The organism is Halomonas sp. G15 (assembly GCF_021282295.1).
Taxonomy (GTDB): domain Bacteria; phylum Pseudomonadota; class Gammaproteobacteria; order Pseudomonadales; family Halomonadaceae; genus Halomonas; species Halomonas alimentaria.
Map to the genome: position 1 here is coordinate 1 of NZ_JAJSPA010000031.1, position 41,843 is coordinate 41,843.

A 41,843-nucleotide genomic window follows, 5' to 3' on the forward strand; every position below is an offset into this window, starting at 1 on the left:
CACTCAACCTGTGCATCACCGGCCCCACCGGGTGCGGCAAAACCTGGCTGGCCTGCGCGCTGGGCAACCAGGCCTGCCGGCAAGGCTACTCGGTGCGCTACCTGCGGGTGCCGCGTCTGTTCGAGCAACTGCGCATCGCCCAGGGCGACGGCTCTTACGCCCGGCTGATGGGCCAGCTGCAGAAGACCGACCTGCTGATCCTCGACGACTGGGGCATGCAGAAGATGACCGCGCCGCAGCGCCAGGACCTGATGGAGGTGATCGAGGATCGGCACGGCCGCGGCTCGACGCTGATCGCCAGCCAACTGCCCATCGAGCACTGGCACGACTACATCGGCGCCGCGACGGTAGCCGACGCCATTCTGGACCGGCTGCTGCACAGCGCCCACCGTCTGACACTCAGAGGAGAATCGATGCGCAAGAACGCCGCCCCGCAAGCGGCAGAAGTTGACCCATCGTGACCGGTCAGCTTACAAAACCAGAGCCAGCGAGAGAGCGGTGAGCAGATCGGTCACGATCCCCGGAATGACCGGTCACGTTCGTCGGAATACGCACGCAAGGTGTGGCGCAGCGAATTTCGCCTGCAGGCGCCGGGCCACGAGGCGCGCGGCATGTTTGGCAGCGGCATGCTGGTGGTCAACCCGCCGTGGGGACTCGATCAGCGTCTCGCCGCGGCCATGGGACGGGTAGCCCCGCTGCTGAGCGGTGCGGCGAGCTATCGCGGCGACTGGTGGGTCGGCGAGTAGGCCTGCCTACTTGCCAATGCAGAAGCTGCCGAAGATCTCGCCGAGGAGATCATCGGCACTGAACTCCCCGGTGATCTCACCCAGTGCCTGCTGGGCATCCCGCAGGTCCTCCGCGAGCAGCTCGCCGGCTCCGAAGCCCGAGAGCTGAGCCTCGCCGTTGAGCAGTGCCCGCTCGGCGCGATCCAGGGCGTCGAGGTGGCGGCGCCGGGCCGAGAAGCGACCCTCCGCCGTGCCGGTGAAGCCCATTACCGCCTTGAGGTGGGCCTTCAGGTTATCCACACCCTGTGTGGTCTTCGCGGAAAGCCTCACGATGGGAGTGGTTGTGGACAAGTCGAGCCCCGGGGTCTCCTGGCTGGCATCGATCTTGTTGCGTACCAGGGTCAGCCGGGCCGGGTCGGGAAGCCGGGCCACGAACTCCGGCCAGATCGCCATGGGATCGGTGGCGTCGGTGGTGGCGGCATCGACCAGCAGCAGCACCCGGTCGGCCTTCTCGATCTCCGCCCAGGCCCGGGCCACGCCGATCTGTTCCACGGCATCGGGGGTGTCACGCAGACCGGCGGTGTCGATGATATGCAGCGGCATCCCATCGATATGGATATGCTCGCGCAGCACGTCGCGGGTGGTGCCGGCGATATCGGTGACGATGGCGGTCTCCTGCTCGGTCAGGGCGTTGAGCAGGCTCGACTTGCCGGCGTTGGGCCGGCCGGCGATCACCACGCTCATTCCCTCGCGCATCAGCGCGCCCTGGCCGGCGGCGGCACGCACCGCGGCAAGCTCCTCCTTCACCCCGGCGAGCATCTCCGCGACCCGGCCATCCCCCAGGAAGTCGATCTCCTCCTCGGGGAAGTCGATGGCCGCCTCCACATAGATGCGCAGCTCGATCAGTCGCTCCACCAGGCCCTCGACCCGGCGCGAGAAGTCCCCCTGCAAGGAGCGCAGGGCGTTCTCGGCGGCCGCCCGCGAGCTGGCATCGATCAGGTCGGCGATCGCCTCGGCCTGGGCGAGGTCCAGCTTGTCGTTGAGGAAGGCGCGCTCGGAGAACTCGCCGGGGCGCGCCGGGCGAGCTCCCAGCTCGAGGCAGCGGCCGAGCAGCAGGTCCATGATCACCGGGCCGCCGTGGCCCTGCAATTCGAGGACATCCTCGCCGGTGAAGGAGTGCGGCCCGGGGAAGAACAGCGCGATCCCCTCGTCGAGCACCGTCTCCTCGCCCCGGAAGGGCCCGTAGTGGGCGAGGCGAGGCGAGGGGCAGTGGCCCACCACCGCCTCGGCGATCGTCGCGCAGAGCGGGCCAGAGACGCGGATGATGCCGACCCCGCCGCGTCCCGGCGGGGTGGCCAGCGCAGCGATGGTGTCCTGATCGTGAAGCGGGACCATGGGGTTCTCCTCGGCGTGATGCCAGCATTGTCGTTTCGGCTCCCCAAAAACGCCAGACCCCCGCTCGGGGCGGGGGTCTGGTGAGCGGCTCGGGCGAGCGGGTCTACTTGGTCTTCATGCCCTTGCCGACGCTGGGGTCGTTCTCGATCTTGCGGGTGATCACGTACTGTTGGGCGATGGAGATGATGTTGTTCACCACCCAGTAGATCACCAGGCCGGCCGGGAACCACAGGAAGAAGAAGGTGAAGACGATGGGCAGCATGCGCATGATCTTCGCCTGCATGGGATCCGGCGGGGTGGGGTTGAGCATCTGCTGCACGAACATGGAGGCACCCATCAGGATCGGCAGGATGAACAGCGGATCCTTCACCGAGAGATCCTGGATCCAGAACATGAAGGGCGCATGGCGCAGCTCCACGGACTCCAGCAGCATCCAGTAGAGGGCGATGAACACCGGCATCTGTACCAGGATCGGCAGGCAGCCACCCAGAGGATTGATCTTCTCCTTCTGGTAGAACTTCATCATCTCCTGGGACATCTTCTGGCGATCGTCGCCGTACTGCTCCTTGAGGCGCTGCATCTCCGGACCCAGCTTGCGCATGCGGGCCATGGACTTGTAGGCCTTGGCGGAGAGCGGCCACAGGGCCGCCTTGACCAGGATGGTCAGCAGCACGATGGACCAGCCCCAGTTGCCGACCACGTCCTGGATCTTGTCGAGCAGCCAGAACAGCGGGTTGGCGATGAACCACAGCCAGCCGAAGTCGACGGTGAGCTTGAGGTTGGGGGCCACGGCTTCCATGTAGTCCTGCACCTTGGGGCCCACATAGAGGGTGGCACCCAGGCGAGACTCGCCCTCGGCGGCCACCTGGGTCACCGGGCCGGCGAAGGCGGCCACATTACGCCCGCTGGAGTCGGTGGTGGCGTAGTAGAGGTTCTGCTGGTTCTGGGGCGGTGCCCAGGCACTGACGAAGTAGTGCTGGATGATCGCGACCCAGCCGCCCTCGGCCTCGCGGTTCTCGAACTTGCCCTCCTGGATCTCCTCGAAGTCGACCTTCAGGTAGCGATCCTCGGGGGTGGAGTAGGCCGCACCCAGATAGGAGCGCATGCCCATCTTGGGACCGCTAGAGGGATCGCTGCTGTTGTCGCGGGCCAGCTGGCCGATGAACCGCGCGGAGACCGGAGACTCGGTGTTGTTGGCCAGGAAGTACTCGACGTCCACCGCATAGCTGTTGCGCTCGAAGGAGAAGCGCTTGGTGACCTCGATGCCGTTGACCTCGCCACTCAGGTCGACCTCGAGGCGCTTGTCACCCTCGGCCAGGCGATATTCGGTCTTCTCGGGGGAGTAGGCGATGCGTCCCGACTGGCCATCCAGCTGCAGTCCGGAGCGCGCCACATAGCTGCGCGTCTCGCTGTCGGAGAGCATCACGTAGGAGCGGTCTGAGTCGAGAGTCAGCTTGTGCTGGGGCAGCGCCGCATAGACGATATCCCCGCCCTGGGGATCGATGCGCAGGTCCAGCACGTCGGTCATCACGGCAACCAGGTCGCGGCTCGCTGTGGCCTCGCTCTCGTCGGGTATGGCCTCCGCCATGCTATCGCCACTGCTCGCCGCGGGAACCGCCAGGCCATCCTCGGCACCTTCGGACCGGGAATCGCTGTCCCCGGACTGACTGCTGGTAAAGGAGGGAGCCTGTGGCTCGACGGCCGTCTGGCCATAGTCCTGATTCCACTGCACGACGATCAGATAGGCGAGCACCGCCAGTGGAATCAGCAATAGGAGTCGTTTTACGTCCATGAGGGTTCTGCCCAGTGGGTAGTGAACATGCCAGGGGCGGAAGGCGTTTCAGCCGCCCGAGATAGACAAAAGCCTGCCACTGGCAGGCTGTATTCCGAACACTGACTCTCGAGGGTAGCCCCGGCAGCGTCAAGCCTTGCCTTGTGAGGGGGTGCGCTCATGCTTCGGCGGGCTCCGGTCGGATGAAGACGGCTCGACGCTTGATGAGGGATCTCTCGCGGGCGTCTTCAATGCCTCGCGTGCCAGCCTTCGCCACATCCCGAACAGCTGCCGGTGCAGGGTCTCGTTATCCAGTTCGCCTACGCCGCGCCGCGAGAGTATCACGATGTCGACGGCGGGGAGGCGATGCTGCTGGAAGCGGATCGATTCACGCACCAGTCGCTTGACGCGGTTGCGGTCTACGGCACGGCGCATGCTCTTCTTGCTGATGACAAGGCCGATGCGGGGATGGCCCAGATCATTGGGCGAGGCGAGTGCCATCAGCCCCTTGCCATGCACCTTGAAGGTCGCGTTCTCGAAGACCTGGCGGTAGTCCCCGGCCGTCAGCAGGCGCAGACGGCGGGGAAACGACTGACGGGGCACGCAGGATCCGTGATCAGGCGCTCAGGCGCTTGCGACCCTTGGCGCGACGACGCGCCAGGACGGCACGTCCGTTCTTGGTGGCCATACGGGCACGGAAACCGTGCGTACGCTTACGCTTCAGGACGCTGGGCTGAAAGGTGCGTTTCATAACTCGTTATTCCCACGTGGTTTTCTGGACGATTCGTCGTTTGCGAGGCGCCTGGATTCCCGCGGGGAACCCGGACGTATTCGGTTCAAGACCGGAAATTGTAGTGATTTCCCCCGGGCGGTGCAATTTTTCTGTGCGCCGATCAGATCGATTGTGCGGCCGCCGTCGCCAGCGAACGTCCTTCGGGGCCTGGCGATCAGGCTACCGATGTCGCTCGCCAGTCATCCAGGACTTTCATAACAACAGTGTTTATAACCTGTAATACCTTGTTATTAATACTGGGGAGGCGTTCTGTGGATAACTAGCAATAGCCCTTTTGATACAGGGTGATGTGGCTATGTTATTGCTGTGGATAGAGCAGGGATGAACGGTGCGCGATGCTGGGGTATCCTGTGGAAGGAAAGCGAGTTCCTCCACAGCCTCCCGTTGCACACAGTTCGATCCCGCAGTAGTCACCATGCCAGGGACCTGTTTTTCCACAGGCTGTATAGGGGTGGCCGGGGGTGTGGATAACCGTGCGGTGGGGCGATACAATGCCCGGCCGTTTTTCGACAAGGTGGTGAGATCGCGTGTCGCTGGCTCTCTGGCAACAGTGTCTGGATACTCTGCAGGACGAGTTGAGCTCTCAGCAGTTCAACACCTGGATTCGCCCGCTTCAGGCCGAGGAGGGCGAAGGGGGAGAGCTGTGCCTGCTGGCCCCCAACCGCTTCGTCCGTGACTGGGTCAGCGACAAGTTCGCCAAGCGGATCACCGAGCTGCTGCGTGAGCTGTCGCCGGCGAGGCCACCCAAGGTGGTGCTGAGTGTCGGTAGTCGACGTGCCGCCCCTCGCCCCCAGCCACGGGAACTCGGCACACCGGTGTCGGCGACCCCGCGGCGACCGGCGGCCCCGGCGGTGCATACTCCCCCCCGCGGCGCTGCGGCCGACGAGGTCGAGATCGAGGACAGCCGCGAGGAGACGGCGGCTGTCCGGCGCCCCGGTGGTGAGCGCCAGGTCCAGGTGGAGGGCAGCCTCAAGCACACCAGCGGCCTCAATCCCAACTTCACCTTCGAGACCTTTGTGGAGGGCAAGTCGAACCAGCTGGCTCGGGCCGCTTCCCGCCAGGTGTCGGAGAATCCCGGCGGCGCCTATAACCCGCTGTTCCTGTATGGCGGGGTGGGCCTGGGCAAGACCCACCTGATGCATGCTGTGGGCAATGCCCTGGCCGGGCGCCGCGAGAATGCGCGGGTGGTCTACCTGCACTCCGAGCGTTTCGTGGCCGACATGGTCAAGGCGCTGCAGCTCAACGCCATCAACGACTTCAAGCGCTTCTATCGCAGCGTCGACGCCCTGCTGATCGACGATATCCAGTTCTTCGCCGGCAAGGAGCGCTCCCAGGAGGAGTTCTTCCACACCTTCAATGCCCTGCTCGAGGGCGGTCAGCAGATGATCCTGACCTCCGACCGCTATCCCAAGGAGATCAGCGGCGTGGAGGAGCGCCTCAAGTCGCGCTTCGGCTGGGGCCTGACGGTGGCCATCGAGCCACCGGAGCTCGAGACACGGGTCGCTATCCTGATGAAGAAGGCCGATCAGGCCAAGGTCGACCTGCCCCACGATGCGGCCTTCTTCATCGCTCAGAAGATCCGCTCCAACGTTCGCGAGCTGGAAGGGGCGCTGAAGAAGGTGATCGCCGACTCCCACTTCATGGGCAAGCCGATCACCCAGGACTTCATCCGCGAATCGCTCAAGGACCTGCTGGCCCTCCAGGACAAGCAGGTGGGGGTCGACAATATCCAGCGCACGGTAGCCGAGTACTACAAGATCAAGCTCGCCGACCTGCTCTCCAAGCGCCGCTCGCGCTCGGTGGCTCGCCCTCGTCAGGTCGCCATGGCCCTGGCCAAGGAGCTGACCAACCACAGCCTGCCGGAGATCGGTGATGCCTTCGGCGGGCGTGACCACACCACGGTGCTGCACGCCTGTCGCAAGGTGAAGCAGCTCCAGGAGGAGAGCTCCGATATCCGCGAGGACTACAAGAACCTGCTACGGCTGCTGACCAGCTGAGCGCTCCGCCCTCCGAGACACCGCCGGCTTGTGGTTTAATGGTCGCCATGCCGTTCGGCCGGGCCCCTGCCGGCTGCAACCCTTCAGGACAAGACGTGGAGCCGACATGAAATTTTCCATCTCCCGCGAAGCGCTGCTGCGACCGCTGACGCTGGTGGCCGGCGTGGTGGAGCGCCGTCAGACCCTGCCGGTGCTTTCCAACGTACTGATTCAGGTAGGGCAGGAGGAGGTCGCGCTGACCGGTACCGACCTGGAAGTGGAGCTGATCGGACGTACGGTGGCCACTCGGGTGGATGAGCCGGGCGGCGTTACCGTGCCGGCTCGCAAGTTGATGGATATCTGCAAGTCGTTGCCCGACCAGGCCGAGATCCAGCTCTCCCTGGAGGAGGGCCGCGCGGTGTTGCGCAGCGGGCGTTCGCGCTTCACGCTCTCGACCCTGCCGGTCGCCGAGTTCCCGAGCATCGAGGACAGCCAGGGTAGCACCGAGCTGAGCCTGCCTCGGGGCATGCTCAAGCACCTGATCGACGCCACCTCCTTCGCCATGGCCCAGCAGGACGTGCGCTACTACCTCAACGGCATGCTGCTGGAGATCCGCGACAACCTGATCCGTGCGGTGGCGACCGACGGCCATCGCCTGGCGGTGTGCTCGCGGCCGGCCGAACTGCACGTGGAATCGCCCCACAAGCTTATCGTGCCGCGCAAGGGCATCCTCGAGCTGGTACGACTGCTCGATGACGGCGAGGACCCGGTCAGCCTGACCCTGGGGGCCAGCCATATCCGCGCCCACACCGGCGACTTCACCTTTACCTCCAAGCTGGTCGACGGCAAGTTCCCCGACTACGAGCGGGTGGTCCCCCGCGGTGGCGACAAGGTCTTCATCGCCGAGCGTGCCGAGTTGCGCCAGGTGCTGTCACGCACCGCCATTCTCTCCAACGAGAAGTACCGCGGTGTGCGACTCCACCTCGAGGAGGGCAACCTCAAGGTGATGGCCAACAATCCCGAGCAGGAAGAGGCCGAGGAAAACATCGCCATCGAGTACAGCGGAGATTCCCTGGAGATCGGCTTCAATGTCGGTTACCTGGTCGATGTGCTCAATGCCATCGATGAAGATCGCGTGCAGATGACTCTGGCGGATTCCAACAGCAGTGCGCTGATGGAGGAGCCGGGTGGCGGCGATGCCCTCTACGTCGTCATGCCGATGCGCCTGTGACCCACCCATGGCGGCCCGACCGGGCCGCCACTGCCCCCTGTTGACTCCATGCCACTTGATCATCTCGTCTTCCATGGCCTTCGTAATCTGCAACCTGTTGATTTAAAACCGGGTTTTCAGGTCAACCTGATCGTTGGCGAGAATGGCAGTGGCAAGACCAGCCTGCTGGAAGGCATCCATATCCTCGGCATGGGGCGCTCCTTTCGCACTCGCAACATGCGCCATGTCATCGCCCACGATGGCGATGAGCTGATGGCCCATGGTCGACTGGCCGGGGTGCCACCGGTGCCGTTCGGCGTGCGCCGTCGCCGCAGCGAGGATGAGTTGGAGATTCGCCTCTCCGGGGAGCGCGTTGGCCGTCTGTCGCGGTTAGTGGAGACGCTACCCCTGCAGCTGATCAATCCTGATGCCTTCCGGCTTCTAGAGGGCTCCCCGGCCGGGCGACGTGAATTCATGGACTGGGGAGTGTTTCACGTGAAACACGACTTCCTGGAGGCCTGGCAACGGGCCCGTCGCGCGCTGAAACATCGGAACGCCCTGCTGAGGCATGGTAGAATGGACTCTGATTCCATGACAGCCTGGGAGCGAGAGCTGGTGGACTGGAGCGAGCGAATCGATGCCATGCGCGCCGCCTGGTTCACGGCCTTTCTGCCGGTCTTCGAAGAGACCCTCAATGGACTGCTGCCGCTGAAGGATCTTCAGTTGCGCTACTCCCGTGGCTGGGATCGACGGAGAGAGCTGGGTGACCTGCTGCGGCAGGGACGCGACGTCGATCGCCAGATGGGGTTCACCCAGCAGGGCCCACAGCGGGCAGACTTGGCCATTCGCCTCGGCAAGCGCCCCGCCATCGAGGTGCTGTCCCGTGGCCAGCAGAAGCTGGTGGTCAGTGCCCTGAAGCTGGCTCAGGGGCGGCTCCTGGAGGCCAGTACGGGACGCCGCTGCGTCTACCTGATTGACGACCTTCCGGCGGAACTGGACGGCTCGCATCGACGACTGTTCTGCCGCTGGCTGGAAAACATGCGCTGCCAGGTGTTCATCACCACCATCGACCACGATGCCCTGGCGGATCTGTGGCAGGCCGAAACCCCGGTCGAGATGTTTCACGTGAAACGCTCGGCGTCCGGAAGCGGCAAGTTGCTGCCACTGGAACGACAGATTTCATGACGGAGCAGTGTCAATGAGCGAACAGGCCTACGACTCAACGAGCATCAAGGTACTCAAGGGGCTGGATGCCGTACGCAAGCGTCCCGGCATGTATATCGGGGATACCGATGACGGCACCGGGCTCCACCACATGGTGTTCGAGCTGGTGGATAACTCCATCGACGAGGCGCTGGCCGGGTACTGCAGCGAGATACGTGTCATCATCCATCCCGACGAATCGGTGACGGTAAGCGACAACGGCCGCGGGATTCCGACGGATATCCATGAGGAGGAGGGCGTTTCCGCAGCCGAAGTGATCATGACGGTGCTCCACGCCGGCGGCAAGTTCGACGACAACTCCTACAAGGTCTCCGGTGGTCTGCATGGCGTCGGTGTCTCGGTGGTCAACGCGCTCTCCGAGGAGCTTCGCCTGACGGTGTGGCGTGCCGGTGACGTGTACGAGCAACTCTATCGCCACGGGGTGCCCCAGGCGCCGCTGTCGGTGGTGGGCAAGACCGAAAAGTCCGGTACCCGGGTGCACTTCCGCCCCTCGCCAGAGACCTTCGGCAATATCGAATTCCACTTCGATATCCTGGCCAAGCGCCTGCGGGAGCTCTCCTTCCTCAACTCCGGCGTGGCGATTCGCCTGATCGACGAGCGCTCCGGCAAGGAGGAGCTGTTCCACTACGAGGGCGGCCTCAAGGCCTTCGTCGACCACCTCAACACGAACAAGACGGTGCTCAACCCCGTCTTCCATTTCAACGCCGAGCGCGAGGATGGTGTCGGGGTGGAAGTGGCGATGCAGTGGAGCGACTCCTTCAACGAGAATATCTTCTGCTACACCAACAACATTCCGCAGCGGGATGGTGGTGCCCACCTGGCGGGTTTCCGGGCTGCGCTGACCCGTACCCTCAATGGGTACATCGAGTCGGAGGGGCTGCTGAAGAAGTCGAAGATCAACACCGCCGGCGACGACGCCAGGGAAGGGTTGACGGCGATCATCTCGGTGAAGGTGCCGGATCCCAAGTTCTCCTCTCAGACCAAGGACAAGCTGGTATCCTCCGAGGTGAAGACCGCGGTCGAGCAGGAGATGGCGCGTCTGTTCGGCGAGTACCTGATCGAGAAGCCCAACGAAGCCAAGGCGATCGTCAACAAGATGCTCGATGCCGCCCGTGCCCGTGAAGCCGCGCGCAAGGCCCGCGACATGACGCGCCGCAAGGGGGCGCTTGATATCGCCGGGCTCCCGGGCAAGTTGGCCGATTGCCAGGAAAAGGACCCCAGCCTCTCCGAGCTGTTCCTGGTGGAGGGTGACTCCGCAGGTGGCAGCGCCAAGCAGGGCCGTGATCGTCGCACCCAGGCGATCCTGCCCCTCAAGGGCAAGATCCTCAACGTCGAGAAGGCCCGCTTCGACAAGATGCTCTCCTCGGCGGAGGTCGGCACCCTGATCACTGCCCTGGGCTGCGGCATCGGCCGTGAGGAATTCAACCCCGACAAGTTGCGCTACCACTCGATCATCATCATGACCGATGCCGACGTGGATGGTTCGCATATCCGCACCCTGCTGCTGACCTTCTTCTTCCGTCAGATGTCCCAGCTGATCGAGCGTGGCCATGTGTTCATCGCCCAGCCTCCGCTCTACAAGGTGAAGCGCGGCAAGCAGGAGCTCTATCTCAAGGATGAGCAGGCGATGACCGACTATCTCACCACCACGGCTCTGGATGGTGCTCGCCTCTACGTCAATGCCGATGCCCCGGGCATCGGCGGTGCCCAGCTGGAAGCCCTGGTCAACCAGTATCGTGATGTCATGCGACGCATCGATCGGTTGTCTCGGGTCTATCCCAATGAGGTGCTGCGCAAGATCGTGCATGCCGCGGCGCTCGATGGCGAGGCGAGCCTGCGTGACAAGGTCACCATGCAGAATTGGATCGAGGAGCTGCAGCAGGAGATGGACGCGCTGCTCGCCTACGAAGGCGGACCGCGCTACACCTTCCGCCTCGAGGAGGACAGCGAGCGCGGCTTCTTCCTCCCCGCGGTGACCCTGGCCGCGCATGGCGTGAGCACCGACTATGTCTGGGGTGTCGACTTCTTCACCAGCGCCGATTATCGCGCCATGACCGGCCTGGGGGAGACCCTGGACGGGCTGCTGGAAGAGGGCGCCTACGTGGCCCGCGGTGAGCGCCAGCGCAGCGTGACGAGCTTCTATAACGCCCTCGAGTGGCTGATGAACGAGGCGCAGCGCGGCCTCTCGATCCAGCGCTACAAGGGGCTGGGCGAGATGAATCCCGAGCAGCTCTGGGAGACCACCATGAACCCCGAGACGCGGCGCATGCTGCGTGTCTCCATCGAGGATGCCGTGGGTGCCGACATGATGTTCAACACCCTGATGGGCGACGAAGTGGAGCCGCGGCGCGACTTTATCGAGCGCTTTGCACTGGTGGCCAACCTCGACGTCTGATGTCGTGTTTCACGTGAAACATTCTTGAGCGCCAAGTGCCAAGTAAAACCCCGCAAAGCGAACAAGCTTGCGGGGTTTTTGCTTCATCGGGAAAGGCAATGACATGGATAAGTTCATGCCGATGCATGCATTCCCAGTTTTAATTTCCAGCTTTGAGCTGCTGCCTAGCCATTAACCAGTCGGCGAACTCGGTCAGGTCCTCGAAGACGCGGGTCTCGCTATCTGTCGCCACCAGTTCCGGATGCTTGGCGAGCGTCCTTTTCCCCTTGCCACTGCGTACCAGCACCGGATGGCAGCCCATGGCATCCCCCGCCTGCAGGTCACGAAGGCTATCACCCACCATCCAGCTGCCGGACAGGGTAGCCAGCCCCAGTGCATCACGCACCTGCTCCAGCAGCCCGGGAAGTGGCTTGCGGCAACTACAGCCGTCGTCAGGGCCGTGCGGGCACCAGGCGATATGGCTGATCTCGCCACCCGCCTCGTTGACCAGCCGGCATAGTTCGGCATGCATCTCAGCCAGCGTGGCCTCGGTGTAGTAGCCGCGAAAAATTCCCGACTGGTTGGTCGCTACTGCCACTGTCCAGCCGGCCTGGCTCAACCGGGCGATGGCGTCGATGGCGCCGGGGTAGGGGATCCACTCCGCCAGGGACTTCACATAGTCGTCGGAGTCCTGGTTGATCACGCCGTCGCGGTCGAGGATCACCAGGCGGTCGGGGGAGGTCATGGGGTTCGGTTCCTTGTTGCAAGTGATTGCTTGAGCGCAGTGTTTCACGTGGAACATTGGCTGCCAAGGAGCAAGGAGCAGAGTATGGAGTGCTGGTCTCTTTTGTCTGCTTAGAATCGGTTGGGCTTGGGGCTGGTGATGTTCCACGTGAAACATCGGCAGGCAATGGCTGTTTGTCTCAGGCCGTCGGCATGTTTCATGTGAAACGCCATCACCAGGCATGAAAAAGGCCGGCAGCATGTGCTGCCGGCCTTGGCCTCGGTGATATTGCCCAGTGACTTCTACTGTTGAAGCTGGGCGATATCGGCCACCTCCAGGAACAACCCACGCAGGTCGGCCAGCAGGGCGAGGCGGTTGCTGCGCACGTCCTGGTCTTCGGTCATGACCATGACTTGGTCGAAGAAGGCGTCTACCGGCTCACGCAGGCCAGCCAGGGCGTCCAGCGCTTCCTGGTAGCGAGCCTCACCGAGCAGCGGCGTAACACTGCTGCGCAGGCTGTTGACCGCGTCATGCAGTGACGTCTCGGCAGCATCCTGGAGGAGGGAGGCATCCACGGCGCTGCCCACCTCATCTGCCTGCTTGGCGAGGATGTTGGAGACACGCTTGTTGGCGGCGGCGAGGGCAGCCGCCTCCTCACGACCGGTGAAGGCCTGTACCGCGCGCAGGCGGCGGGAGAAGTCCAGCGGGCGCGTTACCGGGCGAGCGCGCACCGCCAGGTAGGCCTCGGTAGAGATCCCCTCGTCATGCCCCCAGGCGCGGAAGCGGTCGAGCATGTAGTCCAGCACCTCATCCACCAGCTTCTCGGCGTAGGGAAGCTCCTGGTGCTGAGCCGCGGCCAGGTCGAGCAATTCACGCAGGTCGAGGTCGAGCTCACCCTTGATAAGGATGTTGAGCACACCGATGGCGGCACGCCGCAGTGCGAAGGGGTCCTTGGTGCCGGTGGGGCGGGCGCCGATACCGAAGATCCCGGTCAGGGTGTCGAGGCGGTCGGCCAGGGCCAGCGCCTGGCCGGTACGGCTCTGCGGAATGGCATCGCTGGCGAAGCGCGGCAGGTACTGCTCCTCCATGGCCTGGGCGACCTCGGCGGGCTCGCCATCCTGGGTGGCATAGTAGCGCCCCATGGTGCCCTGCAGCTCGGGGAACTCGAGCACCATCTCGGTGACCAGGTCGCACTTCGCCAGTTCGGCGGCGCGGCGTGCATGGCTGGCCTCGCCGCCGATCTGGCCGGCGATGAAGGCAGCTACCGCGGCGCTGCGGTGTGCCTTGTCAGCGAGGGTGCCAAGCTGCTTCTGGAAGACCACACCGGCGAGCTCAGCGGTGCGCGAGGCCAGGCTGCGCTTGCGATCGGTGTCGTAGAAGAAGACGGCATCGGCCAGGCGCGGACGGATCACCTTCTCGTTGCCTTCGATGACCCGCGAAGGGTCGCTGCTGTCGATGTTGGAGATGGTGATGAACAGCGGCTTGAGGCGGCCCTGGTCGTCGAGCAGGTGGAAGTACTTCTGGTTCGCCTTCATCGAGGAGATCAGGCACTCGGCGGGCACCTCGAGGAAGCGTTCATCGAAGCTGCCGGTGAGTGCCACGGGCCACTCGACCAGACCGCTGACCTCGACCAGCAGAGTCTCGTCGATCACCGCGCTGGCTTCCTGGACCTCGGCCTCGGAGAGCACCTGTTCGCGGATGCGCTCGCGGCGCACCTCGCGGTCGGCCAGCACCCAGGCCTGCTCCAGGCTGGCGAGGTAGTCGTCGGCATGCGCCAGCTCGATGGCCTCGGGAGCATGGAAACGATGGCCGTAGGTGGTGCGACTGGCCGCGAGGCCCAGCGCCTCGGCATCGATGACCTGGTTGCCGTAGAGCACGACCAGCCAGTGTACCGGGCGGGAAAACTCCACCCGCGAGGCGCCCCAGCGCATGTTCTTGGGAACCGGCAGGGAATCGATGGCCTTCTGCAGGATGGCTGGCAGCAGGGCGGCGATGCTCTCGCCCTTCTGCTGTTCACGGTAACCGAGCCAGGTGCCCTTGTCGGTTTCCAGGTGGATCAGCTGGTCCACACCGACGCCGCAGGAGCGGGCGAAGCCCTCGGCGGCCTTGGTGGGCTGGCCATCCTTGAAGGCGGCCGCCAGTGCCGGGCCACGCTTCTCCACCTCGCGATCGGGCTGCTTGTCGGCCAGCGCCTCGATGCGCACCGCCAGTCGGCGGGGGGTGGCGTAGGCATACACCTCGCCATGGGCGACATCGGCGTCACGCAGGCCGCGATGCAGGCCCTCGGCCAGGGCGTCGGAGAGGGTGTCGATGGCGTTCGGGGGGAGTTCCTCGACGCCCAGTTCAACCAGTAGGGTGTTGGCAGCCATGCTCAAGTGTCTCCCTGTTCAAGCAGTTCGCGGCGCAGCGCCTCGGGAGCCAGCGGGAAGCCGGCGGCCTTGCGCGACTCGAAATAGGCGTGGGCCACGTCACGCGCCATGGTGCGTACGCGCAGGATGTAGCGCTGGCGTTCGGTCACCGAGATGGCGTGACGGGCGTCGAGCAGGTTGAAGGTGTGGGAGGCCTTGAGTACCTGTTCATAGGCGGGCAGCGGCAGGTTGGCCTCGAGCAGGCGAGAGCAGTCGCGCTCCTGCTGGTCGAAGGCACCGAACAGGAAGTCGACGTCGGCGTGCTCGAAGTTGTAGGCGGACTGCTCACGCTCATTCTGCAGGTAGACGTCACCGTAGGTGACCCGGGAACCATCCGGGGCAATGGTCCATACCAGGTCGTAGACGCTGTCCACGTCCTGCAGGTACATGGCGATCCGCTCGAGGCCATAGGTCAGCTCGCCGGTCACGGGATAGCACTCGATGCCACCGGCCTGCTGGAAGTAGGTGAACTGGGTCACCTCCATGCCGTTGAGCCAGACTTCCCAGCCCAGCCCCCAGGCGCCCAGGGTAGGAGACTCCCAGTTGTCCTCGACGAAACGGATGTCATGGACAAGCGGGTCGAGGCCCAGGCGCTTGAGGGAGCCGAGGTAGAGCTCCTGGAACTCGGCGGGGGAGGGTTTCATCACCACCTGGAACTGGTAGTAGTGCTGCAGGCGGTTGGGGTTCTCTCCATAGCGGCCGTCGGTAGGGCGACGCGAGGGCTGCACGTAGGCGGCGTTCCAGGTCTCGGGGCCGATGGAGCGCAGGAAGGTCGACGGATGGAAGGTGCCGGCACCGACCTCCATGTCCAGCGGCTGCATCACCACGCAGCCCTGTTCGGCCCAGTACTGCTGGAGGGCCAGGATCAACCCCTGAAAGGTCGAGACGTCTGCCGCCGACCCGGGGGCCGAGGTCGACGTAGGTGTCGAGAGTGTCATTGGGAAAAGCACCGTTGGCCATGAATTCACAGGGCGTCAAGTATACAATCACCGGAAGATCGGTTATAGGCGCACGCCCCGAGACAGAGGATTCTCTCCATGATCGTAGTGACAGGCGGGGCCGGCTTCATCGGCTCGAATTTGGTCAAGGCACTCAATCAGCGCGGCCACCAGGACGTGATGGTGGTCGACGACCTGCGCGACGGAACCAAGTTCGTCAACCTGGCCGACTGTACCCTCGGCGACTACCTGGACAAGGACGACTTCCGCCGCCGGGTGGAGGCCGAGCTGCGCGGCGAGCACTCGCAGTTGCCGAAGATCGAGGCGATCTTCCATGAGGGTGCCTGCTCGGATACCACCGAGTGGGATGGCCGCTTCATGCTCGACAACAACTTCGAGTACTCCAAGGTGCTGCTGCACTTCTGCCAGCAGCGAGGCATCCCCTTCCTCTACGCCTCCTCGGCGGCCACCTATGGCGGCAGCGAGGTGTTCATGGAGGCCCCGGAACACGAGAAGCCGCTCAACGTCTACGGCTACTCCAAGCTGCTGTTCGACCAGTACGTGCGTGCCCATCACGATTCCTTCCGCAGCCAGGTGGTGGGCTTCCGCTACTTCAACGTCTACGGCCCGCGGGAGCAGCACAAGGGCAAGATGGCCAGCGTGGCGTTCCATCACCATACCCAGATCAGCGCCGGCCAGGACGTCAAGCTGTTCGGTGCCTGGGACGGTTATGAGGCGGGCATGCAGAGCCGCGACTTCGTCTATGTGGGCGACGTGGTGGACGTGAACCTCTGGTTCCTCGACAACCCCGAGGAGTCAGGCATCTTCAACCTGGGCAGCGGGCGCGCCGAGCCCTTCAAGGCGATCGGTGACGCGGTGATCGATTACTACGGCCGAGGGGCCATCGAGTACATCGATTTTCCCGAGGAACTGAAGGGGCGCTACCAGAGCTATACCCGGGCCGATATCTCGCGGCTGCGCGAGGCCGGCTACGACCGCGAATTCCGCACCGTGGCAGAGGGGGTGCGCGAATACCTGGAGTGGCTGAATGGTTGAATCGGCCCCGCAGGGCGAGGCGGGCGGCGAGCGCATCCTGGTGGTCGGCCCCTCCTGGGTCGGCGACATGGTGATGGCCCAGAGCCTGTTGATGACGCTACGCGCTCGCCATCCCGGCGGTACCCTCGCGGTGATGGCGCCGGGCTGGTCGTTGCCGATCCTTGAGCGCATGCCCGAGGTGGATGAGGCGATCGCCCTGGATGTGGCCCACGGCCAGTTCGGCTGGTCCGTGCGCCGCGAGGCGGCGCGTGGGCTGCGCGGTCGCTTCGACCGGGCCATCGTGTTGCCGCGCTCCTGGAAGTCGGCCCTGGTGCCCTTCCTGGCGGGAATTCCTCATCGCGTCGGCTTTCACGGTGAGCAGCGCTTTGGGCTGCTCAACGAGCGTCGCCGTCTCGACAAGCGCGTGCTCGACCAGACGGTGAAGCGATTCGTCTCGTTGGGACTGTCCGCCGATGAGGCGGCCACGGGCAGCTTCGCGATACCCCAGCCAAGGCTGGAGGTGGATGCGGCCAACCAGGCCGACCTGCGCGAGCGACTGGGGCTTTCCTCGGGTCCGGCCATCGGCATGATGCCCGGGGCCGAGTACGGCCCCGCCAAGCAGTGGCCGCTGGGGCACTTCCGCGCCCTGGCCGAGAGTCTGGTGACAGCTGGGTTCGAGGTGCGTGTGCTGGGTGGACCCAAGGATGTCGAGGCGGGAGAGGCGATAGCCGAGGGCCTGGCGGGCGCGCATAACCTGTGCGGCAGGACGCGGCTGGCCGATGCCGTGGACCTGCTGGCTGACTGCGAGCAGGTGGTCACCAACGACTCGGGCCTGATGCACGTGGCGGCGGCGGTGGGGACTCGAGTGCAGGCACTCTACGGCTCCTCCTCGCCGGCCTACACGCCGCCGCTGACCGACAACGCCGAGATCCACTATCTGGCCGTGGAGTGTTCACCCTGCTTCGCGCGCGTCTGCCCACTCGGGCATACCCGCTGCCTGGTGGAAATGGCTCCCGAACGCCTGCTCCAGGCCATTCGCTCGGGGCGTGCGACCATCGCCAAGGCCTAGGCCGACTACTGCATGATCGGGGTCGCCTCGTCGGCCCCATCCTCGGGTGCCTCCAGGACCTGCCGGGGGGTAGCCTGCCCGCTCTCCTGCTGTCTGCCATCGGGTATCAGGCCCTCCCACAGGCGCTGCTGCAGGGCCGTCTCCTCGTGCATGCGCGCCGCCAGATCGGCCAGGCCATGCTGTTCCACCAGAGTCGGCTGCTCGGCGAGCAGCGACACGCCCAGCCCCGCACGGTGGCGGTCGATGGTGAAGCCCATCGCCTCCAGGATGGTGGGAAAGAGGTCGGTGGTAGCGGCCTGACGCTGGGTGCGTGCCCCGGCCTCGATCCCCTTCCCCAGCAGCATGAAGGTGTTGTCGCGTTCACCGGCGATCAGTTGCTCCCAGGCCGATACGCGCATCGTCAGGTGGTCGCTGGCGATCACGACCAACGTATTCTCGAGCAGCCCCTCCTCTTCCAGGCGGTCGATCAGGTCGAAGGTGAGCCAGGCCGAGCACTCCACCGAATAGAGGATATCCTCGCCGTCGAATTCGCCCTGGCGCGCCTCGCAGGCCCGGGCCGGATAGCCGCTGGGCGCGTGGCCGGTGAGGCTCAGATTGACGACTCCCCAGGGGCCCGCATCTTCGTTGTCCAGACGGCGGATCTCCTCGACGGTGAAGTCGTAGAGGCTATCGTCGAAGAGCCCCCAGTCGTTGACGTAGTCGCTGTCCTCGAGGCGTGGCTCGAGTTCGGCGCGGCCCATGACCCTGTCGAAACCGTGGTCCCGGTAGAAGATTCCCTTGCCGGCAAATTCGGTGCTGGCCCCGCCCAGGAAACTGAGCCGGTAGCCCTGTTCATCCAGCACATCGCCGAGGCAGCGAATCCCGGGCACCACGCGTCCCAGCGGCTCGAACTGGTTGTCGTGGAGAAGCCCCGCCGGCATCAGCGGGGTGCCGCACTGACTGGCGATCATGCCGGCCATGGTCCAGCCGGTGTTCTCCAACTGGCGGACGCCTTCGAAGACATGGCCGCGTCGGCCCAGGGCGTCGAGGGAGGCATAGGCATCGCCGAAGCGCTCGCGGTCGGCATAGGTGTGCTCGATGCTCTCCAGATAGAGCACCAGCAGGTTGGGTGGATCATCCGGCGCCTGCTCGATCGTGGGCGTCACGAAGCGCCTGTCCAGCCAGGCGCCATCGTCGGTGACGATGGCCGCACTGCGCTGCCCCATGCTGTAGAACAGCGGGTTGCTGGCCACCAGCACCAGCGCCAGCAGCCGGTCGGCGAGCCGCCAGCGGTGGTCGTGGCCCGCCAGCCAGGTGAAGGCGGTCAGCAGTGCCAGCATTGCCAGGGTGTAGAGAGCCGCCGCCAGCAGGCGGCCGCTGCCGCCATGGTCGGAGATGCCGGCCTGAAGGTGGAAGAAGATCGCCCCGATCTCGACGATGCCGAAGCTCTCGGCCAGATAGACGTAGACGCCCCACAGGCAGAGTGGCACCAGCGACCAGGGCCAGACCCTGACTGGTGGCCTGGGGCTCGCCGGCTCGCCCCAGCGCAGCAGCCAGCCCAGGCCGAGCCAGGCGCCGGCGATGGGCACCAGGCTCCATACTGGCAGCACCGCCACGGTGACGATGGCGTAGCCAAGGCAGAGCCCGATCACGAGCAGGGCCCACCAGCGGGGATGTTTGAGCCAATCTAGGTTTGAGTGAAGCTTCATGAATGTTTGCGATAAGGTAAGAGGGGGAGGCCATCAAAGCAGCATACTGATGGCTCTCAGGGTGTGGCCTGGGTAGTGCATAGGCCTGCATGGATTTCCAGAATACGCCATTGGCGACGGAGAAGGCGATTGCCAAGCCACGAGCCGTGTTGGCTCTGGGGTGCATTTGGGATCATCGGAGTTTTCATGTGATATCTGTCGGTAGTGGCGCAGTTCCGCCAGCGTGTGCGGAACCGTTAGTAGTAGGCACCTCGTCCAATGGGCCTGGCTTCCTTCAGCACGTAGTATTCACGTTGGTCTGCGAAGATCTAAAAAATGCATGTTAGCGGATTGGTGGAAGAATATCAGCTCCCACTTAGGAGATTCAATATAGAGTTTAATTCGTCTATCGAGTAAAATATTGAAAATATATCATTGAACGATAGACGCTTACTGACAAGTTAGTAAGTGAAAGGTAAATCAGTGCATGTAATGGTGACGCAGGGCATGGGGATGCGCCCGGGGCAACTCCACGGCGGAAGCGTGCTATTTTTCTGTACTTCGGATAATTTAATTATTAGTCAATATGTAAAAGATGTTAAAAAGCAAATAAAATAATAACTAATTGGTTCCGAAAGGTTTTGAATGGTTTGTTAAGGGAAGGGAAACCTCAAGTGTAGTATAAACCAGCGCTTATTAGTATTAAGAATAATTTATATTGGATGGATGTTAGAGGGCATACGCTCATGCAAGAAGAGTGATAAACTATATGCAATTGATTAAGCTATAAAGAGATTAATAGAGCAGAGTTTTGTTTTTTCTTAGGAAAAGGTACTTCTAAATGTTTTTCAATAAGATTCAAAAAAGAGATATTAATAAGATAAGGTCTCTCGTTGAGAGAGAGGTAGCTAAAAGGCAGTATCAGGCTGATGCGATGAGTTTAAAAAACATAACTCAGGAAGAAAGTATTGTTAAAGGAGAATTGGTGTTAAGCCTGACTACGTACTCAAAAAGAATACATGATGTTTATTTAGTTCTCGAGTCCATTGCCCAACAAACGGTTTTGCCTAATAGAGTTGTTCTATGGCTTGCAGAAGATGAGTTTGATTTAGATGATTTGCCAGTCTCAATAAAATCACGGATAAGCTTTGGGCTTGAAGTAAGGTTTTGTGAAGATATTAAGAGCTATAAGAAGATAATTCCAGCTATTGGAAACTTTCCGGAGAGCGTAATAATAACATTAGATGATGATGTGTTATATCCTAGAGATACAATCGAAATTTTACTAAAAAATCATAAAAAAAATCCTAATGCTATAATAGGGAATAGAGCGCATGAAATCACTTATAGGAAAGGTAAAATAAGACCGTATAGGAAGTGGAAAAAAGAAACTAAAAATAATAATGAAAATATATTTCTGACAGGTTGTGGGGCAATATTATATCCATCAGGTTCTCTCCATAAAGATGTTATAAAAAAAGAAATATTTACGAATATATGTCCTTATGCTGATGATGTATGGTTGTTCTTCATGGCAAAAATGAATGGCACCGAGATTATAAATGCCCAAGGAAGAGACTTTAGAGATTTCATCGAGATATCAAATAACTATTCCGTGGGTTTAAATAAGTTAAATGTAGACAGAGGGTATAACGATAAGCAAATAGCCAATGTGATTAGCTACTATGGCCTTAGTGCAGAAGGAGGTTTTGGTGTTTAATAAGTTTATTAGAGGTAATTTTTTCGAAAAGAAGTTTTTTAATTTAAGAAAGAAATCACGCTTCTTGGAGATGAGGTATAGAACTGTTCATGGAATAAGTAAAGGCTTTGAGGAAGAAGAGGTAAATGGAAATGCAAAAACTTCATTAAGAATTTTAAAAGATGCATGTTCGTCTATGCATGTGGGAAAATGTTATGATGCTAATGTTATATGGATTTATTGGGATTCTGAATTAGCTGTTGCGCCTGAAGTAGTTAGGTTAAGTTATGCTTCATGGAAAAAGTTGAATCCAGATTATGAAGTAATTTATTTAAATGATAAAAATATCGAAGGTAAGTTGGGTTTTGATTTTAATGCTATATTTGACATGTGTAATGTAAGACTGACAAAGGCTAATAAAGCGGATTTGTTAAGAGTATATTTGCTAACTAGTTTTGGAGGTATTTGGGCTGATGCGACCACATTTTGTCTAAAGTCGCTTAGTAGTTGGCTTCCAAGTATTAAGCGCCAAACAGATTTTTTTATGTTTAGGCAAGAAGTGGTAAAAAGCCGACCTCTTGAGGTTTGGTTTATTTATGCGAAAAAAAGATCGCCTGTAATTTCGGAAGCTTTTCGTCTTTATTTAGAGCATTTGATAAAAAACAGAAAGAACACAATTTATGTTTCTAACAGCAGGAAGATGATGCGTAAGCTGGGTTACGAAAAGACGCATCCAAATAGGATGTATGCAAAAGTTGTATATGACGCAGAGAGATTTGGTTTTATGCCATATTTTACCCTGTCTTACCTTTTAAATGAAAGCATGAGTATGCATCTTAGCTCCTGTGAGGAGAAGGTTTTTTTCAAGTTGCCTAATTTTTTTTGCAATAATATGGACTCGATGGATGTTTTTTTGAATTCGTATGTTTCAAAGCAGACTTACAAAGGTGAATACCAAAAGAGTGATTTATATTTAGAGCGTAAAAAATATTTAACATCTGTTTTAATAGGAAAAAATCTCCTCCATAACTTTACCTGATTACTCATGTTGATCAGCCACCATCCCGTCAGTCTCCCCTAAGACGTCACTGATGTTATGTCCAGTAGAGGAGGTATGGCACGCCATCCGATCCAGTTCCAGCCCGGCCTGTCGTTGCAGGCGTTTCTCGCGCAGTATGGCACGGAAGCGTAATGCCAGGCCGCCCTCCCTGTTCCAGCATCGCTGGACCAAGGGGTTCGTGTGCCCCGACTATGGCAGCACCACGTGCTGCCGGCTGTCGCGGGGGCTCTAGCAGTGCCATCGCGCTCCACAAACCCCACCTGTTGCGGCCTGAGTCAGACCGGTAGAGTCTCTTTTCAGGGCTCTTCGTCGTTGGGTGTGGAATTCGCCCCCTGAGCTGGGCCAGGATATGGCCTCCACGACGACAGGATGCATGGCATGGACGGCACCCAGATTCTGACCCTCGGCCTGGGCCTGCAAGCGCCCTGGATCCTCAAGGAGCAGCATCTGGATACCTCCGTATCGCCCCACCGATTGGATCTCTTCGTCGAAGCCGAACGAGGCAACCTCTATCCATGCCCTGAATGCGGCAAGGCCTGTCCGGTTCACGATTTCGCCGATAAGACCTGGCGACACCTGAACTTCTTCCATCATCACTGCTACCTGCATGCCCGCGTGCCTCGCACCTAGTGTCCCGAGCATGGCATCAAGCGCATCGAGGTGCCCTGGGCACGGTCGACGAGCAGTGACTTCACACTACTATTCGAGCAAACTGCCATGTCCTTGGTCAAGGAGATGACGGTACTGGCCGTCTCCCGGCAGCTGGAGATCTCCCTCACACGGCTATGCCGCATCGTGTACCACTACGTCGGCTGGATGCTGGGGAACTGGATACTGGATCTGAGCAATGAGGCCACCGTCGGCGTCGACAAAACCGCCTCTCGGTGCGGTCAGCGGTACGTGACGGTATTCCTCCACATGCAGCGCAAGCAGGAGCCGGTGATCTTCGCCGTCCCAGGTCACGGTAAGAATGCGGCGGTCTCGGAGACGCTGGAGCGGCACGCCGAGGCGGTGGTCAGGCGGTGGATCACGGTACTGACGAACGTACGGCTGGAAGGGATGACCGGCCTGTTCGGTCAGGCCAAAACCACGTGAAGTGACGAAGAGCCCGAGATAAGCGATAATGTCGCTGCTCTTTGGTCGCATAGATACTGAGGTGTCATTACTCAAAGTCGTCGGTGGGTGAGAATTTAATTATTAGAGTTCATTTTTCTCAGGTGTTCTTAACCCGTAGAAAAGGTACTCCTTGGGAATGTTGCTTAACGTAGGCTAGTTATAATGAATGGCTTTTTAATTTTGGGTGGTAGGCTGTATGTTGAGTAATTTTCGCCCAGCAGGCTGGGAGATTCCTAAAGTATGGTGGTATATTGGTATTGTCTCAATGGGGGTGAGTGCATTACTTCGCTTGCCGGTGCCAGAGATAGGTGAGTTCAGTGGTATCTTATTGACTTTCGTTGGGTTGGTTACGCTTTTAGTATACGGGAAAGAATTTCGGCGAAGTGCACCGCTATGGCTTTTATGGGTGGCGTTAGTTGTGCAGCTAATCACTTGGCTGTTAGGTTATTTCCACCATCCAGAATGGTTGCCAGACTATCCTAAATTGACTCGACTGGCCAAGAGTTTTGTGTTTATTGCTGTTGCATGGTGGTTGGGAGGAAGTACACGCGCCACACTTTTAATTTGGGGGCTTGCACTGGCTGGTGTTTTGATAGCCACATTGTTACCGAGTGCAATTAATGATTGGCGGCTTGGACTGCTAGGGCGTCGTGTTGATTTTAATATTCATAATGCCCAGCATATCAGCATGTTTTTGGGGGCAGGACTGATAGGTTTGCTGTCCTTCAGTCAGCTATGCTTGAAAGCAGGAAAATGGAGTTGGTTGCGTCGAGCTGGGTGGGGGGTTGGAGTTCTCCTCTGCTTGGCGGGTGTGATTTTTACACAAACCCGAGCCAGCTGGTTGGCATTGGCAATCGTGCTCCCTTTAATGGGACTGGTATGGGCTGTCTGGAAATTAAAAGCAGGACCTGAAGTAAGAATAAGCCGAGCGTTCATTGTGACGGGCCTGATTGGGACCATGCTGGGAATGGGAGTGCTGTTTACATTTCATGATACCATATCCAAACGACTGATCCATGAAAGTGGAGTTGTAACCCAGTTGCTAGAAGGTGATATCGATGATATGCCTTTAACTAGCGTTGGAGTTCGAGTGGTTTCTTGGCAAGCATCATTAAGCTGGATTGCTGAGCGCCCTGTGGTGGGCTGGGGAGACGATGCAGGCTCGCTCGTGATGCGACAAACGGAAGGGTTTCCTCCGAAATTAAAAGCATTTGGCCATTTACACAACAGCTTCCTGGAGCTGTTGGTTTCATATGGCTTGCTGGGCTTGGCGGTTTTTGTTGCTTTGGGCTGGTGGGTCGCACGTGGCACCTGGCGGGCATGGCGGAATGGCTACATGCCGGGTAATATGGCCCTGTTTGGTTATTCTTTCTTTATATTCTGGTTGGTTGTTAATAGCTTTGAGTCATTCATTTTCTACTGGACGGGCATTCATCTTTTCAGTCTCGTTATGGGCGGGCTGGTTACCCATATCTGGTTGTCTGAACAGGCGGGAAACCGTAAAGAAAATAGTTCGTGATAGTGTTGTCGCCACTGTCGCATTGTTATTAGGCTCTTCGTCGTTGGGTGTGGAGTTCTTCTCTGAGCCGGGGTGTTGGCAGTGAATTTACGAATTAGAGCGAGTGGTTAGGAATGTAGCGCCGCTGCTAACGTTAGAGAGACTACTGTGGGTAGCTGATACCGTATTGCAGCTGCCGATGATGAAGTCCACCGACTGCTTGATGGCCATGGAACTGGTCGCGTGGTTAATTTATAATTGTTAATTAAAATGATTGATGTGTGTATGATAGGTAGCGGACAAAAACCATTAGAGCGATAAGGTTTTCCCGTTGTGGATGATAAAATTTGGCAATGTAGCGGTTAGCATTGTGGATAATATCTTGGGCCTCTTTGGGATGTGATAGAAAATATTCTATTTTTTCGTCCAGGTCAGAAAAGTCATCGCTGACCTCCACGTAATGATGTCCTGGAGTAAGGGTGCCTTCCATGAACCAGGTTTCATAAATCGGTCGCTTCATGAAGCAAAGAGAGTTAGACGCCATGATCCACTTCAGATTGGTGGCGACGTCGTTTCCTTCAATGCTGAAGATGAATTTGTGCTCAAGTTGTTGCTCAATGGACATGAATGGCTTGCGATATGCGGCCGTTTCCACCTTATTGTCGGTGGCGCCGACATCGCAGAGGTCCATATCGTGGCACTGTGCTAGAAAGTGTTGCCGGTGGGGCTGATGTGCTGCTCCCCGCCAAACTAGGGTGTCCTTTTTGTTTTTGTAATGATAAGGATCTTTTGCCGTGTAGAAATGTCTTACACTGTCGAGCTTAAGTAGTACAGAATTCTGATTATTCTCGCTAATGGGCCTGCTTTTTACAAACGTGGGTTCATGGGGAACAAAAGTCTTGTCGCCAAATCGATAGTGGTATGCGCTGCTGCCTGGGAAATATCTTGCGACTTTATAAAAATCAATGTGATACGTCGATTTCTTTGCGCGTATTCTGAAATTTTCATTCCTGACAGCTTCGCTGGAAAGCTCTGTTGAAACATTAAGTTTATTGTAATACCCCACGCGCTCCATGATAGCTTCTTGTTCGGCCGAGGAGAGGGTGTCAAATTCGTCCAACAAAGGTTTGAGCTGATACCGGAAAAAACTCCTCGGGACTAAAGAGCCAAGAAGACCTGTGATGTAGAACATGAACTTGTGCGCACGGTAGGCGTTTTTTCCGCTATTCATGGGCGATGGCACCTAATCAATACGGTGTTGGGTAAGCGAGGAGTAAAGGGCCATGTAGGAGTTGGCCATGGCCTCTGGTGTGTATCCAGCCAAGTGTTCACTGGCATTATGCGCAAGCGCCTGGCGTAATGCGCTATCACGCAGTCGCACAAGCTGTTGGGCGAGAGCCTCACCGTCACCGGGCGGAAACAATAGCCCCGTTTCGCCGTGGTGGACAATATCAGGGATGCCTCCAATCTGGCTGGCTACCACAGGTACTCCGGCAAGCATGGCATCCAGCAACACTGACCCCAGCCCTTCATTGCGTGAAGGAAAAGCAAATACGTCCAGAGCCGGGAGGTAATGGCCGATATCGGGTTGGAAGCCAGCCCAGATGACGTTGTGCAATGTCGTGCTTTCCTGCTTTAGCGCAGCTTCATCCTCTCCCTTGCCGAAAAACACGAATAGCATATCGGGTTGCGAGTGCTGTAGCCGACGGGCGGCATCGAGTAGGACGCGCTGCCCCTTGTGCCGGTCCACCAGAGCACCTGCATGTCCAACCAGGAAACGCCCGGGGTAGCGTGATCGGAAAGCTTGTGCGATGTCGGGGGCCGGGGTCAAGGGAGTAAACGCGCTGGGAATCTGCACGACCTTATGTGGGCTTAGTGGCTGTACGCTCTCGGCGATGACCCGGGATAGAGCCACGCAACGGTAAGCATCCCGGTAAAACAGCCTATTGCTGAGTTTACGTTTGACTGGGGTATCCACTCGCCTGGTGATGAGGTAAGGGGTGCCCGACAGTCTGCGATGCAGCCAAGCCCAATGTACCGCCTTCGCGTCGTGCGCATGGACCAAGGTGGCTCGCTTCGCCTGCCAATGCCCAGCCAGTTGGTGGCGAGCGCTGACAAATCGCACCCCGGGCGTTGTGGCCAGCTCTGTGCGCAGGGGCGAGTCTGGCCGGCACACTAGCGTCTGGAATGATATCTCTGCCCTGTCGGCCAGCGCCTGGATCAGCAGCACCGTTTGACGCTCGCCGCCGCGAAACCCCCGGGCCAGATTGGCGTGGATGATATGCAAGGCCGCCTCATAGAAAATTTGTGGGGATAATGGCGGCTATAGTAGCATTCGCAGTCTATTCTGGCAGGACGGTTTTGCATGCTCTCTGAGCTGAGTGCCGTGATCATTACCCGCAACGCGGCGGCAACCCTGGCCCGCACCCTCGATTCGCTCGAGGCCCTGGGAGAAGTGGTAGTTTACGACAACGGGTCCACCGATGAGACTCTCGAGATTGCCCGTCGCTACGCTAACGTATCACTTCACCAAGGTGAGTTTTTTGGCTTTGGCCCGACCAAGCTCCATGCGGTATCGCTTGCCCGCAATGACTGGATTCTATCGCTGGATGCCGATGAGGCGCCTACCGTTCGCTGGCTTGAGTCGCTGGCCAGCTGGCTGCTCACCGCTGATCCCGGTCAGGTGGTCGAGGTTCTGCGTGAAAACTGGCTGCTGGGGGAGCCGGTGCGCCACTCTGGCTGGGGCAATGACTGGCTGGTACGCGTGTTCCATCGTCGCCGTCACAACTTCAATGATGCCATGGTGCACGAGTCGGTAACAGTCAATCCAGCTACGCAGGTCGTGCGCCTGGATGGATGCCTCGAACATTTGGCGGTTACCGAGCTTGGACAATTTCTGGAAAAGATTAATAATTATTCCGGCATTCGTGCACGTTCAGACAAGTTGCGAGTCTACCCTTCGGCAGTTATCGTGTTGAAAGCTGCTTTCGCTTTCTTTCGTACCTACTTCTTGCAACGTGGCTTCCTCGACGGGTGGCGCGGGTTGGTCATTTCTGTGGCAAATTCCAACGGGGTGTTCTGGAAATACATGAAACGCCGCGTTCGCGATATATGAACTATCCTTGTCCGTTTTACGCTTGTCCCTGGTTAAGTTACCCGGTTATATGCTTTGATATCAGTGTGAATTGGTGCTGGGTTGTTCGTGCCGCTGAGTCATATGTTTGGCCTCTTTTTGTTTCGGTAAGGAACTTTGGGTTCATCCATCCTGCGGGTGTTGATGCGAGGTCCACGTGAAACGAAGTCTTACCTTGGCTGGTTCCAACCATATGGTACCTGTTTTTGGCTGGCGGCCGAAGAAGGAGAAGTTGCAGCGGTACCCCTGGATCCCGTCCTCTCCCAAAGACGTGCCAGTACTCGCAACCATGAGGATAGCCTGGTGAAAATAGCCCTGGTACACATGCGTCATGCCGCCTCAGGCGGCACTGAGCGCTTCCTGAACGAACTTTCTCGATATCTGGCCGAGCGTGGTGAAGACGTTACTATTATCTGTCGCTCGCATGTGTCGCCTTCACATCCTGCAATTCGTTTTGTTCGGTTACGTCCATTCAGTATTGGCAAGGCCTTACGCATGTGGCGCTTTGCTCAAGCAGTAGAGAAGCACGTCAATTCAGCCGATTATGACCTGGTCTATGGGCTGGGCAAGACTTGGACTCATGATCTGCTGCGCATTGGCGGAGGCACTGTCCACCATCATTTGGCATCGATGTCCAAGCGTCAGCGGCGGTTGAAGGACAAGATTGCTGCGGAGATTGAAGCCCGGGCCATGGCACCCGGTGCCTACTACCATGTGGTTTCGAACTCCTGGCAAAGCGATCGTGAGATTGCCGAAGCGTATAACGTGCCTGCTGAGCAGCGCTCGGTTATCCATAACTTTGTCGATACCCATCGCTTTGACCGGAAACGTCTTGGTGACCATGCTAGCGCCCTTGCTAGGGAGTTAGGGTTGGGTGGGCAGACTCCGGTCTTTCTGTTTCTGGGTACCGGCTATCGTCGCAAGGGGCTCGGACCAACTCTTGAAGCTTTCTCCAGGCTTGATCAGGAAGCCATCTTGCTGGTTGTTGGGCGTGACTCCCGGCAGGCTCAGTATCAGGAGCTTGCCCAGCGTCTCGGCATTGCAGAAAAATGCCGATTCCTGGGTGAACAGTCTTCACCAGAACATTATTTTTCCCTCGCCGACTGTTATGTGCTACCTGCGTATTATGAGCCATTTGGCTTTACTATACTTGAGGCGCTGGCGAGCGGCACTCCGGTCATCACTACAGCGAGCTGCGGGGCTAAAGAGGTGGTAACGCCGGAGGTGGCAACAGTTATCGACCGGGCAGATAATATTGAGGCGTTGGCCTGCGCGATGAGGGCATGGGCTTGCCGTAAAGACGATGCATCGCTACGGGCGCGTTGCCGCGAGTTAGCGTTGACGCTTGATGTAGAGAAAATCATGGCCCAGAACTACCAATGTATTCTGGATGTATATGAGAAAAAGCAGGCGGTTCGATGCCGGACTTAAGGAACTGGAAAGTCATCGGTCGGGGAGATGAACGTATCTGCTATCAGCACCCGAATGATATCGGGCGCTGTATCAAGCTGAGCCGGCGAGAAAAGGCCAAGCAGACTCTTCGTGAACTGCGCTATTTCCGCTATTTGCAGCGGCGACGCGTCCCATTCACGCTCATTCCCGAGTTCTTCGGGGTGGTCGAATATGAAGATTTCATCGGTATCGAGCAGCAATTGGTACTCGATGATCAGGGTAAACTCCCACCCAATGTGGCCGATTACCTGACTACACCTCTGACGCCGGAGCAGGTCAACCACTTATGGGCAGGCCTCTGCGCACTCAAGGCCTATTTGCTGGCCTATAACGTGGTGCCTTGTGACTTGGTGATGAGCAACCTACTTGTTATCGAACGTTCCGACGCCACGACCGTCATTCTGATCGACGGACTGGGCTCCTCGGAATTTATCCCATTGTCGGACTATGTGCCCTGGCTTGGACGGCGCAAGATCCGGCGCAAGTGGGCCAGATTCATGGAGAAAACGGTCAGGCCGCGCTTTATGTCCACCCAAGAAAATCAGCTGTCATAGCCGGCTGTAATCTGTTCGGTTGTACACTCTATCGCAGCTGGAACGACAAACTTGGCTACCGAACTCCCTAGTCTCTTTAGGTTGCGTCCTTTCCAGGCGCCATCAGGGCGCAGCTGGCAGCGGTCGAGGTCGATCAACCATACCTTGCCTCCTTCATCCACCAGCAGATTGCGGGCGTTGAGGTCGACATGGTCGAGGCCGACGTCGTGGAAGCGGCGGATGGTGGCACCGACGCGTTGCAGCAGGTCGTCATCGGCTTCGCCGTTCTCCAGCAGGCTGGCCAGTGCGCGGGCACCGGGAATGCGTACGGTGATCAGGGCGGCTGAGTAGGTCAGGCCGTGACGGGTGACGTCGGCGGCCACCGGGCGGGGCACCGGCAGGCCGCGGGTATGCAGGTCTGCGGTGAGCCGCAGTTCGCGGAAGGCGCGGGTGCGCTCCAGGCCGGTCCATAGATAGCGGGCTTCACTGAGCCGCGCCACCAGGCCGCCACGGCGGTAGGGGCGCAGTACCCACTCCTCGCCGTTACCGGCATTCAGGAACAGGCTGGCGCCGCGTCCCGGGGCCTGGCCGGTGATCCTTCCCTTCGCTTGCCACCAGGCGGGGTCGAAGGTTGACGGGCCGATTTGTGGCGCCTTGCCGGCGTCACATAAACTGTCCGCATCATATAGAATATGGGACTTTCCCGCTCTCAATGTTGCCAAGCGCATGAAGCATCCTCTGCCCGCCCAACCGCGCCACATCGGCGTGCTGCGACTCTCCGCCCTGGGCGATGTCTGTAACCTGGTGCCGACGATTCGCGCCCTGCAGCGCCAGTGGCCCGAGGCACGCATCACCTGGATCGTCGGCAAGGCCGAGCACAGTTTACTGGCGGGCCTCTCCGGGGTCGAGTTCGTGGTCTATGACAAGTCCACTGGCCTCGCCGGCATGCGCGCCCTGTGGCGCGAACTGGCCGATTCCCGCTTCGATGTACTGCTGCACATGCAGCAGGCGCTGCGCGCCAGTGCGCTCTCCCTGGGGCTCAAGGCCGATGTCCGGGTGGGCTACGACAAGGCGCGCGCCAAGGATGCCCAGCACTGGTTTACCCATCGCCGGTTGGCGCCCCACCCGAACGCCCATGTGCTGGAGTCCTTCCTGGACTTCGCCCGGCTGATGGGGGTCGAGGATTTGAGCCTCGAGTGGAATTTGGCGATCCCTTCCGCCGCCCGTGACGAGGCGCGTGTCCTCACCGGTGATGCCCGCTACCTGTTGATGAGCCCGTGTGCCAATCCGCGGCTGCGCAACTTCCGCAACTGGTCCGCCGAAGGCTATGCCGCCGTGGTCCAGCACGCCTGGGAGCAGCATGGCCTGTGCACGGTGCTGACAGGGGGGGGCAGCACTCAGGAACGGGAGATGGGCGAGCGCATCCAGGCCCTGTGTCCGCCCGAGGCGGTGATCGATGCCATCGGTGGCACCTCGCTCAAGGGGCTGCTGGCGCTGATCGATGCGGCCCAGGCGGTGATCGCGCCGGACTCGGGCCCCGTGCATATGGCCAACGCCCTGAACACGCCCACCGTGGGGCTCTTCGCCACCACCAACCCCGACCGTGCCGCGCCCTATCGCTGGCGCGACTTCGTGGTCAATCGCTATCCCGAAGCGGTGCGCAGCTACCTGCACAAGGAGCCCGAGGAGATACCCTGGGGCCAGCGTGTCCGCCATCCGGATGCCATGTCACTGATCCGCGCCGACGACGTGATCGAGCGCCTCGAGGCGGCACTGCAGCACGCCATCGACCATCCTCCAGCCAAGGACGCCTGACGATGAGACTCGACCTGACCGCCCTGGAGCACTCCCACCTGCTGGTGGTGGGCGATGTCATGCTTGACCGCTACTGGCACGGCGGCACCTCGCGCATCTCCCCCGAGGCGCCGGTGCCAGTGGTGCGCGTCGAGGAGAGCGAGGATCGCCCCGGTGGTGCCGCCAACGTGGCGCTGAACATCTCCTCGCTGGGTGCCCATGCGGCGCTGTCGGGGCTGGTCGGCGACGACGATAACGCCGACCGCCTGGTAAGCCGCCTGGAGGATGCCGGAGTGAGTACTCACTTCCAGCGCAGCCCCGGCGTGCCAACCATCACCAAGCTGCGGGTGATGAGCCGCAACCAGCAGCTGATTCGTCTCGACTTCGAGGAGGGGCTCGGCGAGGCGGACACCTCCGGGCTGCTGGCGCGGGTAGAAGCCGCGCTGCCGGAGTGCGACCTGGTGATCCTCTCCGACTACGGCAAGGGCACGCTGAACCGCGTCGAGGAGCTGATCCGCCTGGTGCGTGCCAGCGGCAAGCGGGTGCTGGTGGACCCCAAGGGTAGCGACTTCTCGCGTTATCGCGGCGCCAGCGTGATCACCCCCAATCTGACGGAGTTCGAGGCGGTGATGGGACACTGCCGCGACGACGCCGAGCTGGCCGAGCGTGGTGAGGCCCTGCGCGCCGAGCTCGAGCTGGAGGCGTTGCTGATCACCCGCAGCGAGAAGGGCATGACCCTGATCCGCGAGGGGCACGAGCCGTTGCATCTGCCGACCCGTGCCCGTGAGGTCTACGACGTCACCGGCGCCGGCGATACCGTGATCGGCGTGCTGGGCCTGGCCCTGGCTGCCGGCCACGGCTTCCCCGAGGCGATGACCCTGGCCAACCTGGCCGCCGGCCTGGTGGTGGCCAAGCCGGGCACCGCGACCCTCTCCATCGCCGAGCTCTACACCGCCCTGCACGGCGACAAGCTGGCAGAGTTCGGGGTGATCGAGGAGCCGGCGCTGATCGAGGCGGTACGCGCCGCCCAGGCCCGCGGCGAGCGGATAGTGATGACCAACGGCTGCTTCGATATCCTCCACGCTGGCCATGTCGCCTACCTGGAGCAAGCGCGCCGGCTCGGCGACCGGCTGATCGTGGCGGTCAACGACGACGCCTCCATCGCCCGGCTAAAGGGCCCCAAGCGGCCCATCAACCCCCTGGCGCGGCGCATGCAGGTACTCGCCGGGCTCGGTGCCGTGGACTGGGTGGTACCCTTCGCCGAGGACACCCCGCAGCGACTGATCGAGGCGGTGCTGCCCGACGTGCTGGTCAAGGGGGGTGACTACCAACCGGAGCAGATCGCCGGCGGTCAGGCAGTGCGCGACGCCGGTGGTGAGGTTCGGGTGCTGGGCTTCGAGGATGGCGTCTCCACCACGGCGATGATCTCCACCATCCTCGACCGCGAGAGCTGATGGGCTGGCCCCGGCTCGCCTACTCCACGGCGCTGCACCTGCTCGCTCGCCTGCTCTGGCGGCGCCTGCGCCGTGAGCATGGACTCACCGACCCCAGGCCATTGCGCCTGGGGAGGATTCCCGAGACCCCTCCCGACACACACATGCTATGGCTGCACTGCGCCTCGGTGGGCGAAGTGCAGGCGGCCCGCCCGCTGATCGAGGCGCTGCTCGAGCGCTATCCCGGCCACTCGCTGACCGTGACTACCATGACCGCCACCGGCGCCGAACGCGTGCGTGCGCTGGCAGACGGGCGCCAGGATGGCCGGCTGGTCCATCACTTCGTGCCCCTGGACTTCCCCCACGCTGCGGCACGCTTCGTCGAGCGCCTGCGCCCGGAGATCGCGCTGTTCTTCGAGACCGAGCTGTGGCCCAACCTGCTCCATGCCTGCCGCACCCGCGGCGTACCGGTGGCGGTGCTCAACGGGCGCCTCTCCCCGCGAGCCCTGCGCGGCTACCGCCGGTTGCGCCCGCTGCTGCGCGAGGCCCTGGGCTGCGTCGACTGGCTGGCGGCCAAGTCCGATGAGGATGCCGCGCGCTTCGCCGAGCTCGGCATGGCGGCTGAGCGCACCAGCGTGGTGGGCTCGCTGAAGTTCGACATCGCACCGGAAGATGGCGTGCAGAAGGTAAGTGAGCGCTTGCGCACACTACTGGGGCGCCGCCAGGTATGGGTGGCGGGCTCCACCCACGAGGGCGAGGAAGCGCTGCTGCTGGCCGCCCATGGGCTGCTGCGCGAGAGCTATCCCGAGGCGCTGCTGGTGCTGGTGCCGCGCCATCCCCAGCGCTTCGAGGCGGTGGCGAGCCTGTGCGAACAGGCCGGCCAGGCACCGGCCAGGCGCTCCCGGGGAGAGAGGCCCGAGGATGGCACTGCGGTCTACCTGGCAGACACCATGGGCGAGCTGCTGGCGCTCTATGGCGCCGCCGACCTGGCCTTCGTCGGTGGCAGCCTGGTGCCGGTGGGCGGCCACAACCTGCTGGAGCCCGCCGCCCTGGGCATACCGGTGCTCACCGGGCCGGAGTTGGCCAACTTCGCCGATGTGGCCGAGGCTCTGCGCGGCGCCGATGCCCTGGTGGAAGTGGCCGACGAGAAGCGCCTCGCCGAGGCGCTGGTCGCGCTGTTTGCCGACACGGTCGAGCGGCGTCGTCTCGGTGAGGCGGGGCGCGGCGTGGTGATGGCCAACCGCGGCGCGCTTGAACGTACCCTGAAGGGCCTGGACAGGCTGCTACCGACGAAGTAAGTGCTTACTTCGATTGCAGGGCCATCAGGCCGGTGTCAGGCGCTCCACTCCCTGGGCGGTGCCGAGCAGCAGCACATCGGCGCCGCGGGCGGCGAACAGGCCGTTGGTCACCACGCCGACGATGGCGTTGAGGCGGACCTCCATGGCCAGCGGGTCGTCGATCATGAAATCGTAGCAGTCGATGATCTGGTTGCCGTTGTCGGTGACCACCCCCTCGCGGTAGACCGGGTCGGCACCCAGCTTGACCAGCTCCCGGGCCACATAGGAGCGGGCCATGGGAATCACCTCCACCGGTAGCGGGAAGGCGCCGAGGCGCTCGACCCGCTTGGAGGCGTCGGCGATGCAGATGAACGTCTCGGCACAGGCGGCCACCACCTTCTCGCGGGTCAGGGCCGCGCCACCGCCCTTGATCATATGCAAGTGAGCGTTCACTTCGTCGGCACCGTCGATGTAGAAGGGCACCGTGCCCACGGAGTTGAGCTCGAATACCTCGATGCCGTGGCCGCGTAGCCGCTCGGCGCTGGCCTCGGAGCTGGCCACGGCGCCGGCGAAGTCGTGGCGCAGCTCGGCCAGGCGGTCGATGAAGAGGTTGGCGGTGGAGCCGGTACCGATGCCGAGCACGGTGTCGCGATGCAGCTGGGGGCGAACCTCGGCGATGGCGGCCGCGGCGACGGCGTCCTTGAGCTGGTCTTGGGATAGGCCGGCCTGGGTCATGGGGCACTCTCCTTGGGTGGCGTGAATCGGCGGGATGGATGGGAATGCGCTGGGGCGCCATTATAGGCCAGCGGGGCTCGCCTGCCGATGCCGGCGGCTGGACGCCAAGGCTGCCGGAATGCTACCAATAGGGGTTGCCTCGCAGCGCAGCATGCGCGCTGCGTCCTCTCGCGTCACGCCTCTGGGATATCAGGATGCTCGAAGCTACCGTCAAGAAGATTCTCCAGGCCCGGGTCTATGAAGCCGCTCGGGAAACGCCGATCTCGCCGGCCCCCTTCCTCTCCCGTCGCTTCAACAACACCATTCTGATCAAGCGCGAGGACCTGCAGCCGGTCTACTCCTTCAAGATTCGCGGCGCCTACAACAAGATGGCCCAGCTCAGCGAGGCGCAGAAGGCCAAGGGCGTGATCGCGGCGTCCGCCGGCAACCACGCCCAGGGCCTGGCGATGGCGGCGAAGCAGATGGGCGTCAAGGCGATCATCGTGATGCCGCGCATTACCCCGGAGATCAAGGTGGCTGCGGTGCGTGCCCGGGGTGCCAAGGTGGTGCTCAAGGGCGACGCCTTCGCCGAGGCCGCTGCGCATGCCCAGACGTTGATCGAGGAGCACGGCTACACCTATATTCCGCCCTTCGATGATATCGACGTGGTGGCGGGCCAGGGCACCATCGCCGTGGAGATCCTGCGTCAGCACGGCGGCCCGCTGGACGCCATCTTCGTGCCGGTGGGCGGCGGCGGCCTGATCGCCGGCGTGGCCGCCTACGTCAAGTACCTGCGCCCGGATATCAAGGTGATCGGCGTCGAGGCCGAGGACAGCGCCTGCTTCAAGGCGGCACTGGAGGCGGGCAAGCGGGTCACCCTGGATCAGGTGGGGGTGTTCGCCGAGGGGGTCGCCGTGGCTCAGGTCGGCAAGGTGCCCTTCGATATCGCCCGGGACCTGGTCGATGAGGTCATCACCGTCAATACCGACGAGATGTGTGCGGCGGTGAAGGACATCTTCGAGGACACCCGGGCGGTCTCCGAGACTTCCGGCGCGCTCTCCCTGGCCGGCCTCAAGAAGTATATCCAGCAGACCGGTGCCGAGGGGCAGACCCTGCTGTGCATCAATTCCGGGGCCAATACCAACTTCGACCGCCTGCAGCATATCGCCGAGCGCACCGAACTCGGCGAGCAGCGCGAGGCGATCCTCGCCGTGACCATCCCCGAGCGGCCGGGGAGCTTCAAGAAGTTCTGTCGCACCATCGGCAAGCGCATGGTCACCGAGTTCAACTACCGCTACGCCGACCCCGACAACGCCCATATCTTCGTCGGGGTGCAGGTGAAACCCGGTGGCGAGGACCGCCAGGCGGTGATCGACAGGCTACGCGAGGCGGGCTATCCGGTGGAGGACCTTACCGACAACGAGCTGGCCAAGCTGCATATCCGCCACCTGGGTGGCGGTCGTCCCAAGCAGCAGTTCGACGAGGAGGTCTACCGCTTCGAGTTCCCGGAGCGTCCCGGAGCGCTGATGAACTTCCTTACCAACCTGCCCCATGACTGGAACATCTCGCTGTTCCACTACCGCAACCATGGCGCCGCCTACGGCCGTGTGCTGGTGGGCATGCAGGTGCCCAATGGCGACCGCTCCCATGTGGAGGAGTACTTCGACGCCATCGGCTACCGCTACTGGAAGGAGTCGGACAACCCCGCCTATCGGCTGTTCATGGCCTGAAGCCTCTGCGAAGGCGCGGGTAAGCGCTGACTCGCGCCGGGAGGCTTGTCACCCGGCGGTTTCACGGCATGAACGTTGAGGCTCGGCGGTTGTCTTGGCGGCAGAGTCGGCCTATAGTCTGCGGCGTTGAATTTCTCATTACCCGGAGTCGACGATGAAGCGCAAGCCCGATGTGGTCATGGCCCTGGTGCTGCTGTTCGGTGTTGGTGTCGTGGCAACCGGTTATGCCCAGGCCCTGGTAGGAAACTGAACGCGAATTGCCGACCCCTGGCTGCAAGCAACGGGCCGATGCCAACTGGCATCGGCCCGTTCTCGTTATGGGGCTGTCCCCGTCAGGGGCGCACCACCCGGGCGTCGCTGACGATGGCGTCCAGCGGCACGTCCCACGGCTCCACCGGCAGCGAGTCGACCCGTTGACAGTCATGGGCCAGGCCGACCAGTCGCGGGCGCGGCCCCGGGTGACGGGTAAAGGCCAGGGTGCGGTCGTAGAAGCCGCCACCCATGCCCATGCGCTGGCCGGCGTCGTCGAAGCCCACCAGCGGCAGCAGGATCAGGTCCAGGGCCCAGGCCGCCAGGCGCCGGGCGCGATGGGCGCCATGACGGGTCTCGGGCTCGGGGATGCCGAAGCGGTTGCGGACCATGGGCGTATCGGCATGGTAGTGCACGAACCACAGGCGATTGCGTGACAGCGGCTTGAGCACCGGCAGATGAACCCGGGCGCCACGGTGCCGGAACCAGTCGATCAGGGGGGTGGGGTCGATCTCGCCGTCGTTGGGCAGGTAGAGCGCCACGCGGCGGGCACGCTGCACTTCGGGCAGGCGGCGCAGCCTGAGGCACAGGTGTTCGCTGGCCCGTCGACGCTGTTCGGGCGTCAGGGCGCGGCGGCGGCGGCGCAGTTCGCGACGCAACTCACGACGTGAGCCATCGAAGCTCTCGAGAGAAAGGGGTGCGGCGGGTGTCGGCATGAGAAGTGTCATGTGGACGAGGTTCCCCAGAGTGCCGCTGTCGTTCTGGCCCTTGAACCCAGTGGTTCAAGGTGGGTGGCCGCAGCCGAACCGTCAGGCTTTCCGACGCACGGACATGCACACGGGTCCGGCTAGCATATGGCCCCCTGGGTACTGCGCATAGGCTCGAGGGACGATAACGACTGGCAAACACCCCAGGGAACGACTTCATCGTACCAGAGCCGGTGAGGGGCGGCCAATGGATTCCGGGGACCGGGCTCAGCGCGGCTCCGGGGTGCCGGCCAGGGCCCGGTCCAGGCGCTCGCTCAGGGCATCCAGGCTGCGCTCCCCCTCACGCTGGTTCTCCAGCGTCTCGAGCAGCTCATGGGTGATATTGAGCGCCGCCATGATGGCGATGCGCTCGCTGCCCAACAGGTTGTTCTGGGCGTGGATGCCGGTCATGGCGCGATCCAGGTAGCGGGCCGCACGCTCCAGCTTGGGCTCTTCCTCGGGGGAGCAGGCGATGACGTAGCTGCGTCCCAGCAGGGTGATCTCGGCGGTCGGCCGTGTTGCGTCGCTCATCGGGGGGCTCCGGCTCGACCCGGCAGGCCACGCGAGCCGCGCGTCCCTGGGGGCCGATGCGTTAACATCCAGTCAATACGGCATGGCCAGCCACTATAAGAGAGGCCTTCTCGAGCGGTCAACGCGCGGTGTCGATTAGCGACCCGTCCCCGCCCGGCCAGCCACCGTCTATTCGGACACCATCCATACCAGGCACCAGGAGCCCCCATGTCCCTGATCGACGAACGCCAGGACTTTTCCACCATCGCCGACCTCTTCCTGCTCCACGGCAGCATGCAGTCACCGGCCTTCCTCGACGGGCGGCTGTGTGCCCGGCTCGCCATGCACGATATCGACCCCGCCGCCTGGCTGGAGGAGGTGTGTCTGGTGCTGGGCGTCGAGCAGCCGCGTGACGAGCCCTCCGCGGAGCGCTTCCTGGCCTGGCGCCGCCAGACCCTGGATGCCCTCTCCGGAGGCGAGCTCGGTTACGAACCGCTGCTGCCCGATGAGCTCTTCTCGCTGGCCGAGCGTGCCCGCGGTCTCAAGGAGTGGACCCAGGGCTTCCTGGAGGTGATCGAGGATGCCGGCGAGGCGCCCCGGGAGGCATGGTCCACGGCACTGCGCGAGGCGCTGGAGGACCTGGAGGGGATCGCCGCCATGCCCGCCGATCTCGAGGAGAGCGCCGAGAACGAAGGCGACCTCTTCGCCCTGGCCGAGCACGCCCGCATGGCGGCCATGCTGCTCTACACCGAGCAGCATCCCGGCAAGCCCCAGGTCGAGGATGCCGAAAGCCCCACCCGCCACTGAAACACCATCATCGACAAGGAGTCCCCATGCTGCCCGAGACCCTGCCCCGCCCGGCGCCGATCGCCAATGCCGACTACCGACTGCGCCGCCAGGCGTTGATGGCCGCCCTCCCCGCCGACAGCGCCGTGCTGCTGACCGGTGCCTCCCTGGTCACCCGCTCGCGGGACAGCGAGTTCCCCTTCCGCCAGGACAGCGACTTCCACTACCTCACCGGCTTCCCCGAGCCCGATGCCCTGCTGCTGCTGCTCCCGGGGCGTGTCGAGGGCGAGAGCGTGCTGTTCTGCCAGGATCGTGACCCGACGCTGGAGGCCTGGACCGGCATCCGGTTGGGCGCCGAAGGAGCCGTCCGTGAGCACGGCGTCGACCAGGCCTTCGAGAACGCCGAGCGCGGCGAGCGCCTCGCGGCCCTGCTCGATGGTCGCCGCACGCTCTACCTGGCGCTGGACAACGAGCAGGCGCTGGCCCTGGCCGAGGAGGTACGCGCCGAGCTGGTGTCGCGGGTGCGGCGCGGGGCGCGCCCCCCCGAGGCCTTCGCCGATGTGGCACCGCTGCTCCATGAGGCGCGGCTGGTCAAGAGTCCGGCGGAGCTGGCCTTGCTGCGGCATGCCGCGGAGATCTCGGCGCGTGGTCACCTGCGCGCCATGCGTGCGTCGCGCCCCGGACTCGCGGAGTACCAGCTGCAGGCGGAGCTGGAGCATGAGTTCCGCTGGCAGGGCGGCAGCGGTCCCGCTTATGCCAGCATCGTCGGTGGCGGCGCCAATGCCTGTGTGCTGCACTACATCGAGAATCGCGCCCCACTCAACGACGGTGACCTGGTGCTGATCGATGCCGGGGCCGAGTTCGAGCTGTATGCCGGCGATATCACGCGCACCTTTCCGGTCAATGGCCATTTCAGCGATGCCCAGCGGGCGCTCTACACGGTGGTGCTGGGGGTCCAGGAGCGTGCGGTGGCCGCGGTGCGCCCCGGCACCACCCTGGCGGCGATCCACACCGAGGTGGTGCGCGGCCTGACCGAGGGCCTGATCCACCTGGGGCTGCTCGAGGGCGAGGTGCAGGCGCGCATCGATGACGAGAGCTACCGGCGCTTCTACCTGCACTCTACCTCCCACTGGCTGGGGCTGGATGTCCATGACGTGGGGCTCTATCGCCGCGATGGTGAACCCCGGCCGCTGGTCCCGGGCATGGTCCTCACCGTGGAGCCGGGGCTCTACATACCCGCCGACGACGACATACCCGAGGCCTTGCGTGGCATCGGCATCCGCATCGAGGACGATGTCGTGGTGACCGACGAGGGACACGAGGTGCTGACCGCCTCCGTTCCGAAATCGGTAGGGGCTATCGAGGCACTAATGGCTGGTAAGTGATCGCTTGATAAAGCCTGTTGTTTTCTTTATGTAACGTACATTATGAAATATTCAGCTGAGGTGGCGCCATGAGTCCCGGTACAACATCACCTGGTACAGCATCGGGCACGAAGACGGTGGATATCGCCATCGTCGGTGGCGGACTGGTGGGGGCCAGCCTGGCCTGTGTACTGGCACCGCTGATCGAGCAGCACGGGCTCTCGGTGGCGGTGATCGAGGCGTCGCCCATCCTCGACCTGGCCACCGCCCCCTGGCAGCCCAGCTTCGATGCCCGGGCCAGCGCGATCTCCCTGGGGACCGCCCTGCACTTCACCGACATGGGGGTGTGGCCGGAGATGGCCGAGGAGGCCGCCGCGATCCGCCGCATCCATGTCAGCGAGCGCGGTCACTTCGGTGCCACCCGCCTCGATGCCAGGGAGCTGAGCGTGGAGGCGCTGGGCCATGTGGTCCCCAATGCCTGGATGGGGCGTGTGTTGCACCGGCGCCTCACGGGGTTGCCGCTGGACTGGTACTGCCCGGACCGGGTCGAGACGATCGAGCCGGCCGAGGGGGGATATCGCCTGGCGCTCGACTCTGGTGCCAACCTCCAGGCCCGTCTCACGGTGCTGGCCGATGGCGGGCGCTCGGGGCTCAAGGAGCGCCTGGGCATCACCAGCGATGCCCAGCCCTATGACCAGGTGGCGCTGATCGCCAGCGTCGAGATGAGCCGCCCCCACCAGGGGGTCGCCTGGGAGCGCTTCACCCGCGAGGGGCCGATCGCCCTGTTGCCGCTGCGCGGGCAGGCCATGGAACTGGTGTGGACCCACGCCGCGGGCGAGGAAAGGCGACGCCTGTCCCTCGCGGAGGGCGACTTCCTGGCCGAGCTGCAGGCCGCCTTCGGCGATCGCGCGGGCCGCTTTCGGCGCGTGGGCAGCCGCCACGCCTACCCGCTGAGTCTGGTAACGGCGCGAGAGACGACCCGGCCGGGGCTTGCCGTGCTGGGCAATGCCGCCCATGCCCTGCACCCGGTGGCCGGCCAGGGTTTCAACCTGGCGCTGCGCGGGGTCATGGATCTGGTGGCCTCGCTGGAGGCGGGACTGGCGGCGGGACGGCCGGTCGGTGATGCCGGTGTGCTCGAGGCGTTCGATGCCCGGCGCGACGCCGACCGTCGCAACGTGATCCGCTTCAGCGACGGCCTGGTGCGGCTGTTCGGCATCGACAGCCGGCTGCTCGGCCATGCGCGAGCCGCCGGGCTGATCGGCCTCAACCTGGCCGGCCCGCTGCGACGTGACCTGGCCAGGCGCGCGATGGGGTTGGAGAGGTGAGGGCTGGAGAGATGAGTGCCGCACAGCAGAAGCATGAGGATGCGAGAGGGAGCGAAGGCATGAGGGATGAAGGCGAGGAGAGGACAACCCGCCCGGGGGAAGACCACCATGAGGT

Annotated in this window: 37 protein-coding genes, 1 other RNA gene and 1 pseudogene; 24 read left to right on the top strand and 15 right to left on the bottom strand. The window is 61.7% G+C overall.

The features are described 5' to 3' along the window. Together LWH48_RS13490 and LWH48_RS13495 are read left to right on the top strand one after the other, a co-directional pair. A partial coding sequence (locus tag LWH48_RS13490) for an ATP-binding protein (protein WP_232912977.1) occupies positions 1–461 on the top strand: 461 nt, incomplete at its 5' end. Positions 462–560: 99 nt separating this feature from the next. Beyond that, entirely contained in the window at positions 561–746 is a 186-nt protein-coding gene (locus LWH48_RS13495) for a 23S rRNA (adenine(2030)-N(6))-methyltransferase RlmJ (RefSeq protein WP_232912978.1), read from the top strand. A gap of 6 nt (positions 747–752) precedes the next feature. Here LWH48_RS13495 and mnmE read toward each other — a convergent pair whose 3' ends face one another. The 4 genes from mnmE to rpmH form a co-directional block, all read right to left on the bottom strand. Continuing rightward, positions 753–2,120: a tRNA uridine-5-carboxymethylaminomethyl(34) synthesis GTPase MnmE gene (gene mnmE / locus LWH48_RS13500; protein WP_161431931.1), complete on the bottom strand. Its 1,368-nt coding sequence runs from the start codon at positions 2,118–2,120 to the stop codon at positions 753–755. Between the two features lie 103 nt (positions 2,121–2,223). Further along, positions 2,224–3,912 carry a membrane protein insertase YidC gene (yidC, locus tag LWH48_RS13505; protein ID WP_232912979.1) on the bottom strand — a complete coding sequence of 563 codons (1,689 nt, stop codon included), beginning with the start codon at positions 3,910–3,912 and terminating at the stop codon, positions 2,224–2,226. 129 nt (positions 3,913–4,041) lie between these two features. After that, a complete protein-coding gene (rnpA, locus tag LWH48_RS13510) occupies positions 4,042–4,494 on the bottom strand; it encodes a ribonuclease P protein component (protein ID WP_232912980.1) in 453 nt (150 codons plus the stop codon). Between the two features lie 13 nt (positions 4,495–4,507). Further along, on the bottom strand, positions 4,508–4,642 hold the full coding sequence (gene rpmH, locus LWH48_RS13515) for a 50S ribosomal protein L34 (protein ID WP_023005112.1): 135 nt from the start codon (positions 4,640–4,642) through the stop codon (positions 4,508–4,510). A 569-nt stretch (positions 4,643–5,211) separates the two neighbouring features. Here rpmH and dnaA point away from each other — a divergent pair. From dnaA to gyrB, 4 genes are all read left to right on the top strand, one after another. Beyond that, positions 5,212–6,681, top strand: a complete 1,470-nt coding sequence (gene dnaA / locus LWH48_RS13520; RefSeq protein WP_161431934.1) for a chromosomal replication initiator protein DnaA — start codon at positions 5,212–5,214, stop codon at positions 6,679–6,681. Positions 6,682–6,787: 106 nt separating this feature from the next. Further along, the gene (gene dnaN / locus LWH48_RS13525) at positions 6,788–7,891 is read left to right on the top strand and encodes a DNA polymerase III subunit beta (RefSeq protein ID WP_232912981.1); all 1,104 of its coding nucleotides are present in this window, start codon (positions 6,788–6,790) and stop codon (positions 7,889–7,891) included. Between the two features lie 48 nt (positions 7,892–7,939). Then, positions 7,940–9,055: a DNA replication/repair protein RecF gene (recF, locus tag LWH48_RS13530; RefSeq protein ID WP_232912982.1), complete on the top strand. Its 1,116-nt coding sequence runs from the start codon at positions 7,940–7,942 to the stop codon at positions 9,053–9,055. Positions 9,056–9,068: 13 nt separating this feature from the next. Beyond that, on the top strand, positions 9,069–11,489 hold the full coding sequence (gene gyrB / locus LWH48_RS13535) for a DNA topoisomerase (ATP-hydrolyzing) subunit B (protein ID WP_232912983.1): 2,421 nt from the start codon (positions 9,069–9,071) through the stop codon (positions 11,487–11,489). 139 nt (positions 11,490–11,628) lie between these two features. Here the strand turns inward: gyrB and gmhB are convergent, their stop codons facing one another. The 3 genes from gmhB to glyQ form a co-directional block, all read right to left on the bottom strand. Next, on the bottom strand, positions 11,629–12,213 hold the full coding sequence (gene gmhB, locus LWH48_RS13540; protein WP_232912984.1) for a D-glycero-beta-D-manno-heptose 1,7-bisphosphate 7-phosphatase: 585 nt from the start codon (positions 12,211–12,213) through the stop codon (positions 11,629–11,631). A gap of 281 nt (positions 12,214–12,494) precedes the next feature. Then, entirely contained in the window at positions 12,495–14,561 is a 2,067-nt protein-coding gene (gene glyS / locus LWH48_RS13545) for a glycine--tRNA ligase subunit beta (protein WP_232912985.1), read from the bottom strand. 2 nt (positions 14,562–14,563) lie between these two features. Beyond that, the gene (glyQ, locus tag LWH48_RS13550; protein ID WP_213311698.1) at positions 14,564–15,538 is read right to left on the bottom strand and encodes a glycine--tRNA ligase subunit alpha; all 975 of its coding nucleotides are present in this window, start codon (positions 15,536–15,538) and stop codon (positions 14,564–14,566) included. Between the two features lie 99 nt (positions 15,539–15,637). Here glyQ and rfaD point away from each other — a divergent pair, with 99 nt between their 5' ends. Beyond that, a complete protein-coding gene (gene rfaD, locus LWH48_RS13555; RefSeq protein WP_232912986.1) occupies positions 15,638–16,594 on the top strand; it encodes an ADP-glyceromanno-heptose 6-epimerase in 957 nt (318 codons plus the stop codon). Continuing rightward, positions 16,587–17,642, top strand: coding sequence for a lipopolysaccharide heptosyltransferase II (waaF, locus tag LWH48_RS13560; RefSeq protein WP_232912987.1), 1,056 nt, complete (start codon positions 16,587–16,589; stop codon positions 17,640–17,642). Before rfaD ends, waaF begins: the two co-directional genes overlap by 8 nt. A gap of 5 nt (positions 17,643–17,647) precedes the next feature. Here waaF and LWH48_RS13565 read toward each other — a convergent pair whose 3' ends face one another. After that, on the bottom strand, positions 17,648–19,330 hold the full coding sequence (locus LWH48_RS13565; protein ID WP_232912988.1) for a sulfatase-like hydrolase/transferase: 1,683 nt from the start codon (positions 19,328–19,330) through the stop codon (positions 17,648–17,650). 820 nt (positions 19,331–20,150) lie between these two features. Here LWH48_RS13565 and LWH48_RS13570 point away from each other — a divergent pair. From LWH48_RS13570 to LWH48_RS13595, 6 genes and pseudogenes are all read left to right on the top strand, one after another. Then, a complete protein-coding gene (locus LWH48_RS13570; RefSeq protein ID WP_232912989.1) occupies positions 20,151–21,029 on the top strand; it encodes a hypothetical protein in 879 nt (292 codons plus the stop codon). Continuing rightward, positions 21,022–22,047 carry a capsular polysaccharide synthesis protein gene (locus LWH48_RS13575; protein WP_232912990.1) on the top strand — a complete coding sequence of 342 codons (1,026 nt, stop codon included), beginning with the start codon at positions 21,022–21,024 and terminating at the stop codon, positions 22,045–22,047. The genes LWH48_RS13570 and LWH48_RS13575 overlap by 8 nt, the downstream gene beginning before the upstream one ends. Positions 22,048–22,122: 75 nt before the next feature. Next, a pseudogene (locus LWH48_RS13580) lies at positions 22,123–22,297 on the top strand (IS1595 family transposase); the annotation flags it as partial. A 149-nt stretch (positions 22,298–22,446) separates the two neighbouring features. Then, positions 22,447–22,698 carry a transposase family protein gene (locus LWH48_RS13585; RefSeq protein WP_232912991.1) on the top strand — a complete coding sequence of 84 codons (252 nt, stop codon included), beginning with the start codon at positions 22,447–22,449 and terminating at the stop codon, positions 22,696–22,698. Positions 22,699–22,728: 30 nt separating this feature from the next. After that, the gene (locus tag LWH48_RS13590) at positions 22,729–23,163 is read left to right on the top strand and encodes a helix-turn-helix domain-containing protein (RefSeq protein WP_332875631.1); all 435 of its coding nucleotides are present in this window, start codon (positions 22,729–22,731) and stop codon (positions 23,161–23,163) included. A 217-nt stretch (positions 23,164–23,380) separates the two neighbouring features. Next, positions 23,381–24,703: an O-antigen ligase family protein gene (locus LWH48_RS13595; protein ID WP_232912993.1), complete on the top strand. Its 1,323-nt coding sequence runs from the start codon at positions 23,381–23,383 to the stop codon at positions 24,701–24,703. A gap of 244 nt (positions 24,704–24,947) precedes the next feature. Here LWH48_RS13595 and LWH48_RS13600 read toward each other — a convergent pair whose 3' ends face one another. Both LWH48_RS13600 and LWH48_RS13605 read right to left on the bottom strand, forming a co-directional pair. Further along, positions 24,948–25,913 (bottom strand): glycosyl transferase family 90, encoded by a 966-nt coding sequence (locus tag LWH48_RS13600; RefSeq protein ID WP_232912994.1) that lies wholly within the window; start codon positions 25,911–25,913, stop codon positions 24,948–24,950. A gap of 12 nt (positions 25,914–25,925) precedes the next feature. Next, positions 25,926–26,969 carry a glycosyltransferase family 4 protein gene (locus tag LWH48_RS13605; protein ID WP_232912995.1) on the bottom strand — a complete coding sequence of 348 codons (1,044 nt, stop codon included), beginning with the start codon at positions 26,967–26,969 and terminating at the stop codon, positions 25,926–25,928. 78 nt (positions 26,970–27,047) lie between these two features. On the opposite strand from LWH48_RS13605, the gene LWH48_RS13610 reads away from it, so the two are divergent. The 3 genes from LWH48_RS13610 (at position 27,048) to LWH48_RS13620 (ending at position 29,821) form a co-directional block, all read left to right on the top strand. Further along, positions 27,048–27,797 (top strand): glycosyltransferase family 2 protein, encoded by a 750-nt coding sequence (locus LWH48_RS13610; protein WP_232912996.1) that lies wholly within the window; start codon positions 27,048–27,050, stop codon positions 27,795–27,797. A 321-nt stretch (positions 27,798–28,118) separates the two neighbouring features. Further along, positions 28,119–29,246: a glycosyltransferase family 4 protein gene (locus tag LWH48_RS13615; protein WP_232912997.1), complete on the top strand. Its 1,128-nt coding sequence runs from the start codon at positions 28,119–28,121 to the stop codon at positions 29,244–29,246. Continuing rightward, positions 29,234–29,821, top strand: coding sequence for a YrbL family protein (locus LWH48_RS13620; RefSeq protein WP_232912998.1), 588 nt, complete (start codon positions 29,234–29,236; stop codon positions 29,819–29,821). Before LWH48_RS13615 ends, LWH48_RS13620 begins: the two co-directional genes overlap by 13 nt. Here the strand turns inward: LWH48_RS13620 and LWH48_RS13625 are convergent. Continuing rightward, complete coding sequence (locus LWH48_RS13625; RefSeq protein WP_232912999.1) at positions 29,809–30,528, bottom strand: 3-deoxy-D-manno-octulosonic acid kinase; 720 nt, start codon at positions 30,526–30,528, stop codon at positions 29,809–29,811. The genes LWH48_RS13620 and LWH48_RS13625 overlap by 13 nt on opposite strands. Here LWH48_RS13625 and LWH48_RS13630 point away from each other — a divergent pair. Genes LWH48_RS13630 through waaA form a run of 3 tightly spaced genes read left to right on the top strand, consistent with a single transcriptional unit; the run spans position 30,527 to position 34,325 of the window. Then, complete coding sequence (locus LWH48_RS13630; protein ID WP_232913000.1) at positions 30,527–31,615, top strand: glycosyltransferase family 9 protein; 1,089 nt, start codon at positions 30,527–30,529, stop codon at positions 31,613–31,615. The two genes, LWH48_RS13625 and LWH48_RS13630, sit on opposite strands and share 2 nt — an antisense overlap. Before the next feature lie 2 nt (positions 31,616–31,617). Next, complete coding sequence (gene hldE, locus LWH48_RS13635; RefSeq protein ID WP_232913001.1) at positions 31,618–33,048, top strand: bifunctional D-glycero-beta-D-manno-heptose-7-phosphate kinase/D-glycero-beta-D-manno-heptose 1-phosphate adenylyltransferase HldE; 1,431 nt, start codon at positions 31,618–31,620, stop codon at positions 33,046–33,048. Beyond that, entirely contained in the window at positions 33,048–34,325 is a 1,278-nt protein-coding gene (gene waaA / locus LWH48_RS13640; RefSeq protein WP_161431749.1) for a lipid IV(A) 3-deoxy-D-manno-octulosonic acid transferase, read from the top strand. Before hldE ends, waaA begins: the two co-directional genes overlap by 1 nt. Positions 34,326–34,349: 24 nt before the next feature. On the opposite strand, the gene rpiA is transcribed toward waaA, so the two are convergent. Further along, positions 34,350–35,039 (bottom strand): ribose-5-phosphate isomerase RpiA, encoded by a 690-nt coding sequence (rpiA, locus tag LWH48_RS13645; RefSeq protein WP_161431748.1) that lies wholly within the window; start codon positions 35,037–35,039, stop codon positions 34,350–34,352. 194 nt (positions 35,040–35,233) lie between these two features. On the opposite strand from rpiA, the gene ilvA reads away from it, so the two are divergent. Further along, positions 35,234–36,748, top strand: coding sequence for a threonine ammonia-lyase, biosynthetic (gene ilvA / locus LWH48_RS13650; protein ID WP_232913002.1), 1,515 nt, complete (start codon positions 35,234–35,236; stop codon positions 36,746–36,748). 332 nt (positions 36,749–37,080) lie between these two features. Here ilvA and LWH48_RS13655 read toward each other — a convergent pair whose 3' ends face one another. The 3 genes from LWH48_RS13655 to LWH48_RS13665 all read right to left on the bottom strand — a co-directional run bounded on the left by LWH48_RS13655 (position 37,081) and on the right by LWH48_RS13665 (position 38,274). Beyond that, positions 37,081–37,725: a 5-formyltetrahydrofolate cyclo-ligase gene (locus tag LWH48_RS13655; protein WP_232913003.1), complete on the bottom strand. Its 645-nt coding sequence runs from the start codon at positions 37,723–37,725 to the stop codon at positions 37,081–37,083. Positions 37,726–37,732: 7 nt separating this feature from the next. Further along, a non-coding RNA gene (ssrS, locus tag LWH48_RS13660) (6S RNA) lies at positions 37,733–37,917 on the bottom strand. Between the two features lie 54 nt (positions 37,918–37,971). Then, positions 37,972–38,274: a cell division protein ZapA gene (locus LWH48_RS13665; protein WP_232913004.1), complete on the bottom strand. Its 303-nt coding sequence runs from the start codon at positions 38,272–38,274 to the stop codon at positions 37,972–37,974. 207 nt (positions 38,275–38,481) lie between these two features. Between LWH48_RS13665 and LWH48_RS13670 the strand changes: the two genes are divergently transcribed. The 3 genes from LWH48_RS13670 (at position 38,482) to ubiH (ending at position 41,728) form a co-directional block, all read left to right on the top strand. Next, positions 38,482–39,060 carry a UPF0149 family protein gene (locus tag LWH48_RS13670; RefSeq protein ID WP_232913005.1) on the top strand — a complete coding sequence of 193 codons (579 nt, stop codon included), beginning with the start codon at positions 38,482–38,484 and terminating at the stop codon, positions 39,058–39,060. A 26-nt stretch (positions 39,061–39,086) separates the two neighbouring features. After that, positions 39,087–40,424, top strand: coding sequence for a Xaa-Pro aminopeptidase (pepP, locus tag LWH48_RS13675; RefSeq protein ID WP_232913006.1), 1,338 nt, complete (start codon positions 39,087–39,089; stop codon positions 40,422–40,424). Positions 40,425–40,492: 68 nt separating this feature from the next. Beyond that, the gene (gene ubiH, locus LWH48_RS13680; RefSeq protein ID WP_232913007.1) at positions 40,493–41,728 is read left to right on the top strand and encodes a 2-octaprenyl-6-methoxyphenyl hydroxylase; all 1,236 of its coding nucleotides are present in this window, start codon (positions 40,493–40,495) and stop codon (positions 41,726–41,728) included. The last annotated feature ends 115 nt before the right edge of the window (positions 41,729–41,843 follow it).

Bases quoted from the DNA above. Each gene is read 5' to 3' on its own strand.
- mnmE (WP_161431931.1), bottom strand. From the start codon at position 2,120: ATGGTCCCGCTTCACGATCAGGACACCATCGCTGCGCTGGCCACCCCG.
- yidC (WP_232912979.1), bottom strand. From the start codon at position 3,912: ATGGACGTAAAACGACTCCTATTGCTGATTCCACTGGCGGTGCTCGCC.
- rpmH (WP_023005112.1), bottom strand. From the start codon at position 4,642: ATGAAACGCACCTTTCAGCCCAGCGTCCTGAAGCGTAAGCGTACGCAC.
- dnaN (WP_232912981.1), top strand. From the start codon at position 6,788: ATGAAATTTTCCATCTCCCGCGAAGCGCTGCTGCGACCGCTGACGCTG.
- recF (WP_232912982.1), top strand. From the start codon at position 7,940: ATGCCACTTGATCATCTCGTCTTCCATGGCCTTCGTAATCTGCAACCT.
- gyrB (WP_232912983.1), top strand. From the start codon at position 9,069: ATGAGCGAACAGGCCTACGACTCAACGAGCATCAAGGTACTCAAGGGG.
- gmhB (WP_232912984.1), bottom strand. From the start codon at position 12,213: ATGACCTCCCCCGACCGCCTGGTGATCCTCGACCGCGACGGCGTGATC.
- glyS (WP_232912985.1), bottom strand. From the start codon at position 14,561: ATGGCTGCCAACACCCTACTGGTTGAACTGGGCGTCGAGGAACTCCCC.
- glyQ (WP_213311698.1), bottom strand. From the start codon at position 15,538: ATGACACTCTCGACACCTACGTCGACCTCGGCCCCCGGGTCGGCGGCA.
- rfaD (WP_232912986.1), top strand. From the start codon at position 15,638: ATGATCGTAGTGACAGGCGGGGCCGGCTTCATCGGCTCGAATTTGGTC.
- waaF (WP_232912987.1), top strand. From the start codon at position 16,587: ATGGTTGAATCGGCCCCGCAGGGCGAGGCGGGCGGCGAGCGCATCCTG.
- LWH48_RS13565 (WP_232912988.1), bottom strand. From the start codon at position 19,330: ATGAAGCTTCACTCAAACCTAGATTGGCTCAAACATCCCCGCTGGTGG.
- LWH48_RS13570 (WP_232912989.1), top strand. From the start codon at position 20,151: ATGTTTTTCAATAAGATTCAAAAAAGAGATATTAATAAGATAAGGTCT.
- LWH48_RS13585 (WP_232912991.1), top strand. From the start codon at position 22,447: ATGGACGGCACCCAGATTCTGACCCTCGGCCTGGGCCTGCAAGCGCCC.
- LWH48_RS13595 (WP_232912993.1), top strand. From the start codon at position 23,381: ATGTTGAGTAATTTTCGCCCAGCAGGCTGGGAGATTCCTAAAGTATGG.
- LWH48_RS13600 (WP_232912994.1), bottom strand. From the start codon at position 25,913: ATGAATAGCGGAAAAAACGCCTACCGTGCGCACAAGTTCATGTTCTAC.
- LWH48_RS13610 (WP_232912996.1), top strand. From the start codon at position 27,048: ATGCTCTCTGAGCTGAGTGCCGTGATCATTACCCGCAACGCGGCGGCA.
- LWH48_RS13620 (WP_232912998.1), top strand. From the start codon at position 29,234: ATGCCGGACTTAAGGAACTGGAAAGTCATCGGTCGGGGAGATGAACGT.
- LWH48_RS13630 (WP_232913000.1), top strand. From the start codon at position 30,527: ATGAAGCATCCTCTGCCCGCCCAACCGCGCCACATCGGCGTGCTGCGA.
- LWH48_RS13625 (WP_232912999.1), bottom strand. From the start codon at position 30,528: ATGCGCTTGGCAACATTGAGAGCGGGAAAGTCCCATATTCTATATGAT.
- hldE (WP_232913001.1), top strand. From the start codon at position 31,618: ATGAGACTCGACCTGACCGCCCTGGAGCACTCCCACCTGCTGGTGGTG.
- waaA (WP_161431749.1), top strand. From the start codon at position 33,048: ATGGGCTGGCCCCGGCTCGCCTACTCCACGGCGCTGCACCTGCTCGCT.
- rpiA (WP_161431748.1), bottom strand. From the start codon at position 35,039: ATGACCCAGGCCGGCCTATCCCAAGACCAGCTCAAGGACGCCGTCGCC.
- ilvA (WP_232913002.1), top strand. From the start codon at position 35,234: ATGCTCGAAGCTACCGTCAAGAAGATTCTCCAGGCCCGGGTCTATGAA.
- LWH48_RS13655 (WP_232913003.1), bottom strand. From the start codon at position 37,725: ATGACACTTCTCATGCCGACACCCGCCGCACCCCTTTCTCTCGAGAGC.
- LWH48_RS13665 (WP_232913004.1), bottom strand. From the start codon at position 38,274: ATGAGCGACGCAACACGGCCGACCGCCGAGATCACCCTGCTGGGACGC.
- LWH48_RS13670 (WP_232913005.1), top strand. From the start codon at position 38,482: ATGTCCCTGATCGACGAACGCCAGGACTTTTCCACCATCGCCGACCTC.
- pepP (WP_232913006.1), top strand. From the start codon at position 39,087: ATGCTGCCCGAGACCCTGCCCCGCCCGGCGCCGATCGCCAATGCCGAC.
- ubiH (WP_232913007.1), top strand. From the start codon at position 40,493: ATGAGTCCCGGTACAACATCACCTGGTACAGCATCGGGCACGAAGACG.